The sequence below is a fragment of the Burkholderia reimsis genome, from assembly GCF_003294055.1.
Classification (GTDB): domain Bacteria; phylum Pseudomonadota; class Gammaproteobacteria; order Burkholderiales; family Burkholderiaceae; genus Burkholderia; species Burkholderia cepacia.
In genome coordinates this window covers 1-57226 of the sequence record NZ_QMFZ01000004.1, presented here as the reverse complement: position 1 = coordinate 57226, position 57226 = coordinate 1, and the positions used below count along the sequence as shown (strand labels likewise).

49 protein-coding genes, 7 tRNA genes and 1 pseudogene (1 of these 57 cut by a window edge) are annotated in these 57226 nt (G+C 65.6%); 18 read left to right on the top strand and 39 right to left on the bottom strand.

The annotated features are described in order from the left end of the window. Both smc and DPV79_RS06870 read right to left on the bottom strand, forming a co-directional pair. On the bottom strand, positions 1-2041 hold the 5' portion of the coding sequence (gene smc / locus DPV79_RS06875; protein WP_059651618.1) for a chromosome segregation protein SMC. Its footprint begins 1472 nt before the window's first position; 2041 of the gene's 3513 nt are visible here — the first part of the coding sequence; its start codon is at positions 2039-2041; its stop codon lies beyond the left edge, outside the window. 139 nt (positions 2042-2180) lie between these two features. Continuing rightward, on the bottom strand, positions 2181-3122 hold the full coding sequence (locus DPV79_RS06870; RefSeq protein ID WP_027787082.1) for a DMT family transporter: 942 nt from the start codon (positions 3120-3122) through the stop codon (positions 2181-2183). Between the two features lie 159 nt (positions 3123-3281). Between DPV79_RS06870 and dapC the strand changes: the two genes are divergently transcribed. The 6 genes from dapC to cls all read left to right on the top strand — a co-directional run bounded on the left by dapC (position 3282) and on the right by cls (position 9452). Continuing rightward, positions 3282-4514 (top strand): succinyldiaminopimelate transaminase, encoded by a 1233-nt coding sequence (gene dapC, locus DPV79_RS06865; protein ID WP_059624092.1) that lies wholly within the window; start codon positions 3282-3284, stop codon positions 4512-4514. A gap of 44 nt (positions 4515-4558) precedes the next feature. Beyond that, a complete protein-coding gene (gene dapD / locus DPV79_RS06860) occupies positions 4559-5386 on the top strand; it encodes a 2,3,4,5-tetrahydropyridine-2,6-dicarboxylate N-succinyltransferase (protein ID WP_014896723.1) in 828 nt (275 codons plus the stop codon). After that, complete coding sequence (locus tag DPV79_RS06855; RefSeq protein ID WP_006478478.1) at positions 5386-5754, top strand: ArsC family reductase; 369 nt, start codon at positions 5386-5388, stop codon at positions 5752-5754. The genes dapD and DPV79_RS06855 overlap by 1 nt, the downstream gene beginning before the upstream one ends. A gap of 90 nt (positions 5755-5844) precedes the next feature. Next, positions 5845-6984: a succinyl-diaminopimelate desuccinylase gene (dapE, locus tag DPV79_RS06850; protein WP_042974803.1), complete on the top strand. Its 1140-nt coding sequence runs from the start codon at positions 5845-5847 to the stop codon at positions 6982-6984. Positions 6985-6995: 11 nt separating this feature from the next. Beyond that, positions 6996-7904: a 50S ribosomal protein L3 N(5)-glutamine methyltransferase gene (gene prmB / locus DPV79_RS06845; RefSeq protein ID WP_113045069.1), complete on the top strand. Its 909-nt coding sequence runs from the start codon at positions 6996-6998 to the stop codon at positions 7902-7904. Between the two features lie 108 nt (positions 7905-8012). Beyond that, a complete protein-coding gene (gene cls / locus DPV79_RS06840) occupies positions 8013-9452 on the top strand; it encodes a cardiolipin synthase (protein ID WP_113045068.1) in 1440 nt (479 codons plus the stop codon). A gap of 60 nt (positions 9453-9512) precedes the next feature. Here the strand turns inward: cls and DPV79_RS06835 are convergent, their stop codons facing one another. Then, complete coding sequence (locus tag DPV79_RS06835; RefSeq protein WP_027787077.1) at positions 9513-9992, bottom strand: glutathione peroxidase; 480 nt, start codon at positions 9990-9992, stop codon at positions 9513-9515. Positions 9993-10128: 136 nt separating this feature from the next. Between DPV79_RS06835 and DPV79_RS06830 the strand changes: the two genes are divergently transcribed. Then, positions 10129-12060, top strand: a complete 1932-nt coding sequence (locus DPV79_RS06830) for an ATP-binding cassette domain-containing protein (RefSeq protein ID WP_042974800.1) — start codon at positions 10129-10131, stop codon at positions 12058-12060. 202 nt (positions 12061-12262) lie between these two features. On the opposite strand, the gene DPV79_RS06825 is transcribed toward DPV79_RS06830, so the two are convergent. From DPV79_RS06825 to alr, 3 genes are all read right to left on the bottom strand, one after another. Beyond that, positions 12263-12529 (bottom strand): DUF2866 domain-containing protein, encoded by a 267-nt coding sequence (locus tag DPV79_RS06825; RefSeq protein ID WP_021159088.1) that lies wholly within the window; start codon positions 12527-12529, stop codon positions 12263-12265. A 146-nt stretch (positions 12530-12675) separates the two neighbouring features. Next, positions 12676-14052: a DNA repair protein RadA gene (gene radA / locus DPV79_RS06820; RefSeq protein ID WP_069253638.1), complete on the bottom strand. Its 1377-nt coding sequence runs from the start codon at positions 14050-14052 to the stop codon at positions 12676-12678. Between the two features lie 11 nt (positions 14053-14063). After that, on the bottom strand, positions 14064-15134 hold the full coding sequence (gene alr, locus DPV79_RS06815; protein ID WP_113045067.1) for an alanine racemase: 1071 nt from the start codon (positions 15132-15134) through the stop codon (positions 14064-14066). Between the two features lie 218 nt (positions 15135-15352). On the opposite strand from alr, the gene lplT reads away from it, so the two are divergent. Both lplT and thiD read left to right on the top strand, forming a co-directional pair. Beyond that, positions 15353-16660 carry a lysophospholipid transporter LplT gene (gene lplT / locus DPV79_RS06810; protein ID WP_059687314.1) on the top strand — a complete coding sequence of 436 codons (1308 nt, stop codon included), beginning with the start codon at positions 15353-15355 and terminating at the stop codon, positions 16658-16660. A 58-nt stretch (positions 16661-16718) separates the two neighbouring features. Next, positions 16719-17528 (top strand): bifunctional hydroxymethylpyrimidine kinase/phosphomethylpyrimidine kinase, encoded by an 810-nt coding sequence (thiD, locus tag DPV79_RS06805; RefSeq protein ID WP_113045066.1) that lies wholly within the window; start codon positions 16719-16721, stop codon positions 17526-17528. A gap of 18 nt (positions 17529-17546) precedes the next feature. Here the strand turns inward: thiD and DPV79_RS06800 are convergent, their stop codons facing one another. The 4 genes from DPV79_RS06800 to tsaB are packed head-to-tail and all read right to left on the bottom strand — an operon-like array spanning position 17547 to position 20785. Beyond that, positions 17547-18512, bottom strand: a complete 966-nt coding sequence (locus DPV79_RS06800; RefSeq protein ID WP_113045065.1) for a DUF1853 family protein — start codon at positions 18510-18512, stop codon at positions 17547-17549. Further along, positions 18509-19534 carry a uracil-DNA glycosylase gene (locus DPV79_RS06795; protein ID WP_113045064.1) on the bottom strand — a complete coding sequence of 342 codons (1026 nt, stop codon included), beginning with the start codon at positions 19532-19534 and terminating at the stop codon, positions 18509-18511. The genes DPV79_RS06800 and DPV79_RS06795 overlap by 4 nt, the downstream gene beginning before the upstream one ends. Then, a complete protein-coding gene (rimI, locus tag DPV79_RS06790; protein WP_021159081.1) occupies positions 19521-20021 on the bottom strand; it encodes a ribosomal protein S18-alanine N-acetyltransferase in 501 nt (166 codons plus the stop codon). Before rimI ends, DPV79_RS06795 begins: the two co-directional genes overlap by 14 nt. Beyond that, complete coding sequence (gene tsaB, locus DPV79_RS06785) at positions 20018-20785, bottom strand: tRNA (adenosine(37)-N6)-threonylcarbamoyltransferase complex dimerization subunit type 1 TsaB (RefSeq protein ID WP_113045063.1); 768 nt, start codon at positions 20783-20785, stop codon at positions 20018-20020. The genes rimI and tsaB overlap by 4 nt, the downstream gene beginning before the upstream one ends. 178 nt (positions 20786-20963) lie before the next feature. Between tsaB and DPV79_RS06780 the strand changes: the two genes are divergently transcribed. The 3 genes from DPV79_RS06780 (at position 20964) to aceA (ending at position 24857) form a co-directional block, all read left to right on the top strand. Next, the gene (locus DPV79_RS06780) at positions 20964-21233 is read left to right on the top strand and encodes an acyl-CoA-binding protein (protein WP_011352486.1); all 270 of its coding nucleotides are present in this window, start codon (positions 20964-20966) and stop codon (positions 21231-21233) included. 381 nt (positions 21234-21614) lie between these two features. Then, on the top strand, positions 21615-23156 hold the full coding sequence (locus DPV79_RS06775) for a DEAD/DEAH box helicase (RefSeq protein ID WP_021159078.1): 1542 nt from the start codon (positions 21615-21617) through the stop codon (positions 23154-23156). 393 nt (positions 23157-23549) lie between these two features. Further along, a complete protein-coding gene (aceA, locus tag DPV79_RS06770; protein WP_048020876.1) occupies positions 23550-24857 on the top strand; it encodes an isocitrate lyase in 1308 nt (435 codons plus the stop codon). Positions 24858-25044: 187 nt separating this feature from the next. Here the strand turns inward: aceA and DPV79_RS06765 are convergent, their stop codons facing one another. Beyond that, a complete protein-coding gene (locus DPV79_RS06765) occupies positions 25045-25479 on the bottom strand; it encodes a universal stress protein (RefSeq protein WP_011352489.1) in 435 nt (144 codons plus the stop codon). A gap of 171 nt (positions 25480-25650) precedes the next feature. Beyond that, a complete protein-coding gene (locus tag DPV79_RS06760; protein ID WP_021159074.1) occupies positions 25651-26556 on the bottom strand; it encodes a LysR family transcriptional regulator in 906 nt (301 codons plus the stop codon). Positions 26557-26710: 154 nt separating this feature from the next. Here DPV79_RS06760 and DPV79_RS06755 point away from each other — a divergent pair, with 154 nt between their 5' ends. After that, positions 26711-27472, top strand: a complete 762-nt coding sequence (locus tag DPV79_RS06755; RefSeq protein ID WP_113045062.1) for a haloacid dehalogenase type II — start codon at positions 26711-26713, stop codon at positions 27470-27472. A gap of 65 nt (positions 27473-27537) precedes the next feature. Next, complete coding sequence (aceB, locus tag DPV79_RS06750) at positions 27538-29130, top strand: malate synthase A (RefSeq protein WP_059494272.1); 1593 nt, start codon at positions 27538-27540, stop codon at positions 29128-29130. 127 nt (positions 29131-29257) lie between these two features. Here aceB and DPV79_RS06745 read toward each other — a convergent pair whose 3' ends face one another. Beyond that, on the bottom strand, positions 29258-29671 hold the full coding sequence (locus DPV79_RS06745) for a gamma-glutamylcyclotransferase family protein (RefSeq protein ID WP_021159071.1): 414 nt from the start codon (positions 29669-29671) through the stop codon (positions 29258-29260). A gap of 277 nt (positions 29672-29948) precedes the next feature. Here DPV79_RS06745 and DPV79_RS06740 point away from each other — a divergent pair, with 277 nt between their 5' ends. Continuing rightward, on the top strand, positions 29949-30824 hold the full coding sequence (locus DPV79_RS06740) for an AraC family transcriptional regulator (protein ID WP_059585839.1): 876 nt from the start codon (positions 29949-29951) through the stop codon (positions 30822-30824). 26 nt (positions 30825-30850) lie between these two features. On the opposite strand, the gene DPV79_RS42530 is transcribed toward DPV79_RS06740, so the two are convergent. The 9 genes from DPV79_RS42530 to gltX all read right to left on the bottom strand — a co-directional run bounded on the left by DPV79_RS42530 (position 30851) and on the right by gltX (position 34245). Then, positions 30851-31315 (bottom strand): GNAT family N-acetyltransferase, encoded by a 465-nt coding sequence (locus tag DPV79_RS42530; RefSeq protein ID WP_021159069.1) that lies wholly within the window; start codon positions 31313-31315, stop codon positions 30851-30853. Between the two features lie 355 nt (positions 31316-31670). After that, positions 31671-31747 (bottom strand) — tRNA-Asp (locus DPV79_RS06730). Between the two features lie 73 nt (positions 31748-31820). Then, positions 31821-31896: transfer RNA gene (locus DPV79_RS06725), tRNA-Glu, on the bottom strand. A gap of 66 nt (positions 31897-31962) precedes the next feature. Next, a tRNA-Asp gene (locus DPV79_RS06720) sits at positions 31963-32039 on the bottom strand. 80 nt (positions 32040-32119) lie between these two features. Then, positions 32120-32195, bottom strand: a tRNA-Glu gene (locus tag DPV79_RS06715). Positions 32196-32258: 63 nt separating this feature from the next. Continuing rightward, positions 32259-32335, bottom strand: a tRNA-Asp gene (locus tag DPV79_RS06710). Between the two features lie 79 nt (positions 32336-32414). Then, positions 32415-32490: transfer RNA gene (locus tag DPV79_RS06705), tRNA-Glu, on the bottom strand. 141 nt (positions 32491-32631) lie between these two features. Beyond that, a tRNA-Ala gene (locus tag DPV79_RS06700) sits at positions 32632-32707 on the bottom strand. A gap of 128 nt (positions 32708-32835) precedes the next feature. Further along, positions 32836-34245 (bottom strand): glutamate--tRNA ligase, encoded by a 1410-nt coding sequence (gene gltX / locus DPV79_RS06695; RefSeq protein WP_042977076.1) that lies wholly within the window; start codon positions 34243-34245, stop codon positions 32836-32838. A 280-nt stretch (positions 34246-34525) separates the two neighbouring features. On the opposite strand from gltX, the gene DPV79_RS06690 reads away from it, so the two are divergent. Further along, positions 34526-35452 (top strand): patatin-like phospholipase family protein, encoded by a 927-nt coding sequence (locus tag DPV79_RS06690; RefSeq protein ID WP_021162487.1) that lies wholly within the window; start codon positions 34526-34528, stop codon positions 35450-35452. Positions 35453-35598: 146 nt separating this feature from the next. On the opposite strand, the gene DPV79_RS06685 is transcribed toward DPV79_RS06690, so the two are convergent. The 11 genes from DPV79_RS06685 to DPV79_RS06635 all read right to left on the bottom strand — a co-directional run bounded on the left by DPV79_RS06685 (position 35599) and on the right by DPV79_RS06635 (position 48603). Further along, positions 35599-36273 (bottom strand): C40 family peptidase, encoded by a 675-nt coding sequence (locus tag DPV79_RS06685; protein ID WP_011352498.1) that lies wholly within the window; start codon positions 36271-36273, stop codon positions 35599-35601. A 128-nt stretch (positions 36274-36401) separates the two neighbouring features. Beyond that, positions 36402-38024, bottom strand: a complete 1623-nt coding sequence (locus DPV79_RS06680) for an ABC transporter ATP-binding protein (RefSeq protein WP_021162485.1) — start codon at positions 38022-38024, stop codon at positions 36402-36404. Next, a complete protein-coding gene (locus tag DPV79_RS06675) occupies positions 38021-39118 on the bottom strand; it encodes an ABC transporter permease (RefSeq protein ID WP_113045060.1) in 1098 nt (365 codons plus the stop codon). Before DPV79_RS06675 ends, DPV79_RS06680 begins: the two co-directional genes overlap by 4 nt. A gap of 48 nt (positions 39119-39166) precedes the next feature. Further along, positions 39167-40210 (bottom strand): microcin C ABC transporter permease YejB, encoded by a 1044-nt coding sequence (locus tag DPV79_RS06670; protein WP_059489115.1) that lies wholly within the window; start codon positions 40208-40210, stop codon positions 39167-39169. A gap of 50 nt (positions 40211-40260) precedes the next feature. Then, positions 40261-42129, bottom strand: a complete 1869-nt coding sequence (locus DPV79_RS06665) for an extracellular solute-binding protein (protein WP_113045059.1) — start codon at positions 42127-42129, stop codon at positions 40261-40263. A 139-nt stretch (positions 42130-42268) separates the two neighbouring features. Continuing rightward, complete coding sequence (locus tag DPV79_RS06660) at positions 42269-42634, bottom strand: hypothetical protein (protein ID WP_021162483.1); 366 nt, start codon at positions 42632-42634, stop codon at positions 42269-42271. Positions 42635-42964: 330 nt separating this feature from the next. Next, entirely contained in the window at positions 42965-43297 is a 333-nt protein-coding gene (gene cyoD, locus DPV79_RS06655) for a cytochrome o ubiquinol oxidase subunit IV (RefSeq protein ID WP_011352504.1), read from the bottom strand. Further along, positions 43298-43906, bottom strand: coding sequence for a cytochrome o ubiquinol oxidase subunit III (gene cyoC / locus DPV79_RS06650; RefSeq protein WP_021162482.1), 609 nt, complete (start codon positions 43904-43906; stop codon positions 43298-43300). Then, on the bottom strand, positions 43906-45912 hold the full coding sequence (gene cyoB / locus DPV79_RS06645) for a cytochrome o ubiquinol oxidase subunit I (protein ID WP_021162481.1): 2007 nt from the start codon (positions 45910-45912) through the stop codon (positions 43906-43908). The genes cyoC and cyoB overlap by 1 nt, the downstream gene beginning before the upstream one ends. A 3-nt stretch (positions 45913-45915) precedes the next feature. After that, entirely contained in the window at positions 45916-46803 is an 888-nt protein-coding gene (cyoA, locus tag DPV79_RS06640) for a ubiquinol oxidase subunit II (RefSeq protein ID WP_042977071.1), read from the bottom strand. Positions 46804-47073: 270 nt separating this feature from the next. Next, on the bottom strand, positions 47074-48603 hold the full coding sequence (locus DPV79_RS06635) for a complex I subunit 4 family protein (protein WP_021162478.1): 1530 nt from the start codon (positions 48601-48603) through the stop codon (positions 47074-47076). Positions 48604-48737: 134 nt separating this feature from the next. On the opposite strand from DPV79_RS06635, the gene DPV79_RS06630 reads away from it, so the two are divergent. Both DPV79_RS06630 and DPV79_RS06625 read left to right on the top strand, forming a co-directional pair. Continuing rightward, the gene (locus DPV79_RS06630) at positions 48738-48908 is read left to right on the top strand and encodes a hypothetical protein (protein ID WP_165843490.1); all 171 of its coding nucleotides are present in this window, start codon (positions 48738-48740) and stop codon (positions 48906-48908) included. Positions 48909-49701: 793 nt separating this feature from the next. Continuing rightward, positions 49702-50892 (top strand): tyrosine-type recombinase/integrase, encoded by a 1191-nt coding sequence (locus DPV79_RS06625; RefSeq protein ID WP_113045057.1) that lies wholly within the window; start codon positions 49702-49704, stop codon positions 50890-50892. 173 nt (positions 50893-51065) lie between these two features. Here the strand turns inward: DPV79_RS06625 and DPV79_RS06620 are convergent, their stop codons facing one another. From DPV79_RS06620 to DPV79_RS06600, 6 genes and pseudogenes are all read right to left on the bottom strand, one after another. Beyond that, entirely contained in the window at positions 51066-51476 is a 411-nt protein-coding gene (locus DPV79_RS06620; RefSeq protein ID WP_113045056.1) for a hypothetical protein, read from the bottom strand. A gap of 114 nt (positions 51477-51590) precedes the next feature. Beyond that, positions 51591-52616: a hypothetical protein gene (locus DPV79_RS06615; RefSeq protein WP_113045055.1), complete on the bottom strand. Its 1026-nt coding sequence runs from the start codon at positions 52614-52616 to the stop codon at positions 51591-51593. Between the two features lie 80 nt (positions 52617-52696). Further along, positions 52697-53578, bottom strand: coding sequence for a hypothetical protein (locus DPV79_RS06610; RefSeq protein ID WP_113045054.1), 882 nt, complete (start codon positions 53576-53578; stop codon positions 52697-52699). A 288-nt stretch (positions 53579-53866) separates the two neighbouring features. Next, a pseudogene (locus tag DPV79_RS43835) lies at positions 53867-54026 on the bottom strand (RHS repeat-associated core domain-containing protein); the annotation flags it as partial. Next, positions 54026-54604 carry a hypothetical protein gene (locus DPV79_RS41995; RefSeq protein WP_133295622.1) on the bottom strand — a complete coding sequence of 193 codons (579 nt, stop codon included), beginning with the start codon at positions 54602-54604 and terminating at the stop codon, positions 54026-54028. The gene DPV79_RS41995 and the pseudogene DPV79_RS43835, both read right to left, overlap by 1 nt. Continuing rightward, positions 54588-57226 (bottom strand): RHS repeat-associated core domain-containing protein (locus DPV79_RS06600; protein ID WP_208866709.1); only part of this gene is annotated, 2639 nt, incomplete at its 5' end. The genes DPV79_RS06600 and DPV79_RS41995, both read right to left, overlap by 17 nt.

Here is a 57226-nt window from a genome sequence, read left to right as displayed (position 1 = left end):
CGGCGAGCAGCGCCTGCGCACGCACCTGGCGCGTCAGGTTTTCGATTTCCTGCTGGCGGGCCAGCATCCCGGCCTGCTCCGAATCGGCGGCATAGAGCTGCACGCCGACGCGCGTGACGACATGGCCGGCCTTGACGACGAACGCGCCGCCTGCCGGCAGCTGCGTGCGCGTCGCGAGCGCCTGTGCGACGTCGTCGGCGACATACACGTTGCCGAGCCAGTCGTTCAGCACCGCACGGATGCCCGCATCGTCGATGCGCACGAGCGACAGCACCGGGCGCAGGCCCGCCACGGCCGCGGGCGGTTCGCCGGCCGCAGGCGGCGCATAGAACGCGAGCTTCGCCGGCGGCGCATCGGTCGCGAATGCCTTCACCCAGTCGAGATTCGACACTTCGAGCGCGGCGAGACGCTCGCGCAGCACGGCCTCGAGTGCCGCTTCCCAGCCGGCTTCGACGTGCAGCTTCTTCCACAGGCGCGGCAGCGCGCCGAGCTCGTGCTTGTCGAGCCACGGCTGCACCTTGCCTTCGGTCTGCACGTTTTCCTGCAGTTGCTTCAACGCGGCGAGACGCGCCTCCAGCTGGTGGATCTGCGCGGCCTCGGCCTGCACGCGCTCCTGCGCGGCACGGCGTTCGCCATCGAGGCGCGGCACCGTTTCCTGCGCGTCGGCGAGGCGCGCCTGCGCTTCGGCAAGGATCTCTTCCTGCTCGGCCAGCTGCATGCGCAGCTCCTCGAGCTGGGCCTCGTCCGGCGCGTCGAGCCCGCCCGCTTCGCTCTTCAGGCGCTCATGGCGTTGCTGAAGCTGCTGAAGCTGCTGGTCGGCGTTGCGCTGGTGCGCGGCCTCGAGTTTCAGCGACTGTTCGGTCTGCGCGATCCGCGCGCGCTCGTCGTTGAGCTGCGCCTGCGCATCGCGCCATTTCGCTTCGAGCGCCGGCAGTGCGTCGTGCTTCGCGGCGGCGTTGTCTTCGGCGAGCGCGGCCTTCTCGTCGGCCATCGCGCGCGCTTCCTCGGCTTCCTCGAGCTCGTCCTGCGCCTTCTCGGCCTGCGCCCGCCATTGCTCGCGCTGCGCATTCAGCGCGGCGATCTGCGCCTGCACGCGATTGCGCGATTCGACGATGAACTTGATCTCGGCTTCGAGGCGGCTCACCTCGGCATTCGCCTCGTAGAGCGAACCCTGCGCGCCCTGCATCGCGTCGCTCGCCGAGTAATGCGCGACACGCAGCGTCTCGAGCTGCGCCTCGACCTCGCGCAGCTTCGCCGTCTGCGCCTCGAGGTCGATCTGCGCCTGTTCGATCGCGCGCTGCTGCTTCTGCTGCTCGCCGGCGGCCTCGTTCTTGCGCAGCAGCCACAGCAGGCGCTGCTTCTCCTCGCCGTCGGCGACGAGTTCCTTGTACCTCGTCGCGACGACGGCCTGCGCCTCGAGCTTCTCGAGGTTCGCACCGAGTTCGCGGACGATGTCCTCGACGCGCGTCAGGTTCTCGCGCGTGTCGTGCAGGCGGTTCTCGGTTTCGCGGCGGCGCTCCTTGTACTTCGATACGCCCGCGGCCTCCTCGAGGAACACGCGCAGCTCTTCCGGCTTCGCCTCGATGATCCGCGCGATCATGCCCTGCCCGATGATCGCGTACGCACGCGGCCCGAGGCCCGTGCCGAGGAAGATGTCCTGGATGTCGCGGCGACGCGCCGGCAGGTTGTTGATGTAGTAACTCGACGTGCCGTCGCGCGTGAGCACGCGCTTTACGGCGATCTCGCCGTACTGGCCCCACTGGCCAGCCGCGCGGCCGTCGGAGTTGTCGAAGATCAGTTCGACGCTGGCCCGGCTGCCGGGCTTGCGGGCGGTCGAGCCGTTGAAGATCACGTCCTGCATCGACTCGCCGCGCAGCTCGGAAGCGCGCGACTCGCCGAGCACCCAGCGCACGGCGTCGATGATGTTGGACTTGCCGCACCCGTTCGGGCCCACCACGCCGACAAGCTGGCCCGGAACCTGGAAATGCGTGGGATCGACAAAGGATTTGAAGCCAGCGAGTTTGATCGAGCTCAGACGCACGGCGGTATCGGATGTGAAGAAGGTGTGAAACGGACGGAGCCGCACTGCGCGAGGCCGGACGGCCCATGCGCGCGACGCGCCCCGGAATTCAAAAGCGGGGCCGCGCGCATCCAGCGTTGGGCCCCGCAAACGGCTTCCATCATACCATCGCGCGTGCACCGTCCCGACCGTCGCCGGGTTTGTCCGGTGCCGGCGCGGCACGATGGACCCGGCTCGACAGCAGCGTGGCCAGCACGATGCATGCGCCGCCCGCCCACTCGCGCGCGGTCGGCAGCTCGTTCGCGAACACCCACGCCGACAGCGCGGTGATCACGATCTCGAACAGCATGATGATCGACGCGCGGTTCGCCGGCACACGCGCGAGCCCGTACTGGACGAGCAGGTTGTTCGACGCCATCGTCACGCCGATCGCGACGATGATCAGCGCGGCGACACCGAGCTGGCCGCCCGCCGGCGCAGCCGGCAGCCCCTCGAACAGCGACGCGATCGCGCCGAACACGGCCGCGCCGCCGAACAGCGTCGCGGTGCGCATCTCCGCGCGCATCTCCGGCAGCTCGCGGCTCGCCTTGATCACGAGCACGTTGCTCATCGCGAAGCTCAGCCCGGCAGCGAGGCCGGCCCATTCGGCCGGGCTGGCCGGCAGCGGCAGGCCGAGCGCCGGCGACCACAGCATCAGCATCGCGCCGCCGATCGACAGCGCCGCGAGCCCCGCGCCGGCCCAGGTCAGCCGCTCGCGCAGCAGGAAGTGCGCGTAGATCGCGGTCCACGCGGGGGTCAGGTAGAACAGCAGCATCACACGCAGCACTTCGCCGTGGATCGTGCCCCACACGAACCCGAGGTTCGTCACGCCGGCCGTCACCGCAATGCCGGCCAGCACCCAGTGCCAGCGCAGCGTCGCGATCGTGCGGTGCCGCGCGACGATCACGAACAGGAACGCGACGAGGCTCGTCAGCGCGCTCGCGAGCGTGCCCGTCACGCCGAGCGACGCAAGGATCCGCAGCGGATACCAGATCAGGCCCCATACCGATGCGCCGATCAGGATGGCCAGCGTCGGCAGGCTGCCGCGTACCGCGTTATTCATTTGGTTCGATACCCTTTATTCGACCGGCCCGGCCGCCGTTCCGGCAGGCCGTGACCGCGTTCCGTCACGCTATAATCGTCCGTTGCGACCCGTGCGCCCGCGGCGCCCGTTCGCAGCCGCGCGGCGCGCCCGCCGCTTCTTTCGCTCCAACCGGCCGCGATGGCCGCTTCGCCCGTGAACCCTCGACTCGACTCGCTCCAGCCCTATCCCTTCGAAAAGCTGCGCGCCCTGTTCAAGGACGTGACGCCCTCCGGCGCCCTCAAACCGATCAGCTTCGGCATCGGCGAGCCCAAACATGCGACCCCGGCGCTGATCCGCGACGCCGTGGTGGCCGCGCTCGACGGTCTCGCGTCGTACCCGGCCACCGCCGGCTCGGACGCGCTGCGTACGTCGATCGCGCACTGGCTCGAGCGCCGCTACGGGCTGCCGGCCATCGATCCGGCCACGCAGGTGCTGCCCGTGTCGGGCTCGCGCGAGGCGCTGTTCTCGCTCGCCCAGACGGTGATCGACGCACGCCCGTCCGAAACGGGCGAGAAGGCGATCGTACTCTGTCCGAATCCTTTCTATCAAATTTACGAAGGCGCGGCGCTGCTGGCCGGTGCCGAACCCTATTTCGCGAACAGCGACCCGGCCCGCAACTTCGCGTGCGACTACGCGTCGGTGCCCGACGCAGTCTGGGCGCGCACGCAGCTGCTGTACGTGTGCTCGCCGGGCAACCCGACGGGCGCCGTGCTGACGCTCGACGACTGGCGCGAGCTGTTCGCGCTGTCCGACCGCCACGGTTTCGTGATCGCGTCCGACGAGTGCTATTCGGAAATCTATTTCGACGAAGCGGCGCCGCCGCTCGGCGGCCTCGAGGCCGCGCACCGCCTGGGCCGCGGTTTCGAGCGGCTCGTGATGCTGTCGAGCCTGTCGAAACGCTCGAACGTGCCGGGCATGCGCTCGGGTTTCGTCGCCGGCGACGCCGCGCTGCTGAAGAAATTCCTGCTGTACCGCACGTACCACGGCGCGGCGCTGTCGCCGGTCTGGCAGCACGCGAGCATCGCCGCGTGGAACGACGAGGCGCACGTGCGCGAGAACCGCGCGCTGTACCTGCAGAAGTTCAGCACGGTCACGCCGATGCTCGCCGACGTGATCGACGTGAAACTGCCCGACGCGGCGTTCTACCTGTGGGCCAACGTGTCGCGCACCGGCCTGTCGGACACCGAGTTCGCCCGTCGCCTGTACGCCGACTATAATGTGACGGTTCTGCCCGGCTCGTACCTGGCGCGCGATGCGCACGGCACGAATCCGGGCCGCGATTTCATCCGGATCGCGCTCGTCGCGGGCACCCCCGAATGCGTCGAGGGCGCGCAACGCATCGTCGATTTCTGCCGGTCTCTCGCGCGGTAATCGTCCATCCGATCAATTCCATCCAATCTCCTGCGAAAACGAACATGTCGCAACAACTTCAGCAAATCATCGATACCGCCTGGGACAACCGCGCCGAGCTGTCGCCGAAGGCCGCACCGGCCGACGTCCGCGAAGCCGTCGCGCACGCGATCGAGCAGCTCGACAAAGGCGCGCTGCGCGTTGCCGAGAAGATCGACGGCAACTGGACCGTGCACCAGTGGCTGAAGAAGGCCGTGCTGCTGTCGTTCCGCCTGGAGGACAACGCGCCGATGCCCGCCGGCGGCTACTCGCAGTTCTACGACAAGGTGCCGTCGAAGTTCGCGAACTACACGGCCGAAGATTTCGCCGCAGGCGGCTTCCGCGTCGTCCCGCCGGCCATCGCGCGCCGCGGCTCGTTCATCGCGAAGAACGTCGTGCTGATGCCGTCGTACACCAACATCGGCGCGTACGTCGACGAAGGCACGATGGTCGACACGTGGGCAACGGTCGGTTCGTGCGCGCAGATCGGCAAGAACGTGCACCTGTCGGGCGGCGTCGGCATCGGCGGCGTGCTCGAGCCGCTGCAGGCGAACCCGGTCATCATCGAAGACAACTGCTTCATCGGCGCCCGCTCGGAAGTCGTCGAAGGCGTGATCGTCGAGGAAAACTCGGTGATCTCGATGGGCGTGTACCTCGGCCAGAGCACGAAGATCTACGATCGCGAGACGGGCGAAGTCAGCTACGGCCGCATCCCGGCCGGTTCGGTCGTCGTCGCCGGCAACCTGCCGTCGAAGGACGGCTCGCACAGCCTGTACTGCGCGGTGATCGTCAAGAAGGTCGACGCGAAGACGCGTGCGAAGGTCGGCCTGAACGAGCTGCTGCGAGGCGACTGATGGCGAAGCCGCACACCGTGGTCGTCTACGGCATTCCGAACTGCGACACCGTGAAGAAGGCCCGCGTGTGGCTCGACGATCACGGCGTCGAATTCGAGTTCCACGACTTCAAGAAGCTCGGCGTCAGCGCGCCGCTGATCGAAGACTGGCTGAAGGACGTGTCGCTCGACGCACTCGTCAACAAGCGCGGCACCACGTGGCGCGGCCTCGACGACGCAATGAAGGCGGCCGCCGAAACGAAGACCGGCGCGGTCGCGCTGATGATCCACAAGCCGTCGGTCATCAAGCGCCCCGTGCTGGTGGTCAACGGCCGCGTGAAATCGCTCGGCTTCGTGGCCGATCAATACGCGGCGCTGTTTGCCGCATAGGGCTGCCCGCGCTGCGCCTGTCGGCGCAGCCCGACGTCTTGTCGCTGCCGGCCACCGCGCCGGCATTTTTTATCGAAAGTGGTCCGAACCATGTCCGCCACCCTAGCCCTTACCGAACAGCTGATCGCCCGTGCGTCCGTGACGCCCGACGACCAGCATTGCCAGCAGATCATGACCGAGCGCCTCGCCGCACTCGGCTTCGAATGCGAGACCATCGCGTCGCACGGCGTGACCAACCTGTGGGCCGTCAAGCGCGGCGCCGACGGCCGCGACGGCAAGCTGCTCGCCTTCGCGGGCCACACCGACGTCGTACCGACCGGCCCGCTCGAGCAATGGAGCTCGCCGCCGTTCATCCCCGCGCATCGGGACGGCAAGCTGTACGGCCGCGGCGCAGCCGACATGAAGACGTCGCTCGCGGCGTTCGTCGTCGCGTCCGAGGAATTCGTCGCGGCACACCCCGGCCACCGCGGCGCGATCGCATTCCTGATCACGAGCGACGAGGAAGGCCCCGCCACCGATGGCACCGTGAAGGTCGTCGAGCTGCTCGAAGCGCGCGGCGAACGCATGGACTACTGCATCGTCGGCGAACCGACGTCGACCCACGAACTCGGCGACGTCGTCAAGAACGGCCGACGCGGCTCGATGTCGGGCGAACTGGTCGTCAAGGGCGTGCAGGGTCACATCGCCTATCCGCACCTCGCGAAGAACCCGATCCACCTGCTCGCGCCGGCGCTCGCCGAGCTCGCCGCCGAGCAATGGGACGAAGGCAACGAATACTTCCCGCCGACCACCTGGCAGGTATCGAACCTGCACGCCGGCACCGGCGCGACCAACGTGATCCCCGGCCACGCCGACCTGCTGTTCAACTTCCGCTTCTCGACCGCGAGCACGGTCGAGGGCCTGCAGGCACGCGTGCACGCGATCCTCGACAAGCACGGCCTCGAATACACGCTGAAATGGTCGGTGAGCGGCCTGCCGTTCCTCACGCCGCGCGGCGAGCTGTCGGGCGCGCTGGAAAACGCGATCCGCACCGAGACCGGCATCACGACCGAGCTGTCGACCACGGGCGGCACGTCGGACGGCCGTTTCATCGCGCGTATCTGCCCGCAGGTGATCGAGTTCGGCCCGCCGAACGGCAGCATCCACAAGATCGACGAGCACATCGAAGTGCGCTTCATCGATCCGCTGAAGAACGTGTACCGCCGCGTGCTCGAACAACTGATCGCCTGATGGAGCCTCGCATGACGACACCTTTTGCCACAGTCCGCGACCTGCTGCGCTACGCGGTCACGCGCTTCTCGAAGGCGAAGCTCGCGTTCGGCCACGGCTCCGACAATGCGTACGACGAAGCGGCCTACCTCGTGCTGCGCACGCTCGACCTGCCGCTCGACACGCTCGAGCCGTTCCTCGACGCACGGCTCCTGCCCGACGAAATCGCGGCCGTGCTCGCGGTGATCGAACGGCGCGCGACCGACCGCGTGCCGGCCGCGTACCTCACGCATGAAGCCTGGATGCATGGCCACCGCTTCTACGTCGACGAACGCGTGATCGTGCCGCGCTCGTTCATCGGCGAACTGCTCGACGACGGACTGCAGCCGTACGTCGCCGATCCCGAACAGGTCGGCGCCGTGCTCGAGCTGTGCACGGGCTCGGGCTGCCTCGCGATCCTCGCGGCGAGCGCGTTCCCGAATGCCGAGATCGACGCGGTCGACCTGTCCGACAAGGCCCTCGAAGTCGCCGAGATCAACGTGCGCGACTACGGCCTCGAAGACCGCATCGGGCTGCACCGCGGCGACCTCTACGCGCCGCTGCCCGCATTCCGCACGGACCCGGGCACGCGTTACGACGTAATCCTGACGAACCCGCCGTACGTGAATGCGTCGTCGATGGCCGCACTGCCGCCCGAGTACCGGCACGAGCCGGAGATGGCGCTCGCGGGTGGCGACGACGGGATGGACATCGTGCGACGCATCGTCGCCGAAGCCCATCGCTGGCTGCACGACGACGGCGTGCTCGTCGTCGAGATCGGCAACGAGCGCGAGAACGTCGAAGCCGCGTTCGGCGGCCTCGAACTCACGTGGCTGCCGACCAGCGCGGGCGACGACGCCGTGTTCCTGATCCAGGCGTCGGACCTGCCGCGCAAAGCCTGAGCCTTTTCGGCTCGCCCACCGTGCGGTGCACCGTTGCGCCGCACGGTTGGGTAAGATGCGCGTAGGCGGCCGCCCGGCCGCGCGACCTCAGGAGTCCGTCACGCGCCCATGACCCTCGACTGGCTACATCTCGGCACCCTGATCCTGACCATCCACGTGCTCGGGATCGTCGCTGCGTGCCACGCGATCATGAACACGCGCACGTCGCAAGGCGCGATCGCATGGGCCGTCTCGCTTGCGGCCATGCCGTACCTGACGCTCGTTCCGTACCTGTTCCTCGGTCGCAGCAAGTTCTCCGGCTACGTCGACGCCCGGCGCCACGAGCTGGAAATGTTGCGCATGCACACACCCCGCTCGCCCTGGCTCAGCACCGACGCGACCGACGGGCCGGCCGCCGACGCGATCGGCCAGGCCGCGGTGCTCGCGCTTACGCGGCTCGGCGGCATGCCGTTCCTCGGCGGCAATTCGGTGCGCACGCTCGTGAACGGCGATGCGACGTTCTCGGCGATCCTCGCCGCAATCGACGCCGCGCGCGATTACGTGGTGGTGCAGTTCTTCATCGTGCGCGACGATGCACTTGGCCGGATGCTGCGCGACTCGCTGCTCGCGCGTGCGGCAGCCGGCGTGCGCTGCTGCCTCCTGTACGACAGCATCGGCAGCTTCGACTTGCCGCACAGCTACGTCGACACCTTACGCCGGGGCGGCGTCGAGGTGCATCCGTTCGCGACCAACCGGAAGTTCGTCAACCGTTTCCAGCTCAACTTCCGCAACCACCGCAAGATCGTCGTCGTCGACGGCAATCGCGCGTTCGTCGGCGGCCACAACGTCGGCGTCGAATATCTCGGTGCGAAGCCGCGCCTGTCACCGTGGCGCGACACGCACATCGAGATACGCGGCCCCGTGGTCGCGAGCATCCAGTACGTGTTCGCCGAAGACTGGCACTGGGCGACGCAGAAGCTGCCGCCGCTCGCGATGCCGCCGCCCGCGCAGCCGGGCGACAGCATGCATTGCCTCGCCGTGCCGATGGGGCCGGCCGACAAGCAGGAGACGGGCTCGCTGTTCTTCGTCGAGGCGATCAACGCCGCGCGCGAACGGGTCTGGATCACCACGCCGTACCTCGTTCCCGACGAAGCCGTGATCTCCGCGCTGAAGCTCGCCGTCATGCGCGGCGTCGACGTGCGCATCCTGATTCCGAGCCGGCGCGATCACTACGTGGTATTCGAGGCGTCGAAGCTGTACGCGCGCGACCTGGTCGATGCGGGCGTGAAGGTATTCCGCTACCGGCCCGGCTTCCTGCACCAGAAGGTCGTGCTGATCGACCGCATCGCGGCGGCGATCGGCAGCGCGAATCTCGACAACCGTTCGTTCCGCCTCAATTTCGAGATCATGGTGCTGACCGTCGACCGCGCATTCGCCGACGAGGTCGAGACGATGCTCACTGCCGACTTCGCACAGGCGTACGAGGTCGATGCGAACGAATACCGCCGATCGCCTGCCTGGCGACGCATCGCGATGCACGTCGCGCGGCTGTTCGCACCGATCCTCTGACGGCCGGGACCGCGGCGGGCAGGCGCCCCGCACCGGCGCCGCGAACGACGCCGGCAGCCGTCACAGCAGCTTGTCGATATCCGCGGCGATTTCGTCCGGCTTGGTGGACGGCGCATAGCGCTTGACGATGCGCCCTTCGCGATCGATCAGGAATTTCGTGAAGTTCCACTTGATCGCCTTGAGGCCGAGAATGCCGGGCGCCTCGTCGGTCAGGTAGCGGTACAGCGGATGCGCATGGTCGCCCTTCACGTCGATCTTCGCGAACATCGGGAACGTGACGCCGTAATTGCGCTCGCAGAACGCGCCGATCTGCGCGGCGTCGCCGGGCTCCTGCTTGCCGAACTGGTTGCACGGAAAGCCGAGCACATAGAAGCCGCGCGCCGCGTACTGGTCGTACAGCTTCTGCAGGCCCGCGTACTGCGGCGTGAAACCACACTCGCTCGCGGTGTTGACGATCAGCAGCACCTTGCCGCGATACGCGTCGAGCGAGGCCGGCGCGCCGGCAAGCGTCTCTGCGCTGAACGAATACAGGGTGGACATCGGGCACTCCTTTTACGAAACCGGATCGACGTGGAGTCTAGGCGAAATTGCGCCATTGCGGCATCCGCCGAACGGCCAATGCCCGGCGCAAGCGGCGCGCAGTCTAGAATAGCGGTTTTGGCCAGTCATTTCCGCCGTGATCCGTTTCAATCAGTTCAGCCTTGCGCGCGGCACGAAGCCGCTGTTCGAGTCGACCTCCTTCGTGCTCAATCCCGGCGAGAAAGCCGGCCTGATCGGCGCGAACGGCGCCGGCAAGTCGACGCTGTTCTCGGTCCTGCGCGGCGAGCTGCACTCCGACGGCGGCGATTTCTCGATGCCGCCGTCGTGGCGGATCGCCCATGTATCGCAGGAAACGCCCGCCGTCGACCGCTCGGCGCTCGACTACACGCTCGACGGCGACGCCGCGCTGCGCGAGATCGAGGCGCGCATCGCCGCCGCGTCCGCCGCGCATGACGGCGCCGCCGAAGCCGATGCGCACGCGGCGTTCGCCGACGCCGACGGCTACACCGCGCCGGCCCGTGCCGAGGCGCTGCTGCTCGGTCTCGGCTTCACGCTCGCGCAGACGCGCGAATCCGTCGCCAGCTTCTCCGGCGGCTGGCGCATGCGCCTGAATCTCGCGCAGGCGCTGATGTGCCGCTCCGACTTGCTGCTGCTCGACGAACCGACGAACCACCTCGACCTCGACGCGATCGTCTGGCTCGAAGACTGGCTGCACCGCTACCCCGGCACGCTCGTCGTGATTTCGCACGACCGCGAATTCCTCGATTCGATCTGCAATGTCACGCTGCACCTGGAAAACCGCCAGGTGAAGCGCTACGGCGGCAACTACTCGCAGTTCGAAGTGCTGCGCGCGCAGCAACTGGCGCTGCAGCAAAGCGCCTACGAAAAGCAGCAGAAGACGATCGAGCACCTGCAGAGCTTCGTCGACCGCTTCAAGGCCAAGGCGACCAAGGCCAAGCAGGCGCAGAGCCGGATGAAGGCGCTCGAGAAGATGGAGCTGATCGCGCCCGCGCACATCGCGTCGCCGTTCACGTTCGAATTCCGCACGCCCGATGCCGCGCCGAACCCGATGATGGTGATGGAAGACGTCCGCTGCGGCTACCACGCCGACGGCGGAGCGGAGATCCCGATCGTCGAGCGCGTCGCGCTGTCGATCCAGAACGGCCAGCGCATCGGCCTGCTCGGCGCGAACGGCCAGGGCAAGTCGACGCTGATCAAGACGCTGGCCGGCACGCTCGCACCGCTGTCGGGGCACGTCCGCGACGGCAAGGGGCTGACGATCGGCTATTTCGCGCAGCACCAGCTCGAAACGCTGCGTGAGGACGATTCGCCGCTGGCGCATCTGGCGCGGCTCGCGCCCGACACGCGCGAGCAGGAACTGCGCGACTTCCTCGGCGGCTTCAACTTCTCGGGCGACATGGCAACCAGCCCGGTCGGGCCGTTTTCGGGCGGCGAAAAGGCACGCCTCGCGCTCGCGCTGATCATCTGGCAGAAGCCGAACCTGCTGCTGCTCGACGAACCGACCAACCACCTCGACCTCGAAACGCGCCATGCGCTGACGATGGCGCTCGCGCAGTTCGAGGGCACGCTGATCCTCGTCTCGCACGACCGCCACCTGCTGCGCGCGACGACCGACCAGTTCATGCTGGTCGCGAAGCACCGGCTGCAGCCGTTCGACGGCGACCTCGACGACTACCGCGACTGGCTGCTGCAGCACGCGGCCGAACAGCGCGCCGCCGCGAAGGCGGACAGCGCGGCTTCGTCGGGCGCGGGTGCCGCGGCCAACCGCAAGGACCAGAAGCGTCAGGCCGCCGAGGAACGGCAGCGCCTGTCGGTGCTGAAGAAGCCGCTGCAGACGCGCATCACGAAGCTCGAAAAGGAAATGGAGACGCTGCACGCGGAGAAGGCGCGCCTCGACGCATTCGTCGCCGATCCGGCGAGCTACGAAGCCGAGCGCAAGACGGAGCTGACCGATGCGATCCGCAAGCTCGGGGACGTCAACACGCGTCTCGAGACGGTCGAGGCCGACTGGCTTGCCGCGCAGGAAGAGCTCGAGCAGATCGGCTGACCGCTGTCGCGGCACAACCGGCTGGTACGCCGGCCCGGCGTGCCGGCTGCCTTGGCACCGCGGCACCTTGATATCGCGGCATCTCGACAGGCCCATCCGTCCTTCTTCGGGCCCGGATGCGACAAGGCCGGGCGCACGGTCCCGGCCTGTTCATTCACTACCGTCGTCACCCGGTTCGCCGGCCATCCGCCAGGCTGCCGGCTCAGCGGCGCGGCAGCGTATCGCGCGGCATCTGCTCGTCGTCGCCCATCAGGTACCGGCGCCCTTCGGTCGGCCGCCGGATCGCGGCAGCGACTTCCGCTTCCGTCACGTCCTCGGACACGACCTTGCGCGCGAGGCGCCCCTCTTCGTCAATCCACTCGACGATCCGGCATCCACCACCCCAGGGCTGGCGAATCGGCTCCGACACGCGGCAGCCGCGCAGGTTGTAAAGGCGTCCGCCCGGCGCTTCCCCATAGGATTTCAACATAGGTTCCCTTCGCATTGCGCGGTTCGACAATCCGGCCAAGGATAGGGAAAAGCGATGTCCGGCGGGTTACAGAAGCCTACATATTCTTTACAACGAATTACGCGCCAGATCGCCGGCAGGCCCGGCCCGCGTGCCGGTGCAGCCGGTCACTCGAGATCGCGCACGCGGTCGATCGCCTGCTCGAGCCGATCGACGGCCATCACGTTCAGCCCTTCGATCGGCTGCTTCGGCGCGTTCGCCTTCGGGATCAGCGCGGACGTGAAACCGAGCTTCGCGGCCTCGCGCAACCGCTCCTGCCCGCGCGGCGACGGCCGGATCTCGCCCGCCAGCCCCACTTCGCCGAACACGATCAGCCCCTTCGGCAGCGCCTTGTTGCGCATCGACGAATGGATCGCGAGCAGCACCGCGAGGTCGGCGGCCGGCTCGGTGATCTTCACGCCGCCCACCGCATTGAGGAACACGTCCTGGTCGAAGCACGCGATGCCCGCATGACGGTGCAGCACCGCGAGCAGCATCGCGAGCCGGTTCTGTTCGAGGCCGACCGCGAGCCGGCGCGGGTTCGGCACGTGCGCGGTGTCGACGAGCGCCTGGACTTCGACGAGCAGCGGGCGCGTGCCCTCCTGCGTAACGAGCACGCACGAGCCGGGCACGACCTGCTCGTGCTGCGACAGGAACAGTGCGGATGGATTCGCGACACCGCGCAGCCCGCGCTCCGTCATCGCGAACACGCCGAGTTCGTTGACCGCGCCGAAGCGGTTCTTGAACGCGCGCACGAGCCGGAACGACGAGTGCGTGTCGCCTTCGAAGTACAGCACCGTGTCGACGATGTGCTCGAGCACGCGCGGGCCGGCCAGGTTGCCTTCCTTCGTCACGTGCCCGACCATGATGATCGCGGTGCCCGACTGCTTCGCGATGCGCGTGAGCTGCGCCGCGCATTCCCGCACCTGCGCGACGGAGCCGGGGGCCGACGTGAGCGCTTCCGAATAGACGGTCTGGATCGAGTCGATCACGGCCACGTCCGGCCGTTCCGTGTCGATCGCGGCCTGGATCTTCTCGAGCTGGATCTCCGCGAGCAGCTTCAGTTCGTCCGCCGGCGTACTGCCGTCGAGCAGCGCAAGCCGTTGCGCGCGCAACGCGATCTGCGCGGCCGATTCCTCGCCGCTGATATAGAGCGCGCGCCGCTCGCTCGCGATGTCCGCAAGCGACTGCAGCAGCAGCGTCGATTTGCCGATACCCGGGTCGCCGCCGATCAGTACGACGCCGCCCGGCACGAGCCCGCCGCCGAGCACGCGGTCGAATTCGCCGATGCCGGTGGAGAAGCGCGGCACGTCGGCTGCTTCGATGTCGACGAGACGCTGCACGGGCGCACGCTTGGCGAGCGACTGGAAACGATGGGCCGACGGCGCCTCAGGAACCGATTCGACGAGCGTATTCCAGGCCTGGCACGACGGGCATTGCCCTTGCCACTTCGGGGTCTGTCCGCCGCACTCGCTGCAGACGTATACGGTTTTCTGTTTGGCCACGCGCGACGCCCTTATTCCGCGCGCACGGGCACGCGGCCGGCGACTGCACACATCAGCTCGTAACCGATCGTGCCGCAATGACGGGCGACGTCGTCGATCGGCAATGCATTGCCCCACAGCTCGACCCGCGCGCCGACGCCGGCTTGCGGGCACGGGGTCAGGTCGACGGTAATCATGTCCATCGACACGCGGCCGACGATCCGCGTGCGGACGCCGTCGACGATCACGGGCGTGCCTTCGGGCGCGACCCGCGGATAACCGTCCGCGTAACCGCATGCGACCACGCCGATCCGCATCGGCGCCTGCGCGGAAAACGTCGAGCCGTAGCCGATCGCCTGGCCCTTCGCGATCGTCTGCACCGCGATCAGTTCGGACGCGAGCGTCATCGCCGGCTTCAGCCCCGTGTCGGCGATGTCGGACGACAGCCCCGACGGCGACGCGCCGTACAGCACGATCCCCGGGCGCACCCAGTCGAAATGCGTGTCCGGATGCCACAGCACGGCGGCCGAGTTCGCGAGACTGCGCGCGCCGGCGATGTTTTCCGCGCCGCGCTCGAACGTCGCGAGCTGCTCGGCGACGCCGCGCTCGTTGTCCGCATCCGAAAAATGGGTCATCAACGTGATCTGGCCGATGCCGGGGCACGCGCGGGCGCGCTCCCACGCGGCGCGGTATTTCTCCGGCAGGTAGCCGAGCCGGTTCATCCCGCTGTTCATCTTCAGCTGCACGTTGACGGGTTTCGACAGCCGCGCCGTTTCCAGCATCCGCATCTGCTCGTCGTTGTGGACGGTCGTCGTCAGGCTGTAGCGGTCGATCACGTCGATGTCGGTCGAGCGGAAGAACCCCTCCAGCAGCAGGATCGGGCCGGCCCAGCCGAGCTCGCGCAGCTTGACTGCCTCGTCGAGGTCGAGCAGGCCGAAGCCGTCGGTGCCGCGCAGGCCCGGAAACGCGCGGGCGAGACCGTGCCCGTACGCGTTCGCCTTGACGACCGCCCAGACCTTGGACGGGCCGGCAAAGCGGCGGACGACGGAGAGATTGTTCGCGAGAGCGGCGGTGTGGACGGTGGCGGAGATCGGGCGCGGCATGGGAAATTTACGTAAAGACGCTTGCGAATCATCAGCTTACCGCGCCTTTTGAGCACTGAAGCCGACAACTTGCGGAACGATCGGGGAATCTTGCTAGTCCGAACTGGCGTATTTTCATGTTATAAAGCCGTGCGCACAACCCATTTCGAACGGAATAAGCCGATCGCATACCAGGCGGCCTACGCGGCCCTGCCGCAGCGACGAAAGCATCGCATCAGATGAAAAAAGGTTTTTACACCATCATGGCCGCGCAGTTTTTCTCGTCGCTGGCCGACAATGCGCTCCTCATCGCCGCCATCGCCCTGCTGAAAGACCTCCACGCCCCCAACTGGATGACACCGCTGCTGAAGCTGTTCTTCGTGTTGTCCTATGTGGTGCTGGCGGCGTATGTCGGTGCGTTCGCGGATTCGCGACCGAAGGGCCGCGTGATGTTCATCACCAACTCGATCAAGGTGGTCGGCTGCATGATCATGCTGCTCGGCGCCCACCCGCTGATCGCGTACGGAATCGTCGGCTTCGGCGCGGCAGCCTACTCGCCCGCGAAATACGGCATTCTCACCGAGCTGCTGCCGGCCGACCGGCTGGTTGCCGCCAACGGCTGGATCGAAGGCACGACCGTCAGCTCGATCATCCTCGGCACCGTGCTCGGCGGTGCGCTGATCAGCCCGCACATCGCGTCGCACGTGATCGCGCATACCCCCGCCTGGATCGGCACGCCCGCCGAAGCGGCGATGGCGATCATCATGGCGATCTACGTGGTCGCCGCGCTGTTCAACCTGCGCATTCCCGATACCGGCGCCCGCTACCCGAAGCAGGAACGCGGCCCGGTCAAGCTCCTCACCGATTTCGCCGACTGTTTCATGGTGCTGTGGCGCGACAAGCTCGGCCAGATCTCGCTGGCGGTCACGACGCTGTTCTGGGGTGCGGGCGCGACGCTGCAGTTCATCGTGCTGAAGTGGGCTGAAGTCTCGCTCGGCATGTCGCTGTCGGAAGGCGCAATTCTCCAGGCCGTGGTCGCGGTCGGCGTCGCGGCCGGCGCAATCGCCGCCGCGGCCCGGATCCCGTTGAAGAAGTCGCTGACCGTGCTGCCCGTCGGCATCGTCATGGGCATCGCGGTGATGCTGATGGCGTTCTACACGCGCGACCTGTTCCCGCCGCACTGGGCCGTGCACTTCGGCCACCTGCGCATGCCTGTGTACCTGATCATCGCGTACATCTTCCTGATGTGCGTCGGCGCGCTGTCCGGTTACTTCGTCGTTCCGATGAACGCGCTGCTGCAGCATCGCGGCCACGTGCTCCTGTCGGCCGGCCACTCGATCGCGGTGCAGAACTTCAACGAGAACCTGTCGGTGCTCGTGATGCTGTGCCTGTATGCGGTGCTCGTGTGGCTCGACGTGCCGGTCGGCGTCGTGATCGTCCTGTTCGGCACGTTCGTCTGCCTGACGATGTGGCTCGTGATGCGCCGCCACCAGGCGAACCAGCGCCAGTTCGACTCGGTCGCGCTGATCGGCGAATCGCGGCACTGACGCTACACTCCTCGTTTCCGTCCGCCGGCGCCGGTCTTTGAACCGGCGCATTGCCCCGATGACGCACCCGATACCCAACATCCTGACGATCGCCGGCTCCGATTCGGGCGGCGGCGCAGGCATCCAGGCCGACCTGAAGACGTTCTCCGCACTCGGCGCCTACGGCGCCAGCGCGATCACCGCGTTGACCGCCCAGAACACCCGCGGCGTAACGGGCGTGCATGCGCCGGACGCGGCGTTCGTGACCGCACAGCTCGACGCGGTGTTCAGCGACATCCGCATCGATGCGGTCAAGATCGGGATGCTCGCGAATGCGGCGATCGTGCACGCGGTCGCCGACGCGCTGCGGCGTTATGCGCCACGCTTCGTCGTACTCGACACGGTGATGATCTCGAAGAGCTCGCACGCGCTGCTGGCGCCCGATGCCGTCGACGCGTTGCGCGATGCGCTGCTGCCGCTCGCGACGGTCGTGACGCCGAACCTGCCCGAGGCCGCCGCGCTGCTGAACGACGTGCCCGCCACCACGGAAGACGACATGGTCCGGCAAGGCCGGGCCCTGCTACAGACAGGCGCGCGTGCCGTACTGATGAAAGGCGGCCACCTGCCGGACGCGTCCGCGAGCCCCGACTGGCTCGTCGAAGCGGCGCGCACCGTGCGGCTCGACGGTGCACGCGTACCGGTCAGCAACACGCACGGCACCGGCTGCACGCTGTCGTCGGCGATCGCCGCGCTGCTGCCGCAACAGCCCGACCTCGAAAGCGCGGTGCGCGAAGCCAAGACCTACCTGACCGGCGCGATCGCCGCGAGCGACCACCTCGACGTCGGCCACGGCGTCGGCCCCGTCCATCACTTCCATCGCTGGTGGTGAGCGCCGGCTGACGCGGCGTCAGTGATCCTGCGCCGCGAACGCCTGCGCGCGCACCGGCCAGTCGTCCGGCACGACGAAGCCGCGCGCCCGTTCGCACCAGGTGCCGTCACCGTCCCGTTCATGCATGCCGATCAGCGCGGGGGCCTCGCGCGTCGTCAACACGGGCGGCAGTTCCAGAGCGGCCGCCAGCGGTTCCGGCTCGAATCCGGTATCGGCGGCGGCACGTCGCGGCGCGAGCCACGCGAGCCTCGGCAACACACTCCATGCGGCGCCGGCGGGCTGCGCGGCCGCCCACGCCGGCCACTGCGCGTGCGTCAGCCAGAATCCGCGCGGGTGATCCGGCGCGATTTCGGCGGACACCGACGGCAACGGCGCGCCGTGCGGATAGAACAACCAGCCCTTGATGAACATCTGTGCGTCGGACGGTGCGCCATAGCCGAGCCGCGCGAACCCGTCGTGTTCGCCGAGGCGCAACTGGTGATCGAGCAGCCGGCTGCGCTTGCGGTCGAACCGGTCGACGAGATTGGGGCCGACGAAGTCGGCAAGCGATGCACCGTTGCGTACCGGCGCGCACAAATAGCACTTCACCGCGAGTTCCCAATGCAGGCGCTGACCGCCCGGCGCGTCGACGAGAAAATCGACTTCGCCGAGCGTCTTGCCATTGCTGCGCAGCGGGAGATTGGCCGCGACGAGCCGCAGCGACGGGCCGTGCGTCAGGAAATACTCGAGCAGGCATTCCGCGTAGCGGCCGAGCCGGGTGGGCCGGAACCCGTCGAGCGCGCGATGCAGCGGCCCGGGCTGCGCATCGAGCGCGGCGAGCCATGCGTGGACGGCCGACTGCCCGGCCGCATCCGGCCACGGGCGCGCAAGCGGCGCTCCCGGTACCGCAGTGAGGAGGCTCGGGCTGGCAAGCAACCAGCCCAGATCGCGAACCGCGGCGTCATGCAGCGTGTCGACGAGTGCGCACGCCGCGCCCGTCGTCATTGCCCGGCCGGCCCGTTCACGTCGGCGCCTTCCGCGCGCCGGAACGTGTCGCGTGCGAGGCACAGGTCGGCCCATGCCTTCGATTTGTCCTGCAGGCTGCGCAACAGGTATGCCGGGTGGTAGGTCACGATCACCGGCACGCCCTCGTACGCATGCACGCGGCCGCGCAGCGACGCGATGCTCGCATCCGTCTTCAGCAGGGTCTGCGCGGCGAAACGGCCGAGCGCGACGATCAGCTTCGGCTTCACGAGCGCGACCTGACGCTGCAGATAAGGCTCGCAGCGAGCGACCTCGTCCGGCTCCGGGTTGCGGTTGCCGGGCGGCCGGCACTTGATCACGTTCGCGATGTACACGTTGTCGCCGCGCTGGAGCGACAGCGACTGCAGCATGTTGTCGAGCAGCTTGCCGGCCTGGCCGACGAACGGCTCGCCCTGCTTGTCCTCGTTCTCGCCCGGCGCTTCGCCGATCAGCATCCAGTCCGCTTCGCGGTCGCCGACACCGAACACGGTGTTGGTCCGCTTCTCGCACAACCGGCAGAGCGTGCAGTCGGCCACGCGCGCGGCCAGCGCGTCCCAGTCGAGTGTCGCAACCGGAGTTTCGGCGCGTCGCAATGGGGCCGTCGGCGCGGGATCGCCCGGCGGCGCCGCATCGAACCACGCAAAATCGTCGGCTCCGGCAGGCGGCGCATCGTCCATCGGCGGCATCGTGTCGGTCGATGCGACCGGCGCGGCGCGTGCGGGCACGCGATCGTCGTCGACGCGGTGCGCCGGGGCGGCAGGCTCGCGAACCGGCGGAACATCGACGCTCCGCGCCACTGCCGGCGTCGCCTCGTCTTGCACCGGCGTGCGCGCAGGTCGCTCGGTCGCAACGACGGCAGGTGCGGCGTTCGCCGCCCCCGTTTGCGCCGCGGCGGGCGCTTCGACTGCCGCGCCCGCGTCCGCGCCTTCATTCGCGCCCTGCCCGCGCCGCACCCAGATCTGCGCGAGGCCTATTTCCTCGAGCGCCGCTTCAGCCCATGCCATGCGCGTCCCCCTCATCCTTGTTCAGCGTCAGACGCATCACGATCGCGTCTTCCCGGCTGTGGTGCTTCGCCGGGTAGTAATTCTTGCGCCGGCCGATCGTCACGAAGCCGAAGCGCTCGTACAGATGGATCGCGCGCGGATTGGACGGCCGCACCTCGAGCAGCACGCCGTCGAGCCGCTCCGCACGCGAAATGCGCACGGCCTCGCGCAGCAACGCAAGGCCCGCACCCGCGCGCTGCGCGGCCGGCGCGACGCACAGGTTCAGCAGGTGCATCTCGTCGACCACCGGCATCAGCACGCAATAGCCGACGAGCGAACCCGTCACGTGCCGCAGGCACACGCCCAGGTAGCCGTTGCGCAACGAATCCTCGAAGTTGCCGCGGCTCCACGGGAACTCGTACGCGACGTGCTCGATCGCGACGACCTCGTCGAGATCGGCATCCGTCATCGGCGCCAGGTAGCGGTCGCTCAGCAGGACGCCCGTCATCCCTTCGCTCCGCCTGCCTGAGCGGCGCGTGCCGCGACGCGCTCGGCGGTCGTCTGTGCCACCTTGTCGCGCACGTATTCCGGTGCGGCCTGGTCGGCCGGCACCGCACGGCCGGCACGGAACTCGCGCAGCGCGGCATGGGCGACCGCCAGCGCGTGCGGCATCGCGTCGCCGTCGATCACGGCCGCGTGCGCCGCGGCCGGCAACTGCGCGCCGAACGCGGCGGCCGCGTTGCCCGCGAGCGTGAACGGCGTATCGGGCACGCCGACCGCACCCGGCGCATCGAGCGAAGCCGGATGCAGCGTGAGCCAGTCGCGGGCGCTTTCGTCCCACGCGAAGTCCGCCCAGTAGGCTTCGTCCATCCGCGCATCCAGCGCGGCGAGGACGCGGGTCGTACCGGGGGCGCGCAGCCGCGCGTGCTCGGCGCACGCGAGCAGCGTGCCGATCGGCACGACCGGCAGCCCGCGCCCGAACGCGAGCCCCTGGGTGATGCCCGTCGCGGTGCGCAGGCCCGTGAACGACCCGGGGCCCGCGCCGAACGCGATCGCGTCGCAATCGGCGAGCGTCAGCCCCGATTCGGCGAAGAGTTCCTGGATTGCCGGCAGCACGCGCGTGCTCGACACGGCGCCCGTCAGTTCGTGGCGGACCCAGGTTTGCGGGATGGAAACGGCGTCATCGGCGTGGGCCGAGCGCAGCAGCGCGACCGAGCAGTATTCGGTCGACGTATCGATGGCGAGGAGCACTGTTTGCGTCATGGGCGACATTGTAATGCGGCACCCCGCTCCCACGGGCGATCGGGCCCGATCCGTGCGCACGCGCACGCCCGGCGGCGGTTTGGAAGGATCGCTCGACCCCGCGCGGCGGTTTGGAAGGATCGCTCGACCCCGCGCGGCGGTCCGCTTGTTAAGATCGCCCGACCTGAAACCCTTACGGAGACACCCGATGAGCGAACTCACCGCCCAATTCGACCAGGCCCAGATCGACGTCAAGCAACTGACCGAACGGCCGGGCAATCTGACCCTGCTGCGCCTGTACGCGCTCTTCAAGCAGGCGACCGACGGCGACGCCCATGGCGACAAGCCGGGCTTCACCGACATCGTCGGCAAATACAAGTACGACGCATGGGATGCGCTGAAGGGCACGTCGCAGGATGCGGCAAAGCAGCAGTACATCGAACTCGTCGAATCGCTGAAGAACGGCACGGCATCCTGACCGAATAGCCTCCGGCCGTCCCCGGCCGCCCCCCGGTTGCAATAGGCAATCAAATCAGTGGCGCAGCGCAGCAAATCTCTTTATAATGCTGGCTGCGTCATCTCCGCGCTCGGCTCGCAAGCCGTTCCGGCCCGACGCCTCGTAGCGTTAAGCTCCAATCCGGTTTAGAACCTGTCCCCTCCTGCTTCGACCTTCGCGGTCGTCACTTATCAGGCTGGCGGCCCCGCTCCTGAAGCGCGCCGCACCCAAAACAGCTTCTAATGCCTCATCCGCCGACGGTTCGGCGGATTGCACCCGTTTCCCGATTTGCTCGCTGAATCCGACGACTTGGGTATGCGCGATTGGCGCCGACGTTTCACCCACTGTGTTTCAAGGATTGTTATGACTTCGAGCATCAACTCCAGCCCGCTCAACGCGATCGCCGACCAGGCGCTCGGTCTCGACGACGCCGCCGCACCGGCCGCGGTCGAACCGGCGTCGGACGAGCCGAGCTTCGCGTCGCTCGGGTTGTCGCCGGAGATCGTCTCCGCGCTGCAGGCCGCCGGCTATGTGAAGCCGACGCCGGTCCAGCAGCGCGCGATTCCGGCCGGCATCGCCGGCCGTGACCTGCTGGTCTCGAGCCCGACCGGTTCGGGCAAGACCGCTGCATTCATGCTGCCCGCGATCGAACGTTTCGCGCAGCTCCAGAAGGCACAGGCGCAGCAACCGCGCGCGCCGCGTGAACCGAACCAGGGCGACCGCCGTGCGCGCCGCCCGCAACCCGTCGCGCGCCCGGGCCTGCTCGTGCTGACGCCGACCCGCGAACTCGCGATGCAGGTCACCACCGCCGCGTCGACCTACGGCAAGCACCTGAAGCGCCTGCGCACGGTCAGCATCCTCGGCGGCGTCGCCTACGGCCAGCAGCTGATGCTGCTCGCGAAGAACCCCGAAATCCTGGTCGCCACGCCGGGCCGTCTGCTCGATCACCTCGAACGCGGCCGTATCGACCTGTCCGAGCTGAAGATGCTCGTGCTCGACGAAGCCGACCGCATGCTCGACATGGGCTTCATCGACGACATCGAAACGATCGTCGCCGCGACGCCCGCGACGCGCCAGACGATGCTGTTCTCGGCCACGCTCGACGGCAAGATCGGTTCGCTGACGAGCCGCCTGCTGAAGGATCCCGAGCGCATCGAGATCCAGCAGCGCCTCGAGTCGCGTGCGAACATCGCGCAGACCGTGCATTACGTCGACGACCGCGACCACAAGGATCGCCTGCTCGATCACCTGCTGCGCGACGACGCGCTCGACCAGGCGATCATCTTCACGGCGACCAAGATCGATGCCGACCAGCTCGCCGGCCGTCTCGCCGACGCAGGCTTCGAATCGGCCGCGCTGCACGGCGACCTGCCGCAGGGCGCGCGTAACCGCACGATCCGTGCGCTGCGCGAGCGCCGTGTGCGCGTGCTGGTCGCGACCGACGTCGCGGCGCGCGGCATCGACATCCCGGGCATCACGCACGTGTTCAACTACGACCTGCCGAAGTTCGCGGAAGACTACGTGCACCGTATCGGCCGTACGGGCCGTGCGGGCCGTTCGGGCACCGCGGTGAGCCTCGTGCACCACGCCGAACAGGGCGCGCTCAAGCGCATCGAACGCTTCGTGCGCTCGCCGCTGCCGGTCAACGTGATCGAAGGTTTCGAGCCGCGCAAGGCACCCCCGCGCAACGGCGGCACCGGCGGCCGCGGCCGTCCGGGCGGCGGTAACGGCGGCGGTCGACGTTTCGGCGGCAAGCCGGGCGGCGGTCATGGCGGCAACGGCCGCAGCTACGGCGGCGGCAATGGCGGCGGCTGGAGCGGCAAGCCGGGCGGCAGCCGTGACGGCGGCCCGCGCCGCGACGGTCAACGCAGCGGCGGCCCGCGTCGCAGCAACTCCGCGTCGTAAGCACGCACGGGCGGCCACCGGCCGCCCCACGGATGGCACTGCCCATTCAGCCAACCGGCGCATCTGCGCCGGTTTTTTTTCGCCCCGCCCCACATTTCACAATGCGGAAAATTTTTTTGTGTCGTAAAAAATCATGCTGCGTGGCACAACCCGAGCGATTGCAGGATGGGAAAGAGCGTTTCTTATCTCGAAATCATAACTTCAAGCCATTGATTAAAAACAACTAAAAATTTGACTGCCGCCCCACAAAGCCCCCTGTCCCGCCGCGGTCGATTTGCCTAGACTCTTATACAAGACCTCACGAACCGGAACACAACGCTCCCGGCTTCGAGAACAGCCTCACCATCCTCAGATTCAACCCATCAGGCATCGCACCGCATCAAGGAGCTCATCATGTCGCGTCAGCAACAGGCACAGGAACTGCAAAAGCAATGGGAAACCGATCCGCGCTGGAAAGGCATCAAGCGCAGCTATTCGGCTGAGGACGTGGTCCGCCTGCGCGGTTCGGTTCCGATCGAGCACACGCTCGCCAGGCGCGGCGCGGAAAAGCTGTGGAGCCTCGTCAACAACGAGCCGTTCGTCAACGCACTCGGCGCGCTGACCGGCAACCAGGCGATGCAGCAGGTGAAGGCCGGCCTGAAGGCCATCTATCTGTCCGGCTGGCAAGTGGCCGGCGACGCGAACGTCGCGGGCGAAATGTACCCGGACCAGTCGCTGTACCCGGCAAACTCGGTGCCGCTCGTCGTGAAGCGCATCAACAACACGCTGACGCGCGCCGACCAGATCCAGTGGTCGGAAGGCAAGAATCCGGGCGACGAAGGTTATGTCGACTTCTTCGCACCGATCGTCGCCGACGCGGAAGCCGGTTTCGGCGGCGTGCTGAACGCGTTCGAGCTGATGAAGGCGATGATCGAAGCCGGCGCCTCGGGCGTCCACTTCGAGGACCAGCTCGCGTCGGTGAAGAAGTGCGGCCACATGGGCGGCAAGGTGCTCGTGCCGACCCGCGAAGCCGTCGCGAAACTGTCGGCAGCGCGCCTCGCGGCCGACGTGATGGGCACGCCGACCGTGCTGGTTGCCCGCACCGACGCGGAAGCCGCCGACCTGATCACGTCCGACGTCGACGACAACGACAAGCCGTTCCTCACGGGCGAGCGCACGGTGGAAGGCTTCTTCCGCACGAAGCCGGGCATCGGGCAGGCGATCTCGCGCGGTCTTGCCTACGCGCCGTACGCCGACCTCGTCTGGTGCGAAACCGGCAAGCCGGATCTCGAGTACGCGAAGAAGTTCGCGGAAGCGATCCACAAGCAGTTCCCGGGCAAGCTGCTGTCGTACAACTGCTCGCCGTCGTTCAACTGGAAGAAGAACCTCGACGACGCGACGATCGCGAAGTTCCAGAAGGAGCTCGGCGCGATGGGCTACAAGTTCCAGTTCATCACGCTGGCCGGCTTCCATGCGCTGAACTACTCGATGTTCAACCTCGCGCACGGCTATGCCCGCACGCAGATGAGCGCCTTCGTCGAACTGCAGCAGGCCGAGTTCGCGGCCGCGGACAAGGGCTTCACGGCCGTCAAGCACCAGCGCGAAGTCGGCACCGGCTACTTCGACGCCGTGACGCAGACGGTCGAACGCGAAGCGTCGACGACCGCACTGCACGGCTCGACCGAGGACGAGCAGTTCTTCGACGGCAAGAAGGTCGCGTAACACGCGCCAGGCGTGTCATGCCGATGCCCCCCGTCTCGCGACGGCGCGGCATCGGCCACCGAACAAAAATCAGGGAGGAGACGGCAGGCGCGCGACACCGATCGCGCGACCGGCCGCGCGGCCTGCGTGCCGCCAGCAACGACGCGCGCCGGCTTCGTCCGGCGCGCCCTTTTTCCAGGGCACGGCCCTACCGATAGACGATCACCGGAATTTTCGTATGGGTCAGCACGCGCTGCGTCTCGCTGCCGATCAGCAAGCTGCCGAGCCCGCGGCGTCCGTGGGACGCCATGAAGATCACGTCGCAGCCGCCGCGTTCTGCCGCCTCGATGATGCCGAGATACGGCGACGGATGGACGCTCGTCCAGGTGTCGCAGTCGACGCCGGCCGCCTTCGCGGCCGATTCGACCTCGTCGAGATGCGTGCGCGCCTCGCGCTCGCTGCGCGCCCGGAAATCGGCGGGCGGCTCGATGATCACTTCGGAAAACGGCGAGTACGGATACTGCGGCAGGCACGCATACGCCGTGACGCGCGCACCGACCGCCCGGGCCAGGTCGATCGCGCCGTCGATCGCCTTCTGCGACAGTTCGGAACCGTCGGTTGGAACGAGGATGTGCCGGAACATCGCGCCCTCCTTCGTCAAGTACACGCCGCAAGCCGCGATCCCATCCGGGGCGGCCGTGGCGCGTCGGACATGCCTCCTACGAGTGTAGTGCGCGAAACCGCCCAACCGGCCCCGGCAACGGGTTCGCCCTCATATCGGAAACACGCGGGCGAACGCGACCGGCTCCCGCTGCTACTCGCCCCAATATCCGGGCCGCTCGTAAGTGTGCTTCAGGTAGTCGAGAAACAGCCGCACACGCAGCGGCAGGTGCCGGCGTTGCGGGAACACCGCGTGGATGCCGATCGGCGGGGCGGCAAATGCGTCGAGCACGCTGACGAGCCGGCCGGCCGCGATGTCCTCGCCGACCTCCCACCACGAGCGCCACGCCAAGCCATGTCCGGCGAGGCACCATTCGTGCAGCACCGCGCCGTCCGAGCATTCCATCGTGCCGTTCACGCGGATCGACACGACCTTGCCGTCCTCCTGGAACGCCCAGCCGCGCTGCTGGTTCGCGTTTGCCGCGAGCGCGAGGCAGTTGTGCCGCGCCAGTTCCGCGAGCGTCGCGGGCGTGCCGCGCCGTACGAGGTACGCGGGAGCCGCGACGCACACGCGGCGGTTCTCGCCGAGCTTCAGCGACACGAGCGACGAGTCGGGCAGCTCGCCGAGCCGCACCGCGCAATCGAACCCCTCGTTGACGAGGTCGACCATGCGGTCGGACAGGTCGAGCGTGACCGAGACGTCGGGATGCCCGACGCTGAATTCGGGCACGAGCGGCGCGACGTGCCGCCGGCCGAAGCCGGCCGGCGCGGAAATACGCAGGTGGCCGCTCGCCTTGACGCCGCCGGCGGACACGCTCGCCTCCGCGTTCTGCATGTCGTTGATGATCCGCTGGCAATCCTCGAGAAACGCCGAGCCCTCGAACGTCAGCGTGAGCTTGCGCGTCGTGCGCACCAGCAGCTTGACGCCGAGCCGCTCCTCGAGCGCGTCGAGGCGTCGGCCGATGATCGCCGGGGCGACGCCCTCCGCATGCGCAGCCGCCGACAGGCTGCCCTTCGCCGCGACCGCAGCGAACGTTTCGATCTGCTTGAACCGGTCCATGACTCGCCGGGGCGGTGCCGCCGCCCTTCAAATAGCTTAAACGGCTCAAGATTAGGTATATTAAAGTAAAAGATCAAGTGATGAATAGCGTCTTTTTTAGCGCATACGATCACGAATAGAATTCACTCGACCTCTGAAACCGGAGCGCAAGGCTATGTCGGCCACAACGACACTCTCCTCTCCCGACGCAATCCTCTTCGACGCATTCGGCACGTTGTTCGACGTGCGTGCGGTGCTGGCCGCGGCAGAGCAGATGTTTCCGGGTCACGGGGAACGGTTGTCGCAGCTGTGGCGACGCAAGCAAATCGAATACTCGCAACTGCGCACGCTCGCCGATCCGGCCGGCGCCCGCTATCGCCCGTTCCGGGACATCACGCTCGATGCGCTGCGGTTCGCCGCGCGCCGGCTCGGGCTCGCGCTGAACAGCGCGGCCGAGAAGCGACTGATGGACGAATACGCGTGCCTGTCCACCTATCCCGATACGGTGCCCGCGCTGCGCAAGCTGCGCGCGCTCGACCCGCGCCCGCCGCTCGCGATCCTGTCGAACGGCACACCACAGATGCTCGACATCGCGATCAAGAGCGCCGGCATGTCCGGGCTGTTCGATCGCGTGCTGTCGGCCGACACCGTGCGCGCGTACAAGCCGAGTCCGGCGGCCTATGCGCTCGGCACCGCCGCGTTCGGACCGAACCGGCGCGGCATCGTGTTCGTGTCGTCGAACGCGTGGGACGTCGCCGGCGCCGTCTGGTTCGGCTACACCACGTTCTGGCTCAACCGCACGGGCGCGCCCGCCGAGGAACTCGGCGCGCCGCCGGACGGTACGGGCACCGGCATGGTCGACCTGCTCGCATTCCTCGCCACCCCGGCTCCGTCCGGCAGACCCGCAAACCGCACGCGCCCCGGCCCGGGTGCATGACGCTTGCAGCTGCCGCCTCCCCCCTTTACCGAAACCGCAACTGACCGACCAAGGAGATGAGACTCATGAGCACCCCGATCACGCTGCCGCAAGGCATGGCGATCACCGGCGAAATCAAGCCGGGTTACGAAGCAATCCTGACGCCCGACGCGCTCGCACTCGTCGCGGCGCTGCACCGCACGTTCGAACCGCGCCGCCAGGCGCTGCTGCAGGCGCGCGTCGAGCGCACGAAACGCCTCGACGCGGGCGAACGCCCCGACTTCCTGGCCGAAACGAAGGCGATCCGCGAAGGCGACTGGAAGGTCGCGCCGCTGCCGGCCGACCTGCAATGCCGCCGCGTCGAGATCACGGGCCCCGTCGAGCGCAAGATGATCATCAACGCGCTGAACTCGGGCGCCGATTCGTACATGACGGACTTCGAGGATTCGAACGCGCCGAGCTGGACGAACCAGATCGACGGCCAGATCAACCTGAAGGACGCGGTGCGCCGGACGATCTCGCTCGAGCAGAACGGCAAGTCCTACCAGTTGAACGACAAGGTCGCGACGCTGATCGTGCGTCCGCGCGGCTGGCACCTCGACGAGAAGCACGTGACGGTCGACGGCCAGCGCGTGTCCGGCGGCATCTTCGACTTCGCGCTGTTCCTGTTCCACAACGCGAAGGAACTGCTTGCGCGCGGCTCGGGCCCGTACTTCTACCTGCCGAAGATGGAAAGCCATCTCGAGGCACGGCTGTGGAACGACATCTTCGTCGCGGCGCAGGAAGCCGTCGGCGTGCCGCGCGGCACGATCCGCGCGACGGTGCTGATCGAGACGATCCTCGCCGCGTTCGAGATGGACGAGATCCTGTACGAACTGCGCGAACACAGCTCGGGCCTGAACGCGGGCCGGTGGGACTACATCTTCTCGGCGATCAAGAAGTTCAAGAACGACCGCGACTTCTGCCTGGCCGAGCGTTCGAAGATCACGATGACGGTGCCGTTCATGCGCGCGTACGCGCTGCTGCTGCTGAAGACCTGCCACAAGCGCAACGCGCCGGCGATCGGCGGGATGAGCGCGCTGATCCCGATCAAGAACGATCCGGAAGCGAACGACAAGGCCATGGGCGGCGTGCGTTCGGACAAGCAGCGCGACGCGACCGACGGCTACGACGGCGGCTGGGTCGCGCACCCGGGCCTCGTGCCGATCGCGATGGAAGAGTTCGTCAAGGTGCTCGGCGACAAGCCGAACCAGATCGCGAAGCAGCGCGACGACGTGCAGGTCGAGGGCAGGAACCTGCTCGACTTCCAGCCTGAAGCGCCGATCACCGAAGCCGGCCTGCGCAACAACATCAACGTCGGCATCCATTACCTCGGCGCCTGGCTCGACGGCAACGGCTGCGTACCGATCCACAACCTGATGGAAGATGCGGCCACGGCCGAGATTTCCCGTTCGCAGGTGTGGCAGTGGATCCGCTCGCCGAAGGGCGTGCTCGACGACGGCCGCAAGGTCACAGCCGAACTCGTGCGGGAATTCTCGAAGGCCGAACTCGACAACGTGAAGCGCTCGGTCGGCGGCAACACGCAGCCGTACGAGCGCGCCGCCGCGATCTTCGAACAGATGTCGACGTCGGAAGGCTTCACCGAATTCCTGACGCTGCCGCTGTACGAGGAAATCTGACGAAGCCGCCCGTCCCGATCGGGGCCGCCCCTGCGTCGGCGCCGGTCGCATGCGAATGACGGCACAAACGAAAGCGCCCCTCGGGGCGCTTTTTTCTTTGCGGCTGGAGCGGCTGCCGCGCGGCCGGCTAGACGGCTTCCCGCTCGCGCCGGTGCTGAACCCAGTCGCCCGACGCAATGCGCGGACGTCCGGCGGTCGCGTGCGCGGCGACCGGATAGTAAAGGCACGCGTACTGCCGGCCGCCGAGTTCGACGGTCACGTCGTCCGGCTTGAACAGCGAGTCGACACCCGGATAGACGCGCTCGATCTCGTCGAGCACGGGAACAAGCAGGTCGTCGATTTCGTAGACGTCGCCCCAGACCAGCGACTTGCCGGCCGACCCGGCAACCATCCCCGGATACGTGCCGAAATCGTAAAGCTCTCCCGGCAGCGCGGCGGCGCCGAGCAGCGTCGGCGCGGCAATTCCGTGCCTGGCGGCCGCGTGGCCGATGTCGTTGGCCTCCCCGTTTCTCAAGGTGCCGTAGACGAATACGTAACGCATCGTGGTTCTCCTCTTTGATTCGTGTGTTGCCCTGTTCACGGGCGATTCATGCGCGATCCGTGCGCAATTCCTGCGCAATCCCCCGCGCATCGATAGACCACGATACCGGCCCGATGGTTCGAACGCGCAAGCGCCTCTCGTCGCGGGCGGCCCTGAAATCGCCGGGCCACACACAACATTCATTTGGGCGCGGCATGATCGCTCGACAAACCGTCACATGCGCTTTCGCGGCGCCTTCTACAATAACGGCATCGCCGCAGCGTTGCCCGAATCGTTCATGAATCCGCCCGCCCAAGCCGACGTACCGAACCTGTACGTCATCGACATTCCGCCCGAATTCGCGCCGACCGCCGTCCATCCGATGCGCGTGCGCGCACGGCAGCTCGACGCCGGACGCCGCATCCCGCTGCATACGCATGCATGGGCACAGCTCGCGTACGCATCGCGCGGCGTGCTGCGCGTCGCGACGACCGGCACGACATGGATGGTGCCGCCGTCCCGTGCGATCTGGGTACCGCCGCACGTGACGCACGAGGTCGTGATCGTCGAAGAGGCGTTCTTGCGCACGCTGTACATCGACGAGTCGATCGTGCCGGAAGGGCTTGACGCGTGCCGTGTCGTCGAAGTGACGGGGCTCCTGCGCGAACTGATCGTCGCGCTCGACGCGCGCGACCTGAGCACCGCGCGCGAGCGCCTGCTGTGCGGGCTCGTGCTCGACGAGCTGAGTCGCGCCGAACCGCTGCCGCTCGCAGTGCCGATGCCTGACGAAAAACGGCTGCGCATGCTGTGCGAATCGGTACTCGCGCATCCGGCGCATGCGGAGTCGCTCGAGCACTGGGCAAGCGAGGTCGGCGCGAGCACGCGCACGATTTCGCGGCTCTTCAAGCAGGAACTGGGCGTGAGTTTTTCGCAGTGGCGTCAGCAGGCACTGCTGGCACGGGCCATTCCGCTGCTGAACCAGGGGCGCCCGCTGTCGCATATCGCGCGCGAGCTCGGCTACCAGAGCCAGAGCGCCTTTTCGGCGATGTTCCGGCGCGCATTCGGCGAAAGCCCGCGCGCATTCATGCTGCGCGGCTACGAACACCGCGGCCCGGAAGGCAGCCTCGCGGACGACGAAACCCCGGACGACGACGCCATCGGCGCTGTCCGCTGAACGCGTCGTTCGGGGCCATCAGCGCGTCAGACCGGCCGCACCATGTGGCGGATCGAGCCAAGTTGCGCGAGCCGCGACCCGGCAACCCGATAGCCCATGCGCAAATAAAGACGCGCGGCAGGATTGTCGACGAACACGCGCAATTGCAGTTCGTGCAGCCCGCGCGCACGCGCCCAGCGATGCGACATGTCGAGCATGTAGGTGCCGGCGCCCTGCCCGCGATGACCGGCCGCGATCTGTACGTCGCGGATGTGCAGCGAATCGCCCTCCTCGGTCACGCGCAGCACGCCGATGCGCTCGCCGTCGGCCTCGAGGATGAAGTTCTCGGATTCGCGCCAGCTCGCGTAGAACAGGTCGCTGCGCCAGACGAGCCCATGGCGCTTGTAATAGCCGCCCATGTTGCCGTGCGTCAGCGCTTCGGCAAACGGAAAATCGCCGGCCTCCGCGGGCCGGAGCTGATACAGGAGTCGCAGGTCGGTCGGATCGAGCATCGCGCAGGGGTCAAGAACGCATCCCGCCACGATAGCGCAGTCGCGTGCGGATGCAATCGCGGATTTCTCGTAGCGGCTCGACGCGTGATGACCTGTGGTTACGTGCCGCCTGCGGACACAACGGGAAACGCGAAATGAAAAAGCCCGCACGAGGCGGGCTTCTTCATTTTTTGGCGGAGCGGACGGGACTCGCCTACATCCTGCAGGCCGCGGATGCGCGTGCACGCGCATCCCTTCGAGCCCCGCCGGAAGCCGCGCAGGCGGCTTCCTCCACTCCGCGGTCACGCGCCCGCCAGCGGGCGCTATCGACGATACAAATGAAAAAGCCCGCACAAGGCGGGCTTCTTCATTTTTTTGGCGGAGCGGACGGGACTCGAACCCGCGACCCCCGGCGTGACAGGCCGGTATTCTAACCGACTGAACTACCGCTCCAGTCTTGCTGCTTGCCTGGCAGGCGTCGGTTGCTTCCTGCCGGCGCATCGTTTGTTCGAACGACGCCGAAATCTGGCGTCCCCTAGGGGATTCGAACCCCTGTACTCACCGTGAAAGGGTGATGTCCTAGGCCTCTAGACGAAGGGGACAACGCACTGCTTACATCCTTAATGCAAAAGCCCGTTCAAAAAACGTTCTTTGAACGGGCTTCGTTCTGGCGGAGCGGACGGGGCTCGAACCCGCGACCCCCGGCGTGACAGGCCGGTATTCTAACCAACTGAACTACCGCTCCAGCTTTTCTTACCCTCGCCCGCAGGATCTTGTCACGCTCCTGCAAGCGATGCGGCACTTCTACGAAACGCCGCCGAATCCTGGCGTCCCCTAGGGGATTCGAACCCCTGTACTCACCGTGAAAGGGTGATGTCCTAGGCCTCTAGACGAAGGGGACAACGTACTGCTTACATCTTTAATACAAAAGCCCGCTCAAAAACGTCTTGAACGGGCTTCGTTCTGGCGGAGCGGACGGGACTCGAACCCGCGACCCCCGGCGTGACAGGCCGGTATTCTAACCGACTGAACTACCGCTCCAGCTTTCTTACCCAACCCGCAGGACGTCGGTTACGTTCCTGCGAGCCTTGCGACACTTCTACGAAACGCCGCTGAATCCTGGCGTCCCCTAGGGGATTCGAACCCCTGTACTCACCGTGAAAGGGTGATGTCCTAGGCCTCTAGACGAAGGGGACAAAATCTTTTCAGATCTGTCTGACTTTCGCTATTCACTTTTCAATCAACAGCGAAGGCCGAAATTCTAACTGCTTTGAATCATTTTGTGAAGCATTTATTACTACCCTACTTGCTTCGCAAATCAACTCAGCTTGTTCTGATGGTGGAGGTAAGCGGGATCGAACCGCTGACCTCTTGCATGCCATGCAAGCGCTCTCCCAGCTGAGCTATACCCCCTTGCAGAACAGAAATGAGATTATATGGAGCTACTTTGAACTTGTAAATACCCTTTTTGCGATTGGAGCGAAATTTTTTGCGAAGCCGCCGCGATGTCACGCACGGGCAGCTTCGCTCGCCCCCGAATCTCAGGCCAGCGCGGCCTCGATGCGCGACACCACGACATCGCGACCGAACAGGACGAGCACCGCGTCGATCGACGGCGTGTGCGTCGTCCCCGCCACCAGCAGGCGCACCGGCATCGCGAGTTGCGGCATCTTCAGCTTGTGCGTGCCGAGCGTCGCCTTCAGCGCGGCGGATACGGCCTCCTTCGTCCAGTCGGCTGCCTTCAGCGCAGCGACGAGATCGGCCAGCGCCGGACGCACCGCATCGGTCACGTGCTGCGCAAGCGCATCGGCCTCCGGTGCCGGCACACGGTAGAACATCGCAGCGCCTTCCGCGATCTCCTTGACCGTCGTCGCGCGATCCTTCATCAGCCCGACCACGGCATCGAGCGCCGGGCCCGTGGCGATCGCCGCATCGTCGACGCCGAGTGCGGCGAGGAACGGTTTGGCCAGCTCGGCGAGGCGCGCGTTGTCGGCTTCCTTGATGTAATGCGCGTTCAGCCAGCTCAGCTTGCTGTGGTCGTATTGCGCGGGCGACTTGCCGAGATGCTCGAGATCGAACCATTCGACGAACTGCTCACGCGAGAAGATCTCGGCATCGCCGTGCGACCAGCCGAGGCGCGCGAGATAGTTGACGACCGCTTCGGGCAGGAAACCCGCGTCGCGATACGCCATCACGCTCATCGCGCCATGCCGCTTGCTCATCTTCTCGCCCTGCTCGTTCAGCACGGTCGGCAGGTGCGCGTAGACCGGCGCCTCGCCGCCGAGCGCATTCAGGATGTTGATCTGGCGCGGCGTGTTGTTCACGTGGTCGTCGCCACGGATCACGTGCGTGATGCCCATGTCCATGTCGTCCACCACCACGCAGAAGTTGTAGATCGGCGTGCCGTCCGGGCGCGCGATCACGAGGTCGTCGAGTTCCTCGTTCGAAATCTCGACACGCCCCTTCACCGCGTCATCCCACACGACCGTGCCCGTCAGCGGATTGCGGAAACGCAGCACCGGCTTCACGCCGGCCGGCGGCTCCGGCAGCACCTTGCCGGGCTCCGGACGCCACGTGCCGTCGTAGCGCGGCTTCAGGCCGGCCTCGCGCTGGCGTTCGCGCAGCGCGTCGAGCTCCTCGGCCGACATGTAGCACGGGTAGGCAAGCCCCTTCTCCAGCATCTGCGCGAGCACCTCGCGATAGCGGTCCATCCGCTGCATCTGGTAGATCGGGCCTTCGTCGAAATCCAGGCCGAGCCATTGCATCCCTTCGAGGATCGCGTCGACCGCTTCCTGCGACGAGCGCTCGACGTCGGTGTCCTCGATGCGCAGCACGAACGTGCCCTTCATCTTGCGGGCGAACGCCCACGGATAGAGCGCGGAGCGGATGTTGCCGAGGTGGATGAAGCCGGTGGGACTCGGCGCGAAGCGGGTACGGACAGGACGGGTCATAAACGGTAACTCGAACGCCTGGGGCGCATGAATGATTCGACGCGGGATCGACGGCGGCAGCCCGGACAGCAACGGGGCCGGCCGCGCCCGGAACGGGAAAGAAGCCGGAATTATACTCGCGCCGGACATCGCGCCAAGCGCGCCGCTTGCTTTATGATGTGCGCGCCGCGGCCGCCAGCCGGCGCGGCGCCGGCCGCACGGAACCTGCCGCGCGGCCGCTCGGAACCTATCGCCGCCGCGGGCCGTGTGACCCGCCGCCAAGCCGCCGGAGAACCATTCGATGTCGTCCCCTCGCCTGTCGCGCCGCCACTTCACGATCGCCGCCGCGTCCGCCAGCCTCGCCGCCTGCACGTCGTTCGGCGACAAATCCCGTTCGGACAATACGTCCGGCGCCACGCAGCCGCGCGAGAAGCCGGTGAAGATCGGCATCGCGCTCGGCGGCGGCGCCGCGCGCGGCTTCTCGCACATCGGCGTGCTGAAGGCGCTCGAGGCGCGCGGCATCCCGGTCGAAATCGTCGCGGGCACGAGCGCGGGCTCGGTGGTCGGCGCACTGTATGCGTCGGGCATGAGCGCACTGCAGATCAACAAGATCGCGCTCGACATGGACCAGGCGGCGATCAGCGACTGGGCGCTGCCGTTCCGTTCGCGCGGGCTGCTGCAGGGCGTGGCGCTGCAGAACTTCCTGAACAAGACGCTCAACAACCGGCCGATCGAGAAGATGGCGAAGCCGCTCGGTATTGTCGCGACCGATCTGCAGAGCGGTCAGCCGATCCTGTTCCAGCAGGGCAACACGGGGCTCGCGGTGCGTGCGTCGTGCAGCGTGCCGTCGGTGTTCGAACCGGTGAAGATCGGCAACCGCGAATATGTCGACGGCGGCCTCGTGAGCCCCGTGCCGGCGTCGTATGCGCGCAAGATGGGCGCGAGCTTCGTGATCGCGGTCGACATCTCGGCCCGGCCGGACGGCGCGGCAACCAACAACCCGATCGAGATGCTGCTGCAGACCTTCACGATCATGGGCCAGACGATCAAGACCTACGAGCTCGAAAAGTACGCCGACGTCGTGATCCGCCCGAACCTCGCGGCCATGGGCGGCAGCGACTTCAACCAGCGCAACGCGGCCATTCTTGCAGGCGAGGAAGCCGTCGCGCGCATCATGCCGGAACTGCAGCGCAAGCTCGCGGCAGCGCGCGGCGTGGCCGCCGCGTAAGCACGCGACGCGCAGGCCGGCGCGCGCCGCCGGCCGGCAAACGACGGCGCGACCGTCATTCACCGTTTGCATCGCCCCAAAACAAAAAACCCTGCCGCCTTTCGGTGACAGGGTTTTTTCGATCCGGCCGGACCGGCCGTCGAACGTCAGTTGTTGCCGTTCGCCGAATCGTCGCCAATCGTCGCGCGCACGCGCTGACGCAGATCTTCCGGCTTCATCGGGAACTCCGACTCAAGCCGGCGCGCGCCGGTGAAACGCTTTTCCCAGTAGCCGCTATCGAGATCGTCGACGCGGATGGTGCTGCCCGTCGACGGCGAGTGCACGAACTTGTTGTCGCCGATGTAGATGCCGACGTGCGAGAACGTGCGGCGCATCGTGTTGAAGAACACGAGATCGCCCGGCTTGAGGTTGCTCATGCTCACCTTCTCGCCGACGCGGCTCATCTCTTCCGCTCGACGCGGCAGCGACATGCCGAGGGTGTCCTGGAACACGTAGCGCACGAAGCCGCTGCAGTCGAGGCCCGAATCCGGCGAGTTGCCGCCCCAGCGATAGCGCACGCCGATCATGTTCAGCGCGCCGACGACCACGTCGCCAGCCTTGCCGGCCATGCCGGCGAGGAACGACTTCGCGCCGCCGCTCGACGGCTGCGCGCTGGTCTGCTGGAGGGAGGAATTCGACGCGTTCTGCGTCGAATTGGTGACATTCTGGTTAAAACTGCTGACTTCGTCGGCGAACGCGCCGGGTGCTGCTGCGAACAGGGCGCCGATGAATAGCCCGGCGATGGTGCGCGCGCATGCCTGGGTCAGGGATCGATGCTGCATTGGTCGATGGAATGTGCTTAAAAATCAGCTGATTGGCGGAAAATTTCGGTCGATACTAGCCAGCGCGTAATCGTTTGTCAAAACAAATTAATAAATACAATCGAGATGGTCAGACCATTGGCGGCCTATCACGCTTTCCAGACCGCTTTCAACAGCTTTTGTGTGTAAGGATGTGACGGTCTGCTGAAGATGTCGGCCACCTCTCCCGACTCGACGACGGCCCCGCCCTGCATCACCGCGACGCGGTGCGCCATCGCCCCGATCACCTCCAGGTCGTGGCTGATGAATACATAGCCGAGGTTGTATTTCTGTTGCAAATTCGCGAGCAGCTTGAGCACCTGCTGCTGGATCGACACGTCGAGCGCGGACGTCGGCTCGTCGAGGATCAGGATGCGCGGTTCCAGCACCAGCGCGCGCGCGATCGCGATCCGCTGGCGCTGCCCGCCCGAGAATTCGTGCGGGTAACGGTGCAGCACCGTGCGGTCGAGGCCGACTTCGCGCAGCACCGCGAGCGACTTCGCGCGACGCGCATCGGGCGTCATGTCCGGGCGATGCAGTTCGAGCCCCTCGCCGACGATCCGCTCGATCGTGTGACGCGGAGAAAGCGAACTGAACGGATCCTGAAAGACCACCTGCATGTTCGAGCGCAGGGCGGTCTGTTCGCGGCCGCGATAGGTCGACAGCGCGCGCCCCTGGAATTCGATCGTGCCGCCGGCCGTCTTTTGCAGGCCGAGCAGCGCCATCGCGAGCGTCGACTTCCCGGATCCCGATTCACCGACGATGCCGAGCGTCTCGCCCTGCCGCACCGACACCGACACATCCGCGACGGCCGTCACGGGTACCGAGCCGAACCAGCCCGCGATGCCCGGCCGCTTGCGCGCAAACTGCACGCTCACGTGGCGGGCGTCGAGCACGACGGGCGCGATCGGCATCACCGGCGCGACCGCGCGTTGCGGCCGGCTGTTCAGCAGCCGCTGCGTATACGGATGCTCGGGTTCCGCGAAGATCCGCTCGACCGGCCCGCTCTCGACGAGCCGGCCGTGCTCCATCACCGCGACGCGATCCGCGAAGTGCCGCACGAGATTCAGGTCGTGCGTGATCAGCAGGATCGCCATCCCGCGCTTTTCCGCTTCCTCGCGCTGCAGTTCCAGCAGCAGGTCGACGATCTGCGCGCGGATCGTCACGTCGAGCGCGGTGGTCGGCTCGTCGGCCAGCAGCAGGCGCGGCCGGCAGGCGAGCGCCATCGCGATCATCGCCCGCTGCCGCTGGCCGCCCGACAACTGGTGCGGATAGCTGTCGACACGCTTCTCCGGCTCCGCGATGCCCGTGCGCGCCAGCAGAGCGATCGCACGCTTGCGCGCCTCGACCGCCGATACGCCGTCGTGCAGCACGATCGTCTCGCCGATCTGCACGCCGATCGTATACAGCGGGTTGAGCGCCGTCATCGGTTCCTGGAAGATCATCGCGATGTCCGAGCCGCGCAGCCCGCGCATCTCGCGCTCGCTCTTGCCAGCCAGGTCCTGCCCCGCGAAGCGGATCGCCCCGCTCACGTCGGCGTCGCGCAGCAGCCGCAGGATCGATAGCGCGGTCACGCTCTTGCCGGAACCCGATTCGCCGACCAGCGCGACGCGCTCGCCGCGACCGATCTCGAGCGTCACGTCGTCCACCGCGACCGTGTCGCCGAAGCGTACATGCAGATGCTCGAGCGCCAGCAGCGGCTCATGCTGCGTCGATACGACCGCCTCGCTCATCGCTGGCCTCCCGCCGCGCGCACCGAATCGGCGATCCGCGTATCGAGTGCGTTGCGCAGCGCGTCGCCCATGAAGGTCAGCAACAGCAGCGTCGTGACCAGCACGCCGAAGGTCGACAACGAGATCCACCATGCGTCGAGGTTGCCCTTGCCCTGCGCGAGCAGTTCGCCGAGGCTCGGGGTCGGCGGCGGCACGCCGAGCCCGAGGAAATCGAGGCTCGTGAGCGCGAGGATCGAGCCGCTCATCCGGAACGGCAGGAACGTGATCACCGGCGTGAGGCTGTTCGGCAGCACATGGCGCCAGATGATCTGCCAGTTCGTGAGCCCCATCGCGCGCGCCGCGCGCACGTAGTCCTGCGTGCGGTTGCGCAGGAATTCCGCACGCACGTAGTCGGCGAGCCCGATCCAGCCGAACAGCGACAGCAGCACGATCAGCAGCAGGAAACTCGGCTCGAAGATCGACGCGAAGATGATCAGCAGGTACAGCTCGGGCAGCGAACTCCAGATCTCGATCAGGCGCTGCCCGACGATGTCGATGCGCCCGCCGAAGAAGCCCTGCACAGCGCCCGCGGCGATCCCGAGCAGCGTGCCGATCATGGTCAGGATCAGCCCGAACTCGACCGACACGCGGAACCCGTACACGAGCCGGGCGAGCAGGTCGCGGCCCTGCGCGTCGGTGCCGAGCCAGTTCGCGCGCGACGGCGGCGCGGGGTTCGGCACGTTCGAGAAGTAGTTCAGCGTGTCGTAGTAGTAATGGTTCGGCGGGTAGACGACGAAGTTGCCGGGCGCCTCGAGCCGCTTGCGCACATACGGATCGAGATAGTCGGCCGGCGTCGGGAAATCGCCGCCGAAGGTCGTCTCCGGATACGCATGGAACATCGGGAAATAGGTCTGGCCGTCGTAACGCACGACGAGCGGCTTGTCGTTCGACCACAGCGGCGCCGCGAGGCTCGCGGCGAACGCAACGACGAAGATCACGAAGCTCCAGTAGCCGAGGCGCTGCTGCCTGAAGCGCTGCCATACGCGGCGCGCGGGAGACGGCGACACGCGGGCGCGCGCCGCGTCGATGTGGGACGACACGACGGCCCGGTTCATCGCGCACCTCGCCCGGTGACGCCGGGCATGCAGACGGACGGTTTCATGTCAGCGCTCCAGGGTGTCGAATTGAATGCGCGGATCGACCCACACATAGCAGAGATCGGAGATCAGCTTGGTCGCAAGGCCGATCAGCGTGAACAGGTACAGCGTGCCGAGCACGACCGGATAGTCGCGCCGCACGACCGATTCGTACGACAGCAGCCCGAGGCCGTCGAGCGAGAACAGCGTCTCGATCAGCAGGCTGCCCGTGAAGAACGCACCGATGAACGCGGCCGGAAAACCAACGATCAGCGGCAGCATCGCGTTGCGGAACACGTGCTTCCACAGCACGCTGCGCTCGGAGAGCCCCTTCGCGCGCGCGGTCAGCACGTATTGCCGGCGGATCTGGTCGAGGAACGCATTCTTCGTGAGCATCGTGACGACCGCGAAGCTGCCGACGACCGACGCCGTGATCGGCAGCGCAATGTGCCACAGGTAGTCGAGCACCTTGCCGACGAGCGACAGCTGGGCGAAGTTGTCCGACGTGAGCCCGCGCAGCGGGAAAAGCTGCCAGAACGAGCCGCCGCCGAACAGCACGAGCAGCAGCACGCCGAGCACGAAGCCCGGAATCGCATAACCGACGAGCACGACGAGGCTCGTCGCGACGTCGAACGGCGAACCGTTGCGCACGGCCTTCGCGATGCCGAGCGGCACCGAGATCAGGTATGTGAGGAAGAACGTCCACAGCCCGATGCTGATCGACACGGGCAGCTTCTGCACGACCAGCGACCACACGCTCTGGTGGCGGAAGTAACTTTCGCCGAGATCGAAGCGCGCGAAGCGCTTCAGCATCAGCCAGTAGCGTTCGAGCGGCGGTTTGTCGAAACCGTACAGCGCCTTCAGCTGCGCGAGCTGCTGCGCGTCGACGCCGGTGTGCGCGCGCATCCCGAACGGCACCGCACCCTGCTCCGTCGCGCCCTTGCGCAATTCCTGCACGGCCTGTTCGACGGGGCCGCCCGGTACGAACTGGATCACCGCGAACGTGAGCGTCAGCACGCCGACGAGCGTCGGGATCATCAGCAGCAGGCGTTTGAGGATGTAGCTCCACATGGGCGTCGACTCGCGATCGGTAGGCAGGGTTGGACGTAGGGCGGCGTGGCTCAGTGATCGGGCTTCGCCCACCAGGTCGACACGACCCAGCCCTCGGCCGAATAGTACAGCGGCAGCGTCTGCGGGTAGCCGAGCGTGCGCTTGTACGCGATCCGGTGCGTCGTGCTGTACCACTGCGGGACCGCGTAGTAGCCATGCATCAGCACGCGGTCGAGCGCGTGTGTCGCATCGAGCAATTCGTCGCGCGACTGCGCGGTGCCGAGTGCGTGCAGCAGCGCGTCGACGGCCGGTGACTTCAGCCCGATGAAGTTGTCGGAGCCCGGCTCGTCGGCGAACTTGCTGGCGTAACGCGAGTATTGCTCGGCCCCCGGCACCTGCACGCCCGGCAGGCGGATCGTCGTCATGTCGTAGTCGAACGCGTCGAGGCGCTTTTGCAGCAGCGCGAAATCGGCCGTTCGAAAGCGTGCATCGATGCCGAGCTTCGCCAGATTGCGCTGATAGGCCGTCACGACACCTTCCATCGCGGCGCCCGAATCGTCGAGGATCTCGAACGTGAACGGCTCGCCTTTCGCATTGCGCAGCGCGCCGTCGCGATAGGTCCAGCCGGCCTGCGCGAGCAGCGTGCGCGCCTTCAGCAGGTTCGCGCGCAGCGAGCCCGGCGGATTCGTGTCCGGCTGAGTGACCATCGGCCCGAACACGGCCGGGTCGAGCTGCGCGCGCAGCGGCTCCAGCAACTTCAGCTCGCCGGGGCCGGGCGTGCCGGTCGCCTGCAGGTCGGTGTCGGCGAAGTAGCTGTCCAGACGCGTGTAGGCGCTGTAGAACAGCTGGCGGTTCAGCCATTCGAAGTCGAACGCAAGGTCAAGCGCCTGGCGCACGCGCACGTCGCGAAACAGCGGCCGGCGCAGGTTCATGAAGAAGCCCTGCATGCCGGCGCCGTTGTGCTGGCGGAATTCGCGCTTGACGAGCTCGCCGCTGTCGAAACGCTTGCCGACGTCGCGGCGCGTCCAGTTGCGCGCGATGTACTCGACGAGCACGTCGTATTCGCCCGCCTTGAACGCTTCGAGCCGCGCAACGCCATCGCCGTACAGCTTGTAGACGATCCGTTCGAAGTTGTTGGTGCCCACCCGCACCGGCAGGTCGGCACCCCAGTACGCCGGGTTGCGCCGGTAAGTGATCGTCCGGCCGTTGTCGTAGCGCTCGATCAGGTACGGGCCGCTGCCGATCGGCTGCTCGAACGCGAGCTGGTCGAACGGGATGCGCGAGCCGTCCGCGCGCAATCCCCACTTGCGCGAAAACACCGGCACGCCGCCGGCGATCAGCGGCAGTTCACGATTCGCGCTGCGGAACTCGAAACGCACGGTGGCGGGATCAACCACCACGGCCTTCGTGATTTCCGCGAAATACGCGCCGAACTGCGGCGCGGCCAGCTTGCTCTTCAGTGTGTCGAACGAGAACTTGACGTCGTCGGCCGTGACCGGGTCGCCATTGGAAAAGCGCGCGCGCGGATTCAGGTGGAACGTGACCGAACGGCGATCCGGTGCGATGTCGATGTCGTCGGCGAGCAGCCCGTACGCGGACGCCGGCTCGTCCGAACTGCCGGTCGCGAGGCTCTCGAACAGCATGTCGATGCCCGGCGCGGGATTGCCGCGCATCGTAAACGGGTTGAACTTGTCGAACGAGGTCAGCCGGTTGGGGTTCGCGAGCACGAGCGTGCCGCCCTTCGGCGCGTCGGGGTTGACGTAGTCGAAATGCCTGAAGCCCGGCGGATACTTCGGCTCGCCGTACTGCGCAATGGCGTAGGCCGCGTGCGCGGCGGTCGCGGCCAGCGCCGCCTGCAACACGAACACCGCGGCCGTGCGGCCGGCAACCCGTACGGCACGGCGGACACGCACGGCGGCCCGGGGCGAACCCTTCGTCATAGAGGCCCTGTCGCTCGAATGAGGGTAGTAACGAGGGACGATTCTACCCATTCAATCCGTCGGGCCAAAAGAAAACCGCCATGCAGGCGGTTTCTTCGTCAGCGGACGTTGCGCGCACATCACGCGTGCGCCCTGTCGATCAACGCCAGCCGTTGTGGCGACCGTTGTCCCAATGGCCGTGACCGCGATCCCAGCCGGGGCGGCCGCCGTGACGGCGGTACCACTCGTCGCGGCCCCAGTAGCGACGGCCGTCCCAGTAGCGGTCGCCATGCCAGCCGATCACGATAGTCGGCGCCGGTGCGTAGACGGGTGCCGGCGCGTAGACCGGCGCAGGCTGATAGACGACCGGCGGCGGAGGCGGCGGCGCATACACAGGTGCGGGCGCGACGTAGACCGGTGCCGGAACGCCGAGATTGATCCCGACATTGACTCCCGCCATTGCTGCGCCCGACACGAGCAAGGCCGTCATACCGGTCAAGAGCGAGGCAATACGCAAGGTCTTCATGGATTCCTCTTTGGGGGTTGTTGGATGTGTGATTCGACTATAACGGCAAGCGTTGCCCCCGCATATTTCAAGTTTGTAAGAACTGATGCGCGGCATCGCAACGGCAAGCTTGCGCTAACGTCTTGTAACAATCGACGGCCCGACGGAGGCGTCCAGGCTCCCTTCCGCCTTCGCCGGTAGGCGTTCGCACCGGCCATGCGCGCGCGCCGAATCACACAGTCGACGCCCCCCGATACCACCCTGGCGGGCCGCAGCGCCCTTCTCGCGGACGAAAAAAAAGCGGCACCTTCGTGCCGCTTCTCCGGTCGACGCATCGCGCCGCGATGCCGCTCAGCGCGACATCATGTTCATGCTGACGTTGTGCATCACCCACAGCGTGCCGACGATCAGGATCGCCGCGGTCAGCACCGTGTAGCTGAACGCCATCACGTTCCAGCGCTGGCCCGACGAGCCGTTCATGTGCAGGAAGTACACGAGGTGCACGACGATCTGCACGAACGCGAGCACGGCAAGCGCGATCAGCGACGCGTGCGGCGACAGCACGCCGCCCATCACGAGGCCGAACGACGCGGCCGTGAGCAGCACCGACAGGATGAAACCGGCGACATAACCGCCGACACTGCCGTGCCCTTCTTCGAGTTGAGACGAATGCGAATGGGCCATTTAGATCACGCTCGCGAGATAGACAAAGGAAAACACGCAGATCCACACGATGTCGAGGAAGTGCCAGAAGAGGCTCAGGCACGTCAGGCGTCGCAGGTCGCGATCGGTCAGGTCGCCGCCGCGAAACACGATCTGCCCGGCGAGCACGATCATCCACAGCAGCCCGGCCGTCACGTGCAGCCCGTGCGTACCGACCAGCGTGAAGAACGCCGACAGGAACGCGCTGCGCTGCGGGCCCGCGCCTTCCGCGATCAGGTGCGAGAACTCGCGCAGCTCCATCACGAGAAACGCCGCGCCGAGCACGAACGTCACCGCGAGCCACGCGAGCAGCGCGCCACGCCGCTGCTTGTACGCGGCGAGCATCGCAAAACCGTACGTGATGCTCGACAGCAGCAGCGCGGCGGTTTCCACCGCGACGCCCGGAATGTCGAACAGGTCTTTCGCGGTCGGCCCGCCCGCATACTGCTGGCCAAGCACCGCGAACGTCGCGAACAGCGCGGCAAAGATCACGCAGTCGGTCATCAGGTACAGCCAGAACCCGAACACCGAATGCGACGGCGGATGGTCGTCGTGCTCGAGCAGGGTCGCGCTCAAGGTTTTCTGCAACATCAGTTGGCCTCCAGTTCCACGTCGTCGACGCGCGCGGCCACGCGCTGCGTCGGCTGCTTGTCTTCGGTCTTGCGCACCGTCGACGCAGGGATGTAATAACCGTCGTTATCGCGCGAGCTGTAGATCACGAGCGTCGCGACGATCCCGACGAGCCCGCCGATCGCCATCCACCAGATGTGCCACACCAGCGCGAAGCCGAGCACCAGGCTGAAGATCGCCACCACGAGGCCCGCGCAGGTATTCGACGGCATGTGGATGTCGCGGAACGACGCCGGGTTCGGCCGGCCTTCGCCGCGCGCCTTCATGTCCGCATACGCGTCGAGCGTGCGCACCTGCGGGATCACCGCGAAGTTGTAGTCGGCCGGCGGCGACGAGGTCGCCCACTCCAGCGTGCGGCCGCCCCACGGATCGCCTGTCGTGTCGCGGTATGCCGGCAGGTTGCGGTTGCGGATGCTGACTACCAGTTGCAGCAACTGGCACGCAATGCCGACCGCGATCAGCACGGCGCCGAATGCGGCGACCAGCAGCCACGGATGCCAGGCCGGGTTGTCGTAGTGGTTGAGCCGGCGCGTCATGCCCATGAAGCCGAGCACGTAGAGCGGCACGAACGCGACGTAGAAGCCGACCTGCCAGAACCAGAACGCAGCCTTGCCCAGCTTCTCGTTCAGCTTGAAGCCGAACGCCTTCGGGAACCAGTAGTTGAAGCCCGCGAGATAACCGAACAGCACGCCGCCGATGATCACGTTGTGGAAGTGCGCGATCAGGAACAGGCTGTTGTGCAGCACGAAGTCCGCACCCGGAATCGCCATCATCACGCCGGTCATGCCGCCGATCGTGAACGTGACCATGAAGCCGATCGTCCACAGCACGGGCGTCGTGAATTCGATCCGGCCGCGATACATCGTGAACAGCCAGTTGAACACCTTCACGCCGGTCGGGATCGCGATGATCATCGTCATGATGCCGAAGAACGCGTTCACGTTCGCACCCGAGCCCATCGTGAAGAAGTGGTGCAGCCACACGAGGAACGACAGCACCATGATCGCGCAGGTCGCGTACACCATCGTCTTGTAGCCGAACAGCGGCTTCTTCGCGAACGTCGCGATGACTTCCGAGAAGATCCCGAACGCCGGCAGGATCAGGATGTACACCTCCGGATGGCCCCACGCCCAGATCAGGTTCAGGTACAGCATCGCGTTGCCGCCGGCTTCGTTCGTGAAGAAGTGCATGCCGAGGTAACGGTCGAGGCCGAGCAGCGCGAGCGTCGCGGTCAGGATCGGGAACGACGCCATGATCAGCACGTTCGTGCAGAGCGCGGTCCACGTGAACACCGGCATCTTCATCAGCGTCATGCCCGGCGCGCGCATCTTGATGATCGTCACGAAGAAGTTCACGCCGGTCAGCAGCGTGCCGACACCCGATATCTGCAGCGCCCACAGGTAGTAGTCGACCCCTACCCCCGGACTGAACTGCAGCTCCGACAGCGGCGGATACGCGAGCCAGCCCGTCTGCGCGAATTCGCCGATCACGAGCGACACGTTGATCAGGATCGCACTGACGGCCGTCATCCAGAAGGAGAGCGAGTTGATGAACGGGAATGCGACGTCGCGCGCGCCGATCTGCAGCGGCACGACCAGGTTCATCAGGCCGACCATGAACACCATCGCCATGAAGAAGATCATGATCACGCCGTGTGCCGTGAAGACCTGGTCATAGTGGTGCGGCGGCAGGTAGCCGGGCCCGTTGTACGAGAGCGCGAGCTGCATGCGCATCATGATCGCGTCGGCGAAGCCGCGCAGCAGCATGATCAGCGCGACGATGATGTACATCACGCCGAGTCTCTTGTGGTCGACCGTGGTCAGCCATTCCGTCCACAGCCATTTCCACCGGCCGGTGATCGTCAGCGCGGCGAGAATGCCCAGCACGACCAGCCCCATGAAGGCGCCTGCCCCCATGATGATGGGCTGATCGAACGGGATCGCCGAGAGTGTGAGTTTGCCGAACATGCGTTACCCCTTCGTGCCGCAGGCGGCGTCCTTCAGGTCGAGGACGTGGCCATCGTTGTATTTCGCGATGATGTTGTGGAAGAGCCGCGGATCGACCGACGAGAAGTAGCGCACCGGCGCCTTCTCGCTCGGCTGGGCGACGGTACCGTACACGGTCGCGTCGAGACGGTCGGGCGAGGCCTTCACCTTCTGCACCCATGCATCGAACTGTTCGCGCGGCTCGGCGAGCGTGCGGAACTTCATGTCGGAGAAGCCGCGGCCGCTGAAGTTGGCGGACGTGCCCGCGTAGTTGCCGGGCTCGTCGGCGATCAGGTGCAGGCGCGTCTGCATGCCGGCCATCGCATAGACCTGGCCGCCGAGCTGCGGGATGAAGAACGAGTTCATCACCGAATCCGACGTGATGCGGAAGTTCACCGGCGTGCCGACCGGAATCGCGAGCTGGTTCACCGATGCGATGCCGAGTTCCGGATAGATGAACAGCCACTTCCAGTCGAGCGCGACGACCTCGACGTCGATCGGCTTCACCGACGACTCGAGCGGCTTGTACGGGTCGAGCTCGTGCGTGGTCTTCCACGTGAGCACGCCGAGGAACAGGATGATCAGCGTCGGCACCGTCCAGATCACGACCTCGATCGCGGTCGAGTGCGACCAGTTCGGCGCGTAGGTGGCGCTGCGGTTCGATGCGCGGTAACGCCACGCGAACCACAGCGTGAGCAGGATCACCGGCACGACGACGACCAGCATCGCCCAGGTGGACGTCGCGATCAGCGCCTTTTCGGCAGCACCCACGCTTCCTTTCGGATTTAGTACATCTAAATTACATCCTGACAGGCTCAGGGCCGCGCCGATCGACATCAGCGCCACCCCGCCTTTTGAAGCTCTTCTTTTCATCACACCGCCCGAGGGTCATTGAATCCGTTTGCGTATGCCCGATGCGCATTCGATCCACGAAAGTGGCCGAATCATACGTCGCGCGAGTGCGATGAAGAACCAGCTAATGCGGAAAATCATCATTGCAGAATCTGTTGTGAGACACATTGTCGCGGGGCAATTTCACGCAGCCGCAAGCGGGCCCGGCGCTACCTGCGCCGGACCGAGATCGATGTGCACGCAACGGCTGTACCGCCGTGCGATGAGCCCCGCTCGCGCGAAGTGCCGCGATCAGCCGCGCGTCGATGCCATGTACGACGGCTGCGGCTGCGCTGGGCTGTCCCCTGCCGGCAGCTTCGAATGGCTCGCGTCTTGGATCAGCCTTCCGACAGTCGGATCGATCGCGTCGGTGAACGGCTTCGGATCGATGCCGACCGCCAGCACGACCAGTGCGAGCGACGCGAACATCACGATCTCGCGACGGTTCAGGTCGGCGAGCTTCGCGATCCGCTGGCTCGCGACCTTGCCGAACACGACGCGCTTGAGCATCCACAGCGTGTACGACGCGCTGAGGATCAGCGTCAGAGCCGCGATCGCGCCGATCCAGAAGTTGAAGCGGATCGCGCCCATGATGACCATGAACTCGCCGACGAAGCCCGACGTGCCCGGCAGGCCGACGTTGGCCATCGCGAACAGGACCGTGAAGGTCGCGAAACGCGGCATCACGCCCGCGACGCCGCCGTACGCGGCAATCTCGCGCTGCTTCGTGCGGTCGACGAGCACGTTCACGCACAACAGCATCGCGCCCGCGACGAAGCCGTACGACACGAGCTGCACGATCGCGCCTTCGACGCCGATCCGGTTGAACAGGAACAGCCCGAGCGTGACGATCCCCATGTGCGCGACCGTCGAATACGCGAGCAGCTTGCCGAGATCGGTCTGGGCGAGCGCGATCAGGCTCGCATAGACGATCGCGAACAGCGACAGCGCGATCACGGCCGGCGCGAAGAAGTGGCTCGCGTCGGGTGTCACCGGCAGCGCGAAGCGCAGGAACCCGTAGCCGCCGAGCTTGAGCATCGCGAGCATCAGCGCGGCGCCCGTCGGGCCGTCGGTATAGACGTCGCTCAGCCACGTGTGGACCGGCCACATCGGCACCTTGACCGCGAAGGCGGCGAAGAAGCCGAGGAACACCAGCAACTGCGGCGCGAAGCCGAGCTGCAGCGTGCGCCAGACGGCCATGTCGAACGTGTGCGACTGCGCGTACAGGTACAGCATCGCCATCAGCAGCAACAGCGAGCCGGCGAACGAGATGAAGAAGAACTTCACGGCCGCGTACACGCGGCGCTCGCGCCCCCATGTGCCGATCAGCAGGTAAAGCGGGATCAGCGTCGCCTCGAAGAAGATGAAGAACAGCAGCCCGTCCTGTGCGACGAACACGCCGACCATCAGCCCCGACAGGATCAGGAACGACGCGTAGTACTGCGCGACGCGCACCGTGACCGACTCCCACGACGCCACGACCACCACGAGCGTCGTGAACGCGGTCAGCACGACGAGCCACAGCGACGCACCGTCGATGCCGACCCGCCATCCGGAATTGAATGCCGCCAGCCAGTTGCGGCTCTCGACGAACTGCATCGCGGCCGAGTGCGCATCGAAACCGGCGACCAGCGGAACGACGGCCGCAAGCCCCACCAGCGCGCCGACGAGCGCGATCAGCCTCGTTCGACGTGGATGATGGTCGGAACCGGCACGCAGCAGGCACGCGCCGAACAGGATCGGAGCCCAGATGGCCAGGCTCAGGAAAGGAAAATCATGCATGTCAACAGGGCCTTGATGAAGTCGCGCACTGCATCGGGGACAGGCGAGACGAAAGGAACGAAATCAAATCGACAGAAAGATTTCGTGAATCGCCAATGTTGGCAAAATGTAAAGCAGCATCACGGGAAAGCTTGATGCCGCTCAAACGCGATCGGGTTAACCAGCATAAGGCGATTGATTATTTTCTGCAGCGCAGCAGAGCATCGATTTCCACAACCCACTTTATCTTTATGATTTTTATGAGTAATTTTTTGTATTGCTTGATCGGGAAGATTGCAGAAATCGACGCAGCGCCGCATTTTTGACATCCGCCTGCCATTTCGGAGGGTCGGAACGAGCCGATTGGCACAGGACAAGACGGGGAAAACGCAGCCCTGATTTCTTACAAGACGCCTTTCATTTTTATTTCACATCGTCTTGCTCGACGCGGATCGAGCGAAGGGTCGCGCCGCCCCCTCTCCACACTCTCGCGGCCATGCACGACATCCCGCAACGCGGGCGGGTCACGCGCTACGGAGAACGGATCGATCACGAGCAGCAATGCCGCCCTGCTTCATCGCGACGAGAGGCGCGACGATCGCGTGGACTCCTCCGCGCAGGATCTGCGGGCGCTCGCAATACACGCGTATGCCGTCGGCCATCGCGTGCCGCCGTGCGGAACGCGCGCGGTCGCCGACAAAACGATGAATCGATGAGAGAAGACAGCCGGAACGGAACGCTGGCTCGCCAAGAGCATCACCTCGAGTCGCGCCGGACGATACGCGCCCTATCGCGCACGATCACCGCTCGACCCGAGCACTCATTGGACATTGAGCACCACGCCCACATCGGCCGGCGGACGAGATCCAGCCGCATCGCGCGTCGGGCGCCCGACGGACCGGAAAAGAAAAAGCCCCGCAAGTCCGAGAACTTGCGGGGCTTTGTCACCGCTTTTGGCGGAGACGGAGACCGCCAAATGCAAGCCCAAGCCGATCCATTCCCATCCAAATATCTTCCAACAATTCAATCACTTGCACAATCCAATCATCCAATTTACGCTAACAGCTTCCAACCCCATCCAGCGTTTTCTGATGGGCTGAATGATAGGCTAGAAGATCGATGCTAACCGACAAACAAGCAAAAGCACTGAAACCGAGCGACAAGCCGGTCTTTGATGGAAAGGTCACTGGACTGCTGCTGACACCGTCCAAATCCGGCAGCAAATGGACCCTGCGCTTCACCAGTCCGGTGACGGGCAAACGGCGCGATGCCGGCCTTGGCACCTATCCCGAAACATCGATCGCCGAAGCTCGCGAAAAAGCCCTGGCTATGCGCAAGCTCATCGAAAGCGGCGAAGACCCGATCGACCAGCGCAACCGGGAGCGCGAAGCAGCTTCAGTCGTGGCAGCCGCCCTCACTTTCGAGAAAGCCGCTCGAAAGGTTCACGAAGAACTCAAACCGGGCTGGAAGAACGAAAAACATGCCGCCCAATGGCTAAGTACCCTTGAGACTTACGTCTTTCCCAAACTTGGGAACCGCAAGCTCGACGCGATCAGCCCTGGCGACTGCGCAGACGCCCTCCGCCCGATTTGGCTGACGAAGGTCGAGACGGCCAGCCGCACTCGGCAGCGGATGCACGCCGTCATGCAATGGGCATGGGCACACGGTCACATTACCGCGAACCCTATTAGCGTCGTAGATCATCTATTGCCCAAGCAATCCGGCAAGCCGGAGCACCAACCTGCGATGCCCTGGCAACAAGTTCCCAAGTTCGTCAGTGCACATCTTTCAGATCACAAGCCGACCGACAGCACGCGTGCGGCTCTGCTGCTTCTGATTTTGACCGCCACGCGAAGCGGTGAGGTCCGCGGCGCAACATGGGACGAATTCGACCTCTTTGGAAGCGTTTGGAATATTCCCGCCGCACGCATGAAGGCCAAGGAGCCACACCGCGTGCCGCTTTCAGAGAAAGCATTGGCCCTAGTCAAGTTGCTCAAACAACACCGGTCGCACGAGTCCCTGGTCTTCCCATCTCCCCGAGAAAAAGTGCTGAGCGACATGACTCTGACTGCGCTTCTCCGCCGCGTCAAAGCCGAGAGCGATACGGCTGAACGCTTCGCGACTGCCCACGGCTTTCGTTCAAGCTTTCGGGATTGGGCAAGTGAACACGGCTACGCGCGCGACCTTGCCGAGCGTGCGCTCGCGCACACCGTTGCGAATAAGGTTGAAGCTGCGTACCACCGAACCGACTTGCTGGAACAGCGACGTCCACTCATGGAAGCGTGGGCGCAGCACGTCTATTCCGGTTGACAGCACTTGTCAAAAGGACGGACATAAAGGGTTACAGGCAGGACTGCCTGTAACCCTTTATTGATTCTTGCATTGAGTAGGCATTTCGGGTCCGCATGAATCAATGTCGATCCATATTCGCTGGTGAACAACCTATGGCCGAGATGTCTACGCGTGGACTGCTCCGTCAGCTCTCAAGCGCCTGCTTCTTCCCTTAGCGGGATCGGCGAGCGTCCGGTACCCGTAACGAATCGTTGCAGTCGATCCCAAGCGGCCAAGTAGCGGTACTTCGGCACCGCGGCCAACTGATCGTCATGCACGGCCAGAAGGCACTCAAGCGCGGACTGTTCGTGTCCGGCCAACTGCCACTGGTGCCCTCGTTCGGCGCGTTCAATACAAGCGTCCAGTGCCGCCTCTGCCTGCCGATACAGATCGAGGTCGGCTCCGGATGCAGTTTCCTCCCGCAGATAGAACGCCAAATAAACGACACGCAGCAGATTGATAATCTGCTCCGATTCCCCCCGTCCGGCCCGAACCGTCGCGAACGCCAGGTGATTCTCCAGCGACAATGCTCGCACCTTCTCGGTCGACAACGGCAACAACATCTCTTTCGTCAGCCCGGCGCGACTTACACGCCGCATCGCACTTCTTCCCACCTTCTTATCCCTTCGCCCTTATCGGATCTTCATGCCGTCGATGGCGGCAATCCCATTACGCGGTCAGTCGTCGAGTTTCCCCGCTCCTTCATATCGGCTGCGCTTCCAGTTGTTCTTCGCACGGATACGATCCAGTATTGCGCAAGACGGGCACCAACTTCCCTGACGGACGCTGCCCGCTCGCGCCTGCCAAATGTGACCGCGATGGCATTGCCACGTCAGCTTGTGCTCCTTGCCGACGTAAGTGTCAGACAGGCATGCCCCGCCACGCTGAGCCGCCGTCTCCCGCATCTCCTCGATGCTCAGCCGTCGTCGATCGGCTGCACAGCGCCGGCACCACCGTCCCTGCAATACCAGCTGGCCAGTCACCATCCATTCATGCCCCTCCCGGCAACGGAACCGGTACTTTCCGGCTTGGCCGACGTACTCGGTCGACAGGCACACGCCGCCATGCGATTGCGCCGCCGCCTGAAGCCGTGTCAGCCCGTTCGCGTCGGTTTGCGACGCCGACCGAGCACACCGCAGGCACCATGTCCCGCGCAAAATCTCGCCGCCTTCCGCTTCCCATCGATGCCCCTTCACACACTCGACCGGATAATAGCTACGGGCACCCGTGTATGCCGTCGCCAAACATCGCCCCCCGTGCGCACGGGCTGCCGCGCGTAAGCGTTTCAGCCCGTCCGACAGCAGATTGCGCCTGGCGGATGCCTCGTGAGCGCACGAAGGACACCAGCTACCCTCGCTGATCTTGCGGCCTTGCGTTTCCCATTCGTGGCCTTCGGCACAGCGCAACCGATAGTATTCGAGCAGTCCTGTGAATGTCCCCCTGACGAGTTCACCGCCCTGCCCGGCAACTTTCGCCAGCCAGCTCTCGCGAATTGCTTCGTCTTCGCACTCAGCACATACCGGCTGTTTCCCGGCTCGATACAGAAGTGGCGTCGCGTGTCGCTCAAACCGGTGTCCGCGTCCACACTCGAAAACATATCGGGTGTGATAGCCTGCCCAAGTGTCCGACAGGCATCTCCAGCCGAATGTCTCGACGTACAGTTTGAGTTTTTCGAGCGACGGGTGATGTTTGGAATCAGTCACCGCTGCCGCCGTTCAACCGCCTACCCGCCAACGCCGGTCGATGACCAGCGCTGATTCGTGCCGTGGTGGCAAGGCACATCTCAGTTAGCCCCGGGAACACCGTCAAATTCTTTCCGCGCAAGCTCGCGAAGACGATTTCGCTTGGCCAATATGTTGCGGAAGAAATCGATCTCGAGCTTCACCGCCTCTTGCAGGAGAGGCTGCCTTTTTCCAGATACCTCCTCCTCAATCACGAGGGTCATCGTCTGTTGGTTTCCCGACTCTGACTTCTTGATCGTGTGATCAGTTATAAAGAAGCGCAGTCGTGCATTGGAATCACGTTTCCTCTTGATTCGCTGCCAGGACAGTTCGAAATGCTCGCTATTCTTCACTGCGCGTGCGAACAAGGAATGGTCTTTCGCGTCACAACCGATGGCTGACTGGTTACCGGCCATGTACAGCAATGCGTAGGGCACGTTGGATGTACTGACCTCCCGGTAGAGATACCCTTCCTGCTTGTGGAACTGTTCGAGCATCGATGCAAACAGTTGATCTGAAACCGACGAACCAAGAAATTTTTCGACCATGTAATGGACCGCGTCGGCGTGATTCACGAGTATGTCGACGATGCCCGCCGTAATTGGCCCAGGCCGTCGGGTCTTGTTTCGCCCGTTGAGCGATTTGGGATTTGCGAGAGAGCATTCGTCGTATGCGTCCTTGTCGAACTTGCCGATGTTCGCAACGTCACCTGCGGCATGCTTGGCGTATAACGGCAAGCTCTTTCCTTCCGCGTCTACCTTGTGGTCGACGTCCAGATTGACGACGTGTACAGGGTTGTCGCACTCCGGACAGACCGCATAGTGCATCGTCTTGCCGGTACGGCTCTGATACCAGGGATATTGCTTGCCAGTCGCAAAATGGAAGGCTCTCGCGGTTAACGTCTGACAATCGTGTTCGCCCTGCCGCAGCTTAAAAACGTTCATTGCTCACCTATCAATCGCAGTTGATCTCTCATGCCGGCGCGCCTAGCCTGGGAATGCAGCCCGCTTCCCGTCCAAATTGCCGCGCCACTCTGCAAGCTGCGCCCAGATGGATCGAGCTCAAACAGGTAACGGCGAAACGCCAGCAGCGACGACAGCATCCCTGCATACGACATGGCGATTCGCTCTCCCAACTTGCGCGGCCGGTTGCTTTTACATCGCGTGTTGAATGTCGAAGTCGTCACCAGGAGCCGAACGCTGCTTGAGCTGATTGAACGGCCCTACGTCGCATTTTGAGCACGGATCACAAGGGCAACGAGCCAACCCAAGCGGGTCAATCCATTAGCGTACCGAGAAACGTTGATTCCACCTGCAAGGCCGATCGGGTCCTTCGAGACGAACCAGCCCGACGACGGATCGTCGTATGTCGGTTATAGTGCAGCCCCGTTTCTAGCCATCAACCATGCTCATGAACACATCGGTTTGCGCATTCGACAGCGTTTGGTTAACCCGCTGTCGCAGTTCAGCTAAGAAATCTGGTCGCACAGCCAGTGTCTCGTCGTAAATGTCCTTCGAGTACCGCGTCACAAAGAGATCGCACCAGATGCGCAACGCCACGGCAAACGCCGTTGTGTCGTCTGAAACAAGATTCGCTTGCCATGATCCTGAACCATGACGCGCAAAGAGAATAGCGCAGTTGCTCTCCCTTACCATTCCGATAATTGGGTCGCCGCTTATCTCTCCAAGCACTACCCAATCATCCGGCCAGCTTGGTAAACGTTTCCCAGTCGTGTCGATTCGGTACCCGATCTGCCCTCCTTCCAGGCTCGCTTCGTTTCCGTACAGGTGAAGCCCTTCAGCCGACCAAGGAATCTGTAGGTCGGCGCCTCTTAGCGCCGATAGCCAAGTGGCAACTTCCTTATTCAACGACAACATTGATGCTACAGGCGTAGTCGTTTGACGCACGGCACTAGCGTCTACGCCTAGAATCTGACGTATTTCCTGGAAAACGCTATCGACAGTTTGCATTTTCATTCGCTCGTTGATGCTGATTGATCATTTCCGAACGGTCAATCAATCGACCCGATGTGGCGTTTTGATAGTTGCCTCGGTGTCCCTGCAAACTGTTCAAGTGGTCGCCACCATTCGGTCCGTTCGACAAGAAAACAATATTGCGCGGATCTCCAGCCCATCCAGGACTACTTTCAACGTTGTTTATGTGATGGCCCGTGAATCCGGTAACTTTCCCGGTACTGCGCAATTCGTCCATTTGCGTTGGCGTCCAGTCTACTGTCCCGGAACCCGTGGTCCTCAACAACTCCTGCTCGGCTTTCCACGCTCGGTTGATGCCCGTCTGACGAGAGCCCGCCATTGGTGTAAGGCCGTCTCTGATTTTATAACGGACCAAGTTGCAAGGTGCCAGCCCGAACGGGTCGACCCACGTTACTGGATTAAGCGCGTATTGATAGACGTTGATCCCACCCGCCAAGCCGATCGGGTCTTTCGATACGAAGCGCCCGCTGCCCGGATCGTAGTACCGGTGCCGGTTGTAGTGCAGCCCCGTCTCGCGATCGAAGTACTGCCCAGCAAAGCGCAGCGGATTCGTGATGCCTGCCTTCCGCGCCGCCTCGCTGATGGCTTCCTTCGCTTCGCCCCAAGCACGGTAGCGTGCCGACCACGCGACCTCACCCGACTCGTCCGTAAGTTCCTGTGGCGTGCCGATCTGGTCGCAATGATAGTACGCGACAGCAGTCAACGGCGGCACGTCGCCTTGGGCCAGTACCGCCGGCCCCGTGGCCTGTGCCAGCGGCGTGAAACTGCCCGGCTCGTATACATAGTGCGTGGTCTCACGCTTCTCCCACGACGTCTCACACGCGAGCGTGTCGCCATCCCATCCGTACAGCGTGAAGCCGTAGCCGCGCTCCTGTTTCAGACGCTGGCGCTCTGCATCCCGCCAGCCACTGCCCGCCCCTGCCAGATACGGTACCTGCGGCTCGGTCAGCTTCGCGATGCGACGGCCCAGCGCGTCGTACGTGTACGTCGCGCGCATATGCCGGTCGCTCGCCGTCACCATCCGGCCCAGACTGCTCCACCCGAACACGGTGCGCTCGCCGTTGTGCGAACGCTCCTGCAGGTTGCCCTGTTCGTCATACGTGAAGTGCGTACCGGCGTATTCCCTCAGCAGGTTGTCCAGCAACGGTGCAGACCGTGCGCCGCCGAGCACGCCAATGCCGTGTTCGTCACGGTCCTTCGCCTCCACGATATTGCTGGCCGGATCGAACGCGAACGTCTCCACGCCGAGCGACGACTGCGCACGCGTGAGCCGGCCGACGGGATCGTACGTGTACTGGATCTCGCCGCGCTGCATATCGGCGATTTGAACAAGCTGCCCCGCCGCATCGTACTGGTAACGGCGCTCCATCACCTTGCCGCCCGTGCCCTGCAGCGCCTGACGTGCAAGCCTTCCCGCCTGGTCGTACTCCGTCGCCTGCTTCAGCCCGTTGCCAAGCTCACGCACCGTCTCGCGGTGTGCGTCATCGCGCTCGAAGTTGGCAATCGACTTTCCATCAAGCATGAGTCCGTGCACGTGACCTGAGCCGTAGGTCAACCATTCGAGTCGTCTGCCGTCCGGACGCGTCGTGGCAGTGCGCGCACCCACCTCGTCGTACTCATGGCGCCAGACGAACTCGTAGTCTTCGCCCTCGACCGGCACGTTCAGGTGTTCGAGACTCAAGTTGCCGACCGGGTCGTAGAAACGCCGCACGCGCGACTGATCGTTAACCGCCTGCAGCAGTCGGCCCAACCCGTCGTACTGGAACGATTCGCTCTCGACCTTCACCTCCCCCTGCGGGTTCAGGAAGACCTGTCCGCGGTCGGTGAACTGGGCAGGCCAGCCGCGCCGCCGTTCAAGCCGGCCCATCGCATCGTATTCGAACGCCTGCATGACGCCGCCATACAGGCGGTTCGTCACGAGGCCACTGCCCGCCGCGCGGTAATACCACGTCTCCCGTCCGTCGAAATCCGTCTCGCTTGTCAGGCGCGCCGCCTTGTCGTATCCGAACCGGTACTCCCGTCCGTTCTCATTGCGCAGCGTCACGATCTGGCCGAGCGGGTTCCACGCGTATTCGAGCGAATCACCGCGCGCGTTCGTCCGCTTCGCAACGAGGCCCGCCGCCGTATAGCTGTAGCGCGTCGACCGGTTCAGCGCGTCGACGTGCTCGAGCAGACGGCCCTCGGCGTCGCGCGCATACGTGTCGCGCAGACCCGCAGGGCGCGTCACCCAGGCAAGTTGTCCAGCCTCATAGCCGTAGCGCGTCGCCTCGCCGGCGGCGTTTTTCGCCTCGACGAGCTGTCCGCGTTCGTCGTACTTCCACGTCGCGGTCTTGCCCGAGCAGTCCGTATAGCTGGCGATCTGCCCATCCAGCTGCCATGCAATCTTCTTCGTGCCGCCCTTCGGGTCGGTAATTGCGACTGGCAGTCCAGCGCGATCGTATTCGTACTTCGTGACCCTGCCGAGTGGGTCGAGCGCCTCGGTGACACGCCCCTTGCTGTCGTAGTAACGCTCCCAGCGGTGCCCTTCCGGGTCCTGCAGCCCGGTCAGGTTGCCGTGCCGGTCGTAGACGTAATGAGCCGTACGTCCATCCTGCTGCG

Excerpts from the sequence above, each read along its gene's own strand:
- DPV79_RS06870 (WP_027787082.1), bottom strand. The coding sequence starts at position 3,122 with ATGAATAACGCGGTACGCGGCAGCCTGCCGACGCTGGCCATCCTGATC.
- dapC (WP_059624092.1), top strand. The coding sequence starts at position 3,282 with ATGGCCGCTTCGCCCGTGAACCCTCGACTCGACTCGCTCCAGCCCTAT.
- dapD (WP_014896723.1), top strand. The coding sequence starts at position 4,559 with ATGTCGCAACAACTTCAGCAAATCATCGATACCGCCTGGGACAACCGC.
- DPV79_RS06855 (WP_006478478.1), top strand. The coding sequence starts at position 5,386 with ATGGCGAAGCCGCACACCGTGGTCGTCTACGGCATTCCGAACTGCGAC.
- dapE (WP_042974803.1), top strand. The coding sequence starts at position 5,845 with ATGTCCGCCACCCTAGCCCTTACCGAACAGCTGATCGCCCGTGCGTCC.
- prmB (WP_113045069.1), top strand. The coding sequence starts at position 6,996 with ATGACGACACCTTTTGCCACAGTCCGCGACCTGCTGCGCTACGCGGTC.
- cls (WP_113045068.1), top strand. The coding sequence starts at position 8,013 with ATGACCCTCGACTGGCTACATCTCGGCACCCTGATCCTGACCATCCAC.
- DPV79_RS06835 (WP_027787077.1), bottom strand. The coding sequence starts at position 9,992 with ATGTCCACCCTGTATTCGTTCAGCGCAGAGACGCTTGCCGGCGCGCCG.
- DPV79_RS06825 (WP_021159088.1), bottom strand. The coding sequence starts at position 12,529 with ATGTTGAAATCCTATGGGGAAGCGCCGGGCGGACGCCTTTACAACCTG.
- alr (WP_113045067.1), bottom strand. The coding sequence starts at position 15,134 with ATGCCGCGCCCGATCTCCGCCACCGTCCACACCGCCGCTCTCGCGAAC.
- lplT (WP_059687314.1), top strand. The coding sequence starts at position 15,353 with ATGAAAAAAGGTTTTTACACCATCATGGCCGCGCAGTTTTTCTCGTCG.
- thiD (WP_113045066.1), top strand. The coding sequence starts at position 16,719 with ATGACGCACCCGATACCCAACATCCTGACGATCGCCGGCTCCGATTCG.
- DPV79_RS06800 (WP_113045065.1), bottom strand. The coding sequence starts at position 18,512 with ATGACGACGGGCGCGGCGTGCGCACTCGTCGACACGCTGCATGACGCC.
- DPV79_RS06795 (WP_113045064.1), bottom strand. The coding sequence starts at position 19,534 with ATGGCATGGGCTGAAGCGGCGCTCGAGGAAATAGGCCTCGCGCAGATC.
- rimI (WP_021159081.1), bottom strand. The coding sequence starts at position 20,021 with ATGACGGGCGTCCTGCTGAGCGACCGCTACCTGGCGCCGATGACGGAT.
- tsaB (WP_113045063.1), bottom strand. The coding sequence starts at position 20,785 with ATGTCGCCCATGACGCAAACAGTGCTCCTCGCCATCGATACGTCGACC.
- DPV79_RS06780 (WP_011352486.1), top strand. The coding sequence starts at position 20,964 with ATGAGCGAACTCACCGCCCAATTCGACCAGGCCCAGATCGACGTCAAG.
- DPV79_RS06775 (WP_021159078.1), top strand. The coding sequence starts at position 21,615 with ATGACTTCGAGCATCAACTCCAGCCCGCTCAACGCGATCGCCGACCAG.
- aceA (WP_048020876.1), top strand. The coding sequence starts at position 23,550 with ATGTCGCGTCAGCAACAGGCACAGGAACTGCAAAAGCAATGGGAAACC.
- DPV79_RS06765 (WP_011352489.1), bottom strand. The coding sequence starts at position 25,479 with ATGTTCCGGCACATCCTCGTTCCAACCGACGGTTCCGAACTGTCGCAG.
- DPV79_RS06760 (WP_021159074.1), bottom strand. The coding sequence starts at position 26,556 with ATGGACCGGTTCAAGCAGATCGAAACGTTCGCTGCGGTCGCGGCGAAG.
- DPV79_RS06755 (WP_113045062.1), top strand. The coding sequence starts at position 26,711 with ATGTCGGCCACAACGACACTCTCCTCTCCCGACGCAATCCTCTTCGAC.
- aceB (WP_059494272.1), top strand. The coding sequence starts at position 27,538 with ATGAGCACCCCGATCACGCTGCCGCAAGGCATGGCGATCACCGGCGAA.
- DPV79_RS06745 (WP_021159071.1), bottom strand. The coding sequence starts at position 29,671 with ATGCGTTACGTATTCGTCTACGGCACCTTGAGAAACGGGGAGGCCAAC.
- DPV79_RS06740 (WP_059585839.1), top strand. The coding sequence starts at position 29,949 with ATGAATCCGCCCGCCCAAGCCGACGTACCGAACCTGTACGTCATCGAC.
- DPV79_RS42530 (WP_021159069.1), bottom strand. The coding sequence starts at position 31,315 with ATGCTCGATCCGACCGACCTGCGACTCCTGTATCAGCTCCGGCCCGCG.
- gltX (WP_042977076.1), bottom strand. The coding sequence starts at position 34,245 with ATGACCCGTCCTGTCCGTACCCGCTTCGCGCCGAGTCCCACCGGCTTC.
- DPV79_RS06690 (WP_021162487.1), top strand. The coding sequence starts at position 34,526 with ATGTCGTCCCCTCGCCTGTCGCGCCGCCACTTCACGATCGCCGCCGCG.
- DPV79_RS06685 (WP_011352498.1), bottom strand. The coding sequence starts at position 36,273 with ATGCAGCATCGATCCCTGACCCAGGCATGCGCGCGCACCATCGCCGGG.
- DPV79_RS06680 (WP_021162485.1), bottom strand. The coding sequence starts at position 38,024 with ATGAGCGAGGCGGTCGTATCGACGCAGCATGAGCCGCTGCTGGCGCTC.
- DPV79_RS06675 (WP_113045060.1), bottom strand. The coding sequence starts at position 39,118 with ATGAACCGGGCCGTCGTGTCGTCCCACATCGACGCGGCGCGCGCCCGC.
- DPV79_RS06670 (WP_059489115.1), bottom strand. The coding sequence starts at position 40,210 with ATGTGGAGCTACATCCTCAAACGCCTGCTGCTGATGATCCCGACGCTC.
- DPV79_RS06665 (WP_113045059.1), bottom strand. The coding sequence starts at position 42,129 with ATGACGAAGGGTTCGCCCCGGGCCGCCGTGCGTGTCCGCCGTGCCGTA.
- DPV79_RS06660 (WP_021162483.1), bottom strand. The coding sequence starts at position 42,634 with ATGAAGACCTTGCGTATTGCCTCGCTCTTGACCGGTATGACGGCCTTG.
- cyoD (WP_011352504.1), bottom strand. The coding sequence starts at position 43,297 with ATGGCCCATTCGCATTCGTCTCAACTCGAAGAAGGGCACGGCAGTGTC.
- cyoC (WP_021162482.1), bottom strand. The coding sequence starts at position 43,906 with ATGTTGCAGAAAACCTTGAGCGCGACCCTGCTCGAGCACGACGACCAT.
- cyoB (WP_021162481.1), bottom strand. The coding sequence starts at position 45,912 with ATGTTCGGCAAACTCACACTCTCGGCGATCCCGTTCGATCAGCCCATC.
- cyoA (WP_042977071.1), bottom strand. The coding sequence starts at position 46,803 with ATGAAAAGAAGAGCTTCAAAAGGCGGGGTGGCGCTGATGTCGATCGGC.
- DPV79_RS06635 (WP_021162478.1), bottom strand. The coding sequence starts at position 48,603 with ATGCATGATTTTCCTTTCCTGAGCCTGGCCATCTGGGCTCCGATCCTG.
- DPV79_RS06630 (WP_165843490.1), top strand. The coding sequence starts at position 48,738 with ATGCCGCTCAAACGCGATCGGGTTAACCAGCATAAGGCGATTGATTAT.
- DPV79_RS06625 (WP_113045057.1), top strand. The coding sequence starts at position 49,702 with ATGCTAACCGACAAACAAGCAAAAGCACTGAAACCGAGCGACAAGCCG.
- DPV79_RS06620 (WP_113045056.1), bottom strand. The coding sequence starts at position 51,476 with ATGTTGTTGCCGTTGTCGACCGAGAAGGTGCGAGCATTGTCGCTGGAG.
- DPV79_RS06610 (WP_113045054.1), bottom strand. The coding sequence starts at position 53,578 with ATGAACGTTTTTAAGCTGCGGCAGGGCGAACACGATTGTCAGACGTTA.
- DPV79_RS41995 (WP_133295622.1), bottom strand. The coding sequence starts at position 54,604 with ATGCAAACTGTCGATAGCGTTTTCCAGGAAATACGTCAGATTCTAGGC.